Origin of the sequence: Alteromonas profundi, from assembly GCF_010500865.1 — a bacterium.
GTDB lineage: Bacteria > Pseudomonadota > Gammaproteobacteria > Enterobacterales > Alteromonadaceae > Alteromonas > Alteromonas profundi.
Map to the genome: position 1 here is coordinate 1 of NZ_JAAAWN010000022.1, position 57,295 is coordinate 57,295.

At 43.8% G+C, this 57,295-nt stretch carries 56 protein-coding genes and 1 pseudogene (1 of these 57 cut by a window edge); 37 read left to right on the plus strand and 20 right to left on the minus strand.

Annotated elements, in window-relative coordinates; translation table 11 throughout:
- The first annotated feature begins 641 nt into the window (after positions 1-641).
- From GTH32_RS19790 to GTH32_RS19385, 16 genes are all read left to right on the plus strand, one after another.
- On the plus strand, positions 642-1,025 hold the full coding sequence (locus GTH32_RS19790; RefSeq protein ID WP_425482373.1) for a CopL family metal-binding regulatory protein: 384 nt from the start codon (positions 642-644) through the stop codon (positions 1,023-1,025).
- Positions 1,026-1,129: 104 nt separating this feature from the next.
- Positions 1,130-1,621, plus strand: a complete 492-nt coding sequence (locus tag GTH32_RS14485; RefSeq protein WP_163087090.1) for a DUF411 domain-containing protein — start codon at positions 1,130-1,132, stop codon at positions 1,619-1,621.
- 80 nt (positions 1,622-1,701) lie between these two features.
- Positions 1,702-2,055, plus strand: a complete 354-nt coding sequence (locus tag GTH32_RS14490) for a copper resistance CopC family protein (protein WP_012516900.1) — start codon at positions 1,702-1,704, stop codon at positions 2,053-2,055.
- Between the two features lie 60 nt (positions 2,056-2,115).
- Positions 2,116-2,964 carry a copper resistance D family protein gene (locus GTH32_RS14495; protein WP_246223275.1) on the plus strand — a complete coding sequence of 283 codons (849 nt, stop codon included), beginning with the start codon at positions 2,116-2,118 and terminating at the stop codon, positions 2,962-2,964.
- 20 nt (positions 2,965-2,984) lie between these two features.
- Positions 2,985-3,455, plus strand: a complete 471-nt coding sequence (locus GTH32_RS14500; protein ID WP_012516902.1) for a YybH family protein — start codon at positions 2,985-2,987, stop codon at positions 3,453-3,455.
- Between the two features lie 27 nt (positions 3,456-3,482).
- Positions 3,483-3,953, plus strand: coding sequence for a YybH family protein (locus tag GTH32_RS14505; protein WP_015066037.1), 471 nt, complete (start codon positions 3,483-3,485; stop codon positions 3,951-3,953).
- 258 nt (positions 3,954-4,211) lie between these two features.
- Positions 4,212-5,048 carry a formyltransferase family protein gene (locus GTH32_RS14510; RefSeq protein WP_015066038.1) on the plus strand — a complete coding sequence of 279 codons (837 nt, stop codon included), beginning with the start codon at positions 4,212-4,214 and terminating at the stop codon, positions 5,046-5,048.
- A gap of 794 nt (positions 5,049-5,842) precedes the next feature.
- Positions 5,843-6,277 carry a MerR family transcriptional regulator gene (locus tag GTH32_RS14515; RefSeq protein WP_012516906.1) on the plus strand — a complete coding sequence of 145 codons (435 nt, stop codon included), beginning with the start codon at positions 5,843-5,845 and terminating at the stop codon, positions 6,275-6,277.
- Positions 6,278-6,352: 75 nt separating this feature from the next.
- A complete protein-coding gene (locus GTH32_RS14520; RefSeq protein ID WP_012516907.1) occupies positions 6,353-8,596 on the plus strand; it encodes a heavy metal translocating P-type ATPase in 2,244 nt (747 codons plus the stop codon).
- 11 nt (positions 8,597-8,607) lie between these two features.
- Positions 8,608-8,961: a cupredoxin domain-containing protein gene (locus GTH32_RS14525; RefSeq protein WP_012516908.1), complete on the plus strand. Its 354-nt coding sequence runs from the start codon at positions 8,608-8,610 to the stop codon at positions 8,959-8,961.
- Positions 8,962-8,969: 8 nt separating this feature from the next.
- Positions 8,970-9,308 (plus strand): DUF2933 domain-containing protein, encoded by a 339-nt coding sequence (locus GTH32_RS14530; RefSeq protein WP_012516909.1) that lies wholly within the window; start codon positions 8,970-8,972, stop codon positions 9,306-9,308.
- A complete protein-coding gene (locus tag GTH32_RS14535) occupies positions 9,301-9,966 on the plus strand; it encodes a methyltransferase family protein (protein ID WP_024015555.1) in 666 nt (221 codons plus the stop codon). The genes GTH32_RS14530 and GTH32_RS14535 overlap by 8 nt, the downstream gene beginning before the upstream one ends.
- Entirely contained in the window at positions 9,950-10,360 is a 411-nt protein-coding gene (locus GTH32_RS14540; protein WP_012516911.1) for a hypothetical protein, read from the plus strand. Before GTH32_RS14535 ends, GTH32_RS14540 begins: the two co-directional genes overlap by 17 nt.
- 17 nt (positions 10,361-10,377) lie before the next feature.
- Entirely contained in the window at positions 10,378-10,749 is a 372-nt protein-coding gene (locus GTH32_RS14545; protein WP_012516912.1) for a hypothetical protein, read from the plus strand.
- A gap of 99 nt (positions 10,750-10,848) precedes the next feature.
- Positions 10,849-11,094, plus strand: coding sequence for a DUF5676 family membrane protein (locus tag GTH32_RS19645; RefSeq protein ID WP_012516913.1), 246 nt, complete (start codon positions 10,849-10,851; stop codon positions 11,092-11,094).
- A gap of 101 nt (positions 11,095-11,195) precedes the next feature.
- Positions 11,196-11,351, plus strand: a complete 156-nt coding sequence (locus GTH32_RS19385) for a hypothetical protein (RefSeq protein ID WP_012516914.1) — start codon at positions 11,196-11,198, stop codon at positions 11,349-11,351.
- Between the two features lie 155 nt (positions 11,352-11,506).
- Here GTH32_RS19385 and GTH32_RS14555 read toward each other — a convergent pair whose 3' ends face one another.
- The 5 genes from GTH32_RS14555 to GTH32_RS14575 form a co-directional block, all read right to left on the minus strand.
- Complete coding sequence (locus GTH32_RS14555; protein WP_012516915.1) at positions 11,507-12,832, minus strand: APC family permease; 1,326 nt, start codon at positions 12,830-12,832, stop codon at positions 11,507-11,509.
- Between the two features lie 157 nt (positions 12,833-12,989).
- On the minus strand, positions 12,990-13,736 hold the full coding sequence (locus GTH32_RS14560; RefSeq protein WP_014978041.1) for a copper resistance protein B: 747 nt from the start codon (positions 13,734-13,736) through the stop codon (positions 12,990-12,992).
- A 9-nt stretch (positions 13,737-13,745) separates the two neighbouring features.
- Positions 13,746-15,560 carry a copper resistance system multicopper oxidase gene (locus tag GTH32_RS14565; RefSeq protein ID WP_014978042.1) on the minus strand — a complete coding sequence of 605 codons (1,815 nt, stop codon included), beginning with the start codon at positions 15,558-15,560 and terminating at the stop codon, positions 13,746-13,748.
- A gap of 665 nt (positions 15,561-16,225) precedes the next feature.
- Positions 16,226-16,957, minus strand: a complete 732-nt coding sequence (locus GTH32_RS14570; RefSeq protein WP_014978043.1) for a MauE/DoxX family redox-associated membrane protein — start codon at positions 16,955-16,957, stop codon at positions 16,226-16,228.
- Complete coding sequence (locus GTH32_RS14575; RefSeq protein WP_012516919.1) at positions 16,950-17,480, minus strand: DUF305 domain-containing protein; 531 nt, start codon at positions 17,478-17,480, stop codon at positions 16,950-16,952. Before GTH32_RS14575 ends, GTH32_RS14570 begins: the two co-directional genes overlap by 8 nt.
- Before the next feature lie 121 nt (positions 17,481-17,601).
- On the opposite strand from GTH32_RS14575, the gene GTH32_RS14580 reads away from it, so the two are divergent.
- Complete coding sequence (locus GTH32_RS14580) at positions 17,602-17,997, plus strand: ion channel (protein ID WP_014978045.1); 396 nt, start codon at positions 17,602-17,604, stop codon at positions 17,995-17,997.
- Positions 17,998-18,620: 623 nt separating this feature from the next.
- Here GTH32_RS14580 and GTH32_RS14585 read toward each other — a convergent pair.
- From GTH32_RS14585 to GTH32_RS14595, 3 genes are all read right to left on the minus strand, one after another.
- The gene (locus GTH32_RS14585; protein WP_163087092.1) at positions 18,621-19,910 is read right to left on the minus strand and encodes a tyrosine-type recombinase/integrase; all 1,290 of its coding nucleotides are present in this window, start codon (positions 19,908-19,910) and stop codon (positions 18,621-18,623) included.
- Positions 19,911-20,173: 263 nt separating this feature from the next.
- Positions 20,174-21,976 (minus strand): hypothetical protein, encoded by a 1,803-nt coding sequence (locus GTH32_RS14590; protein WP_163087094.1) that lies wholly within the window; start codon positions 21,974-21,976, stop codon positions 20,174-20,176.
- A gap of 501 nt (positions 21,977-22,477) precedes the next feature.
- Entirely contained in the window at positions 22,478-22,864 is a 387-nt protein-coding gene (locus GTH32_RS14595; RefSeq protein WP_163087096.1) for a VOC family protein, read from the minus strand.
- A gap of 128 nt (positions 22,865-22,992) precedes the next feature.
- Here GTH32_RS14595 and GTH32_RS14600 point away from each other — a divergent pair, with 128 nt between their 5' ends.
- From GTH32_RS14600 to GTH32_RS14610, 3 genes are all read left to right on the plus strand, one after another.
- On the plus strand, positions 22,993-23,682 hold the full coding sequence (locus tag GTH32_RS14600; RefSeq protein WP_163087098.1) for a helix-turn-helix transcriptional regulator: 690 nt from the start codon (positions 22,993-22,995) through the stop codon (positions 23,680-23,682).
- 133 nt (positions 23,683-23,815) lie between these two features.
- A complete protein-coding gene (locus GTH32_RS14605; RefSeq protein WP_163087100.1) occupies positions 23,816-25,855 on the plus strand; it encodes a TonB-dependent receptor domain-containing protein in 2,040 nt (679 codons plus the stop codon).
- Positions 25,856-25,863: 8 nt separating this feature from the next.
- Positions 25,864-26,988 carry a PepSY-associated TM helix domain-containing protein gene (locus GTH32_RS14610; RefSeq protein WP_163087102.1) on the plus strand — a complete coding sequence of 375 codons (1,125 nt, stop codon included), beginning with the start codon at positions 25,864-25,866 and terminating at the stop codon, positions 26,986-26,988.
- 18 nt (positions 26,989-27,006) lie between these two features.
- On the opposite strand, the gene GTH32_RS14615 is transcribed toward GTH32_RS14610, so the two are convergent.
- From GTH32_RS14615 to GTH32_RS14625, 3 genes are all read right to left on the minus strand, one after another.
- Positions 27,007-28,422 carry a sensor histidine kinase gene (locus GTH32_RS14615; protein WP_163087104.1) on the minus strand — a complete coding sequence of 472 codons (1,416 nt, stop codon included), beginning with the start codon at positions 28,420-28,422 and terminating at the stop codon, positions 27,007-27,009.
- Entirely contained in the window at positions 28,419-29,108 is a 690-nt protein-coding gene (locus GTH32_RS14620; protein ID WP_163087106.1) for a response regulator transcription factor, read from the minus strand. The genes GTH32_RS14615 and GTH32_RS14620 overlap by 4 nt, the downstream gene beginning before the upstream one ends.
- A 143-nt stretch (positions 29,109-29,251) precedes the next feature.
- Positions 29,252-30,154 carry a LysR family transcriptional regulator gene (locus tag GTH32_RS14625; RefSeq protein WP_163087108.1) on the minus strand — a complete coding sequence of 301 codons (903 nt, stop codon included), beginning with the start codon at positions 30,152-30,154 and terminating at the stop codon, positions 29,252-29,254.
- 213 nt (positions 30,155-30,367) lie between these two features.
- Here GTH32_RS14625 and GTH32_RS14630 point away from each other — a divergent pair.
- A pseudogene (locus tag GTH32_RS14630) lies at positions 30,368-31,461 on the plus strand (MFS transporter).
- A gap of 484 nt (positions 31,462-31,945) precedes the next feature.
- On the plus strand, positions 31,946-32,185 hold the full coding sequence (locus tag GTH32_RS14635) for a hypothetical protein (RefSeq protein WP_163087110.1): 240 nt from the start codon (positions 31,946-31,948) through the stop codon (positions 32,183-32,185).
- Here GTH32_RS14635 and GTH32_RS14640 read toward each other — a convergent pair.
- Positions 32,163-32,852: a haloacid dehalogenase type II gene (locus tag GTH32_RS14640; protein ID WP_163087112.1), complete on the minus strand. Its 690-nt coding sequence runs from the start codon at positions 32,850-32,852 to the stop codon at positions 32,163-32,165. The genes GTH32_RS14635 and GTH32_RS14640 overlap by 23 nt on opposite strands.
- Before the next feature lie 163 nt (positions 32,853-33,015).
- Positions 33,016-33,900, minus strand: a complete 885-nt coding sequence (locus GTH32_RS14645) for a DMT family transporter (protein WP_163087114.1) — start codon at positions 33,898-33,900, stop codon at positions 33,016-33,018.
- A 169-nt stretch (positions 33,901-34,069) separates the two neighbouring features.
- Between GTH32_RS14645 and GTH32_RS14650 the strand changes: the two genes are divergently transcribed.
- On the plus strand, positions 34,070-34,573 hold the full coding sequence (locus GTH32_RS14650) for an HAD family hydrolase (RefSeq protein ID WP_425482374.1): 504 nt from the start codon (positions 34,070-34,072) through the stop codon (positions 34,571-34,573).
- Here GTH32_RS14650 and GTH32_RS14655 read toward each other — a convergent pair.
- The gene (locus GTH32_RS14655) at positions 34,532-34,729 is read right to left on the minus strand and encodes a hypothetical protein (protein ID WP_163087086.1); all 198 of its coding nucleotides are present in this window, start codon (positions 34,727-34,729) and stop codon (positions 34,532-34,534) included. The two genes, GTH32_RS14650 and GTH32_RS14655, sit on opposite strands and share 42 nt — an antisense overlap.
- Before the next feature lie 76 nt (positions 34,730-34,805).
- Here GTH32_RS14655 and GTH32_RS14660 point away from each other — a divergent pair, with 76 nt between their 5' ends.
- Positions 34,806-38,675: a response regulator gene (locus GTH32_RS14660; protein ID WP_163087116.1), complete on the plus strand. Its 3,870-nt coding sequence runs from the start codon at positions 34,806-34,808 to the stop codon at positions 38,673-38,675.
- A 27-nt stretch (positions 38,676-38,702) separates the two neighbouring features.
- Here the strand turns inward: GTH32_RS14660 and GTH32_RS14665 are convergent, their stop codons facing one another.
- The 3 genes from GTH32_RS14665 to GTH32_RS14675 all read right to left on the minus strand — a co-directional run bounded on the left by GTH32_RS14665 (position 38,703) and on the right by GTH32_RS14675 (position 41,024).
- Positions 38,703-39,026, minus strand: a complete 324-nt coding sequence (locus GTH32_RS14665; protein WP_163087118.1) for a DUF3392 family protein — start codon at positions 39,024-39,026, stop codon at positions 38,703-38,705.
- 82 nt (positions 39,027-39,108) lie between these two features.
- Positions 39,109-39,996, minus strand: coding sequence for a sugar phosphate isomerase/epimerase family protein (locus GTH32_RS14670; RefSeq protein ID WP_163087120.1), 888 nt, complete (start codon positions 39,994-39,996; stop codon positions 39,109-39,111).
- A gap of 14 nt (positions 39,997-40,010) precedes the next feature.
- Complete coding sequence (locus GTH32_RS14675; RefSeq protein WP_163087122.1) at positions 40,011-41,024, minus strand: LacI family DNA-binding transcriptional regulator; 1,014 nt, start codon at positions 41,022-41,024, stop codon at positions 40,011-40,013.
- A 370-nt stretch (positions 41,025-41,394) separates the two neighbouring features.
- Here GTH32_RS14675 and GTH32_RS14680 point away from each other — a divergent pair, with 370 nt between their 5' ends.
- From GTH32_RS14680 to GTH32_RS14710, 7 genes are all read left to right on the plus strand, one after another.
- Positions 41,395-42,561, plus strand: coding sequence for a Gfo/Idh/MocA family protein (locus GTH32_RS14680; RefSeq protein WP_163087124.1), 1,167 nt, complete (start codon positions 41,395-41,397; stop codon positions 42,559-42,561).
- 26 nt (positions 42,562-42,587) lie between these two features.
- Positions 42,588-43,664 carry a sugar phosphate isomerase/epimerase family protein gene (locus GTH32_RS14685; protein ID WP_163087126.1) on the plus strand — a complete coding sequence of 359 codons (1,077 nt, stop codon included), beginning with the start codon at positions 42,588-42,590 and terminating at the stop codon, positions 43,662-43,664.
- Positions 43,665-43,694: 30 nt separating this feature from the next.
- Positions 43,695-44,912, plus strand: coding sequence for a nucleoside permease (locus GTH32_RS14690; RefSeq protein WP_163087128.1), 1,218 nt, complete (start codon positions 43,695-43,697; stop codon positions 44,910-44,912).
- Positions 44,905-45,819, plus strand: a complete 915-nt coding sequence (locus tag GTH32_RS14695) for a hydroxypyruvate isomerase family protein (protein WP_163087130.1) — start codon at positions 44,905-44,907, stop codon at positions 45,817-45,819. The genes GTH32_RS14690 and GTH32_RS14695 overlap by 8 nt, the downstream gene beginning before the upstream one ends.
- Before the next feature lie 51 nt (positions 45,820-45,870).
- A complete protein-coding gene (locus GTH32_RS14700; RefSeq protein ID WP_163087132.1) occupies positions 45,871-47,556 on the plus strand; it encodes a GMC oxidoreductase in 1,686 nt (561 codons plus the stop codon).
- A complete protein-coding gene (locus GTH32_RS14705; protein WP_163087134.1) occupies positions 47,556-48,173 on the plus strand; it encodes a gluconate 2-dehydrogenase subunit 3 family protein in 618 nt (205 codons plus the stop codon). Before GTH32_RS14700 ends, GTH32_RS14705 begins: the two co-directional genes overlap by 1 nt.
- A 64-nt stretch (positions 48,174-48,237) precedes the next feature.
- Positions 48,238-49,020 carry a 3-keto-disaccharide hydrolase gene (locus GTH32_RS14710; RefSeq protein WP_163087136.1) on the plus strand — a complete coding sequence of 261 codons (783 nt, stop codon included), beginning with the start codon at positions 48,238-48,240 and terminating at the stop codon, positions 49,018-49,020.
- A 20-nt stretch (positions 49,021-49,040) separates the two neighbouring features.
- Here GTH32_RS14710 and gloA2 read toward each other — a convergent pair whose 3' ends face one another.
- Both gloA2 and GTH32_RS14720 read right to left on the minus strand, forming a co-directional pair.
- Positions 49,041-49,424: an SMU1112c/YaeR family gloxylase I-like metalloprotein gene (gloA2, locus tag GTH32_RS14715; protein WP_163087177.1), complete on the minus strand. Its 384-nt coding sequence runs from the start codon at positions 49,422-49,424 to the stop codon at positions 49,041-49,043.
- A gap of 33 nt (positions 49,425-49,457) precedes the next feature.
- Complete coding sequence (locus tag GTH32_RS14720) at positions 49,458-50,408, minus strand: aldo/keto reductase (protein ID WP_163087138.1); 951 nt, start codon at positions 50,406-50,408, stop codon at positions 49,458-49,460.
- A gap of 189 nt (positions 50,409-50,597) precedes the next feature.
- Here GTH32_RS14720 and GTH32_RS14725 point away from each other — a divergent pair, with 189 nt between their 5' ends.
- The 5 genes from GTH32_RS14725 to GTH32_RS14745 all read left to right on the plus strand — a co-directional run bounded on the left by GTH32_RS14725 (position 50,598) and on the right by GTH32_RS14745 (position 54,771).
- Entirely contained in the window at positions 50,598-51,128 is a 531-nt protein-coding gene (locus GTH32_RS14725; RefSeq protein WP_163087140.1) for a lipocalin family protein, read from the plus strand.
- A 99-nt stretch (positions 51,129-51,227) separates the two neighbouring features.
- Positions 51,228-51,785, plus strand: a complete 558-nt coding sequence (locus GTH32_RS14730) for a PhnA domain-containing protein (RefSeq protein WP_343033445.1) — start codon at positions 51,228-51,230, stop codon at positions 51,783-51,785.
- 57 nt (positions 51,786-51,842) lie between these two features.
- Positions 51,843-52,892, plus strand: coding sequence for a dihydroorotase (gene pyrC, locus GTH32_RS14735; RefSeq protein ID WP_163087144.1), 1,050 nt, complete (start codon positions 51,843-51,845; stop codon positions 52,890-52,892).
- A gap of 64 nt (positions 52,893-52,956) precedes the next feature.
- Positions 52,957-54,336 carry an ATP-dependent RNA helicase DbpA gene (gene dbpA, locus GTH32_RS14740; protein ID WP_163087146.1) on the plus strand — a complete coding sequence of 460 codons (1,380 nt, stop codon included), beginning with the start codon at positions 52,957-52,959 and terminating at the stop codon, positions 54,334-54,336.
- A 33-nt stretch (positions 54,337-54,369) separates the two neighbouring features.
- Positions 54,370-54,771, plus strand: a complete 402-nt coding sequence (locus GTH32_RS14745; RefSeq protein WP_163087148.1) for an ACT domain-containing protein — start codon at positions 54,370-54,372, stop codon at positions 54,769-54,771.
- Positions 54,772-54,847: 76 nt separating this feature from the next.
- Here the strand turns inward: GTH32_RS14745 and GTH32_RS14750 are convergent, their stop codons facing one another.
- Positions 54,848-56,908, minus strand: coding sequence for a M13 family metallopeptidase (locus tag GTH32_RS14750; protein ID WP_163087150.1), 2,061 nt, complete (start codon positions 56,906-56,908; stop codon positions 54,848-54,850).
- 211 nt (positions 56,909-57,119) lie between these two features.
- Here GTH32_RS14750 and GTH32_RS14755 point away from each other — a divergent pair, with 211 nt between their 5' ends.
- On the plus strand, positions 57,120-57,295 hold the start of the coding sequence (locus GTH32_RS14755) for an RraA family protein (RefSeq protein ID WP_163087152.1). The gene runs 439 nt beyond the window's last position; 176 of the gene's 615 nt are visible here — the first part of the coding sequence; the start codon lies at positions 57,120-57,122; its stop codon lies off the right edge, out of view.

The window sequence follows — 57,295 nt, forward strand, 5'->3', positions numbered from 1 at the left end:
GCTGAACGTTCGTCTACCGAGTACATCAACTTTCATATCCAACGATTAAGATCCTGTTGTAGATTGGCTATTTCAATAGCATGCCCGATCTAAAACGGAACTAAAGATGTGTTAGCCGTACGCTTACTATTAATCGCCTTATTTATATGCAGAAAAATAAGTGAAGCAGAGAGTATCTATAACCGCGGGGCGAGAGTCACTTATCGACCAGCGCTTGAGTGGCACTTAAGTTGAAATCGCTGAAGTTAGTTTGTGCCTCAACGATTTAAACAGAATATCTGATTTCTCTTTCAAGTTACCGATGAATTTATATTTATCGGGTGTGTTTATTTATATAGCTCCTCAAGCCTCCTCAATTTTTTTGTATTTCTGGTTAGCCCCCGTTATAACGTTAATGGAACTGGACAAAAGGGAAGTATTGGGGCGGCTACTTAAAGCGTTCAAGTTCTACCGCAATATCTGAATTATGGAGTTAGAGACGCGCCCAAAAATTTGCATGGTTGTAGGCTATCTCTCTCATCATGACTATTTCCTAAATTCTGCCGATGAACGGGTTATTCTAATCACAAATCAGCCTCAACTGTTTACCAATTCGCGAAAATCAATTATTCTCCATATTGGTTATGTTTAATGCTTAAGAAATGTTTAAATCCATATCAAAACTAGTATTAGTGTTTACAGTGCTATCTGCCCTCGTCGGGCAAGCGATGGCTGTAGATACTATGAGTTTTGAAATGGCTATTGATAACAAACATTACAATAGTAATTCTGAATCGAATTGCTCTATGAACATGAGCCATGGTATGAGAGTAGATTCTAGCAGTTCCGAAAACGCTAGTATTAAAGATTGTTGCAACACTTCGGAATGCACATGCCCACCAGGTGGTTGTACTCATGCTCCCGTCCTTATAGCTTCCATGATGATTGTTCAACACCCAGTGGTGCCGGACGCTTCATTTGGCTTGTTCTTCCAACAGCCAGTTTCAGTAACTTCCTCACTTTTTCGCCCACCGATATTTGCCTAACACAGGGTCAGTGCGTCCAAATCTCACGCACAATTTGTTTCAGTTCCTATTTATTATCTAGGTGCTAGTGTACCTATATGTGCCAGCTTTGTCTGGAGGCAAAAATGTTAAAAAAAATCACCTATCAAGCTGCGGTATTACTGCTAATTCTACCTAGCGTTGCCATGGCAAATATCCACCATGGCGCAAACGACGCCTTTGAATTATTGGTCTATAAATCACCATCGTGTGGATGCTGTAAAAAGTGGATAACTCATCTAGAAAGCCAAGGGTTTCAACTACGTACAAAGGACTTTCATAACTTGAGCGACATCAAGAACGAATACGGAATTTCGCCAAATCTTCGCTCTTGCCATACCGCTGTTACAGAAAGTGGCTTTGTATTTGAAGGCCATGTCCCTTCTATGTTTATAAAACGATTCTTGTTAGAAGAACATCCAAAGGCTATCGGGTTATCTGTTCCAGCTATGCCAGTAGGTTCACCCGGAATGGAAGTAGCAGAGCAGTTTATGCCTTATACCGTTTTCATTATATATCAAGATGGGAGCTACGAACCTTACGCGAAAGTAGAAAGCTACGAAAGTCAATTCGATTGAAGTCAAAGTTAAACAAATAAATGCGCACTTTTGACAATCAAAGCAATTTTAATTTTTAAAAACCAAAGATAGAGGTAATCATGAAAGCACTTGTTAAATCATTTGCAATATTTAGTGTACTGCTAAGCAGCGTGGCATTAGCACATGAGGCTATAGAAATTAAATCTAGCACACCAAGCAAAAATGCAATGCTGATGGAGGCCCCAATGGAACTATCAGTCAGCTTTACCAAGGGAGTTAGATTAATAAAAGTAGTTTTAAAAGATAGTGAAGGTGCAAAAGTTGATTTTGGCTTTGAACCTCCGAAAGAGGTTGCAACGGATTATTCTTGGACCTTACCTAAATTACGTCCAGGTTCATACAATGTTGAGTTCATCATGCTTGGCTCCGATGGGCACAAGATGAAAGATAGTTTTGGATTTATGGTGCACTAAAAAGGGGATTCAGCTGTGGAAATGTATATCTGGAACACTGTAATTGTAGTGACAAAGCTAATGTTTTATTTAGGTTTCGCGGCCACAGCTGGATATACATTTTTCTGGCGAGATATTAACGACAGTAGGACAAGTTATACAACGCCATCTTATAGCGCTGTATGGGTAAAGGTTTGTGTCTTTGTTGCGTTTATTTCTAATGCAGTGTGGTTTATCGCGAACACTGGAGCGATGGTAGAAGAGGGAATTCAAGGCGCACTTGACCCCTTTATGCTTAAGATAATGTTGAGTTCTCCTATCGGTGAAGTCACCTTGTATCGTGCGGGGGGGTTAGCCGTAGCTTTAATAACTATCTACTTATTGAAATTTAAACCTCTTAAACCTTTCCTAAGGTTAAAGTCTTGCTTACTTGTGCTGTGTCTATTCACTCTCTCGTACACATTTACTTTAACCGGCCACGTTTCTGAATTAGGAAGTATTGCTCGAATACTACTTATGGTTCACGTATTTGTTATGGCTTGGTGGTTTGGTGCATTGATTCCGTTAAAGCTCTCCTGCCATTACCAGAGCTACGAAAAGCTTTATAAATTAATGGATAGGTTTGGTACGCAGGCGGCCGTATTGGTTACCTTATTATTATCTGCAGGCATTTGGCTAGCTATTCAATTGGTAGGTAGTTTTGAAGGGTTATTTAGCTCCATATATGGGCAAACTCTTCTTGTTAAAATGTTCCTTGTAACTAGCATTCTAGCTATTGCTATACGGCACAAACTGAAATTAGTCCCAAAACTTAAAAGTGGCTCGGGAAGCGAAGCACTCTCAAAATCCATTTCATTAGAGTTAACAATAGCAGTTGCTATTTTAATCATTACTTCTGGGCTTACGAGTATTGTAGGTCCCGAAAGATAAAACTTAGAAGAGAAATTCAAATGAAAATTAAATTATTAGTCTTACTATTTATCATGCCCGTAATCATGAGTTTTGCTGCTAGTGCCCATGAAAAAGAACATCATGAGAAAGGTATGTTTAGTGGGTTAGATACGCCTGCAGCTAAAATAGTTATTGCATTCCATCACGCGCTTAATACGGGAGACAAAATCACTGCGAAGAGCCTACTGGCGGATGATGTGACTATTTATGAAGGAGGCGGAGTTGAGAGGAGCGCAGATGAATATGCTCAACATCATATGAATTCAGATATGGAATATCTATCGTCAGTGACAAATAAAGCGTTGGAGCATCAAGTCAAAGTTCTGGGCAACACAGCAATCTCCGCATCGCGGTTTCTGGTCAATGGGATGTTTAAGGGGGAAGAGAGAGACTACCAAAGTATGGAAACAATTGTCTTAATCAACACCGAAGGAGAGTGGAAAATCAAACATATTCATTGGTCAAATTGATTCGATTAACTACCCGAGAGAGCTCGTATGAAAAAATTTTTAATCATAATCATTTCGTCTTTGTTATCTTTTTTCACTTTCGCTCATGATAACAATGCAACTGATAAAGATCAGATAAAAGACATTATAAAGCAAATTGAATATGGCTGGGAGAATGGAGACGGTGCCCCCTTTAAAAAGCACTTTTTCGACTTTAAAGGCGCAAGATACTTTGAATCTGGCGGACAGAATGTAGGGTTAAGTGACTTGATAGAGCATCATGTTGAACCAGAAAAGGATGCCTTAGTTTTCTTAAGTTTAGATTTTTCTAACATTCAAACTCATGTAGAAGATGATTTTGCTTGGACACTCGTTGATACAACCGTTCAAGGAAAGGTTAGGAAGTCTGGAGAAACTTTCAACAAAACGGGGTTTCAAACCTTTCTTTTTAAAAAAGTTAACGGTGAGTGGCTGATAGTTCACACGCATTCCTCTAGTAGAAATCGTGCAAAAGACTAGCGAAATAAATGTATTGAAAGCTACTTTGGTAATATCAACGGTAGCTTTCCAGTTTGCTCAATATCAGAACCATCTCGGCTATCCTATTGCCAAAATGCCTTACACTTCATATTGGCACGAACTAAGCTTCTCGCCAGCCAATGAACCCTTATTATTCGTTTTTGCACAGATTTTTAATCAACATCGAATCCTTAAACACTTGTCCTCCCAACCTACATTTTGTTCCACATACGCTATTCTCAAAAGGTGCAGAGAAATATGAAAATCGTTTATTTTGGAAACGACTTATTCTCGAATTGTTTGTTACTTCTAATTAAAAATAGATTGAACATTGAACGCGTTTTTATAAACGATGTTCAGGAAAATGCGAGCTTCATCAAACGAATTTGTCGTAAATACAATATTGTTTATTCCACTGAAAAACCAAGTATCGTGACTCTTAAAGGATATTTAAATGACGAACAGACAGTCTTTGTTGTAGCCGATTACGGATACAAAGTACCCACAAACGAAATAAAATATGCGATTAATATCCACCCATCTTTACTACCCAAAAGTAGAGGCCCAACCCCACTCACCTACATTATCGACAACCCTGAGAACGCGGGTGTTAGCATTCATAAACTCACTGAGAAACTTGATGCAGGTAGCATCCTAATCCAAGAGAAATTTGAGGTCGAAAACAATGAAACGATTTCATCATTGATGGTCAAGTCTCAGTTACTCGCAGAAACTCTGTTAGAAGAATTACTTAATAACTTTAATGAACTTTATAATAACGCCACACCTCAATTGGAAAAGCTAGCGTCATTCCAAAGTCTACCTCCAGTAAAAAGAAGGTTTGTAAATTGGGATCAAAACACCGCTCAATTTAGTCATGCCCTTCGACAGTATGGGCACTTTGGGATTCTTATTTCGTTAGATAACGCGTTATATATCGCAAATGATGTCGAAGTCACAACTTTCAGTCACGATTTCACGTGCGGTAGCATAATCTTTGAGGATGCACTGATTAAAAGCATTGCTATAAATGATGGCTATGTTGTACTTTCTAAGCGTAGTTTAAGGCTATATGAATCAAGAGTACTAAACTAGTTGATTACGGCTTTAATGTTTAAAGGTCCTAAGCACTTTTTTGTGTTGTGTTGATCTACGTCAAAGTAAGAATAACGGAATACCGCTACTATTCCCTTACTCACTGATGGAGTTTATTGTGTCAGGCATTTATAAGTGGTTTAAATTAGTACTAATAGCTGCGCTGCTTTCACAGCACGGCTTTGCTATGACGAACCCAATTAAATGTGATGGTCACGACACATCAGAATCTCATATGTCCTCAAATGATTCCTTATCAAGCGTAGAACATACTACTTTAAATAATCACACACTTCATTCAGAAAAGAACCAGGATGTACAGCACTGCGAAGGAAATGATCAATCGATATGCGCGTGCTGTATAGGTGCTTACTGTGCAACTTCTTTAACCCAATTTTGTATACTTTCAAATATTGAAATTCTGATAAGTGAAAACATTAAGCAAAGCTCATTTTCAGATATAAATATTACCCCTTTAATTGGTATACACTCTCCTCCCTTCCACCCTCCGATTAAGAGCTACACATAAACTCAGTGAGGCTTTTCTCTAAGTTTTCTTTACTAATCAATTGCAATCAAAGAATGTCTTAGACGATCAACTGCTTAATTAATATACATTAAGACACTGTTTGCTATCAGTAAACGAACAGCAAGTATTATCCGCCTCACTTAAAAACGCATTACATCTTAGAACCGAAAGTTTCACGAGTTACATGCCTATTGACCTGCGTCCCACACACAGGTTTAGCCTTTAGGTATAAGTAAAATTTTAGGTTAAAGACATCGGAACAACTATGAAAGTAAGAGAGATCGCAAGCGCCTTGGCTACAACGCCAGATACTGTTCGCTATTACACGCGCTTGCAGTTAATAACGCCGGCAAAATCTGACAATGGTTATAAATTCTATTCAACGAAAGATGCTTCCAGGTTGCGGTTTATATTAAGTGCAAGGCATTTAGGTTTTTCAGTTGAAGATATCAAGCAAATTCTCAGAGAAGCAGATAATGGAAAGACCGCTTGTCCCCTAGTTAGAACCTTAATTGCAAGAAGGCTAGCAGAAACAGAAAGACAATTTAAGGCAATGTTGTTACTCAGGCAAAATATGATGCTGGCAGTAAGGAAATGGGGAGCAATGGGTGACAAAGCCCCATCCTCACACGTGGTCTGTCATTTAATAGAAGAGTTTGAACACACCGTCCTGGAGGAAAACATAAATGACAGAACTTAATGCAGGTGTTTCTTCAGAAAAATTGTTGTCCGTCAAAAAACAAGTCTTCTAAAAATAGGAAAAAAGGAGAGCACTATGAGTGCAGAAGTAACACAGCGACAATTAGTGATAGAAGGCGCCGGATGTGCCAGTTGCGTTGGAAAAATAGAAGCTGCCTTGAAGCAGACGCCGGGAGTGCAGAATGCCGAAATGAACTTTGCAGACAGAACAGTACTTGTATCGGGTACAGCGGATTCTCAATTATTGGTTCAAGCAGTAGAGTCCGTTGGTTACAACGCAAAGCCTTTCGAAGATAAGCCTGACACTGATGTAGTCGATGAAAAAGAAGCAGCGGATAGGACCTATTACAAAAAGCTGATGCGAGATACTTTCATTGCGCTTTCGCTAGGTATCCCTCTAATGACTTATAGCATTGTTGTCGACGAAATGACGGTCGAGACTAATGTCGAGAGGTTGTTGTGGCTAGCAGTTGGCCTACTGACGCTGGGTGTAATGTTCTTTTCCGGCCGGCATTTTTACATCGGTGCGTGGAAGAGCTTTAAAAATCATTCTGCCAATATGGATACACTCATTGCACTTGGTACAGGCACAGCATGGTTCTATTCGATGTTGGTAGTGTTGGTACCTGAAGCAGTGCCGTTAATGGCAAGGCACGTTTATTTTGAAGCTACAGCTATGATCATTGGTCTAATTGATCTGGGGCTTGCCTTAGAACTAAAAGCCCGCGGAAAAACCTCAGAAGCAATCAAACGTTTAATTGGATTACAAGCGAAAACAGCCACGGTTATTCGCGACAATAAAGAGGTCCAGGTCGCTATCGAGCAAGTGCTTTTTAACGATGTCATCAAAGTCAGGCCTGGAGAAAAAGTGCCTGTTGATGGTGTGGTTGTTGAAGGCCATACGTCAATCGACGAGTCCATGCTAACCGGGGAACCGATGCCAGTTGAAAAATCACATGACGATGAAGTCGTTGCTGGAACTCTCAACAAGTCAGGAATGTTTCTATTTAAAGCAACTCGAGTAGGTAAAGACACGGCACTGGCGCAAATCATTGCAATGGTTAAACGCGCACAAAATTCAAAGCCGCCTATTGGGCGCTTGGCCGACGTGATATCCGCTTACTTTGTTCCTGTGGTCATGATTATATCTGTGCTCAGTGCGCTAGCATGGCTGAACTTTGGGCCTGAGCCCGCACTGGCATTTGCCATAGTTTCGGCCACCACTGTATTGATCATTGCTTGTCCATGTGCATTGGGCCTAGCCACGCCGATGTCAGTTATGGTGGGGGTTGGAAAGGCTGCTGAAGCCGGCGTGCTAATTCGCAACGGCGAAGCGCTACAAACGGCATCAAAAATCAGTGTGATGATACTGGATAAAACCGGAACGATTACGGAAGGTACACCCAAGGTCACTGACATAATTTTAGCCAATTTCAGTGATGAAAAGACAGTGCTGCAATTGGCAGCTAGTCTGGAAAATGGTTCAGAGCACCCATTAGCAATGGCGATAGTAGAAAGTGCCCACGACCAGGGCATTGAGCTGCTGAAAACCGAAGAGTTTAATGCGATTACCGGTATGGGGGTTGAAGGCCGTTGTGAAGGAAAGGCCTTATTGTTTGGTAACAGCAAGCTTATGGCTTCAAAAGGGGTGGGCATAGGTAATTATTCAGAGAAAGCACAAACACTGGCCAAAGACGCCAAAACTCCCATGTATTTCGCTGTAGATGGACAACTTGCTGCCATCATAGCGGTTGCCGACCCGATAAAACCTGACTCTGTTTCTGCCATCAAGCGTCTTCAGGCTAATGATATCCGGGTCATCATGTTAACGGGGGACAACAAAGAAACTGCTGCTGCAGTGGCAAAGAAAGCGGCAATAAGCGAGTTTTTTGCTGAAGTATTGCCCGAAGATAAGGCCAACAAAGTACATGAATTACAGCAGCAGAGAGAAGTAGTGGGTATGACTGGTGATGGAATTAACGATGCTCCGGCTCTTGCCTTGGCTGATGTTGGCTTTGCCATTGGTACAGGAACGGACGTTGCCATTGAAAGCGCCGATATCACCCTGATGCGCGGCTCGTTGCATGGTCTGGCCGATGCTATAGCGGTTAGTAAAGCCACCTTGCGCAACATTAAGCAAAACTTGTTTGGAGCCTTTATCTACAACGTAGCAGGTATACCTTTTGCGGCGGGCGTGCTCTATCCATTTTTCGGAGTATTGCTAAGCCCAGTTATCGCCGGAGCCGCCATGGCATTTTCTTCGTTAACAGTGGTATCAAATGCGAACCGGCTTCGCCTATTCAAGGCAAAGGACCACTAAGGAGTTTTCTTATGATGATAATTAATATTGTAGGACTTACGGGTATTGCACTGATTATTTGGTGGTTTTGGTTATACAAGCCTGATCAGACAGTTACTGAAAGTAACGAAATACTCATAGAAGTAAAAAATGGCGTGTACTCACCAGCGTCTATTCAGGTAAACGCAAACCAATCTGTTACGTTGAAGTTTTTGCGCAAAGATGAGTCTCCCTGTTCCGAAGTACTGCTAATTCCTTCATTAGATATCAGTGAGCAGCTAACGCTTAATGAGGTAACACCAATTCACCTCGAAAACGTCCCACAGGGCGAACATACTTTTCACTGCCAGATGCAGATGTATCGCGGTGTTCTTACGGTGGTATAGGAGGAGTCATGAAAAACAGTCACCCCAGATTTTGGTCAACACCTACAGGGTGGGCAGCATTAGCGATGATCGCTGCCGTTACTTATTTTTTAATTTTCGAACATGGTCATCATGTCCTTCAGTTTCTTCCCTATTTGATTTTATTGCTGTGCCCATTCATGCATATATTCATGCACAGTAGCCACGGTAAACACGGACACGCCCACGAACATTCTCGCGACAGTGACAATAAGCAGAAAAGTTTTCAGGAATTGAGTGATAACAACGCGGCTTATCGTGATGGATACATTCAGGGGTTGGAGGAAGGCCGAAAGGAGTCACTTAAAAAGGACAACCAAGATGAATGATACATATGATTATGGCTTATGGTCAATGGTGATACTGAACTCAGCTATTTTTATCTTTTTTGCATTCAGTTTTGTAAAGCCAAAATCTTCCACCGACTGGCGAAGTTTGGGGGTATTTTCTGCGTTTATTGTAGCCCTGTTTACCGAAATGTATGGCTTCCCACTGACTATTTATTTCTTGTCAGGATGGCTTGCTGAAACCTATCCGGAAGTAAACTTTTTTGCGCACGAAAACGGACATCTGTTGCATACTTTCTTTGGTTTTAAAGGCGACGCCCACTGGGACCCATTTCATATCGCCAGTATGGTATTTATTGTTGCAGGATTCTTTATCTTGTCCTCAGCATGGAATGTGCTGCACCACGCTCAGAAGAACCATCACTTAGCTAAGACTGGATGGTATGCGCGGTGTCGCCACCCTCAATATTTAGCCTTCATACTGATCATGTTCGGTTTTTTGTTGCAATGGCCGACCATTCCCACACTGGTCATGTTTCCAGTTTTAGTTGTTGTGTATGTGAAACTGGCAAAGCGTGAAGAAGCTCTGGCTATTGCTGAATTTGGCGATGAGTATGTGAGCTATATCAACACGACACCTGGCTGGATCCCAAACCTCAACTTTAAATTAAAAGGTGAAAACCATGAAAAAATTCACTAAATCAATCATTTTTTCAACCACATTAGTAATGGCTGCAACATCGCAAGCTCAACAAATGGAAGAGCATGAGCATAAGGGCTCAGACAAGCCAGAGATTCAAACGGGAATGCCTATGCGTGGCCAAGATATGCATATGATGAATGCAAAAATAAAGTCGATGAAGGAAGAAGTTAACGCTATCAAAGAAGAAAAGAATCCCAGCAAGCAGCGTGAAATGATGAAAAAACACATGCAATCCATGATGGGAATGATGCATATAATGCACGAAAAAATGGAAGGGCAACCCATGCAAAACCAAGTTGATATGGCAGAAAGGCATCTTAAGATGATGGAAGTAATGATGTCGAAAATGGATGGAAGCCATTCACCCGAATCTCAGAAACATTCAAATTAACACCCGAGGAGAAAGATATGAGTGATTTAGACCACAGAGTCGGTGTCAGAGAAGCAAATTTAGTCGTTCGGAATTTACGGCTCAGCAATGTCTATGAGGCAAATTGCGAGCCCCTAATTGAAGAGATTGACAAGCTCTTTGGCATTGATGAGGTGAGCTACAACATCAAAGAAGGGGCTATTCACCTGGCATATGATGCGACACATATCGATTTAGACGGTATTGAAGCGATCATTCGAAAACACGGCGCAGATCTTCACAATGACTGGTGGACACACACAAAAGAAGGTTATTACCAGTTTGTAGATCAAAATATAAAAGACAATGCGACGCACAAACCGTGGAGTTGCCACCACTTGCCGCAGGGCGCTCACAGGAAGCGTACATAACCTTATTGTGCTCTACGTTCTCACTCAACAACAATGCTGAGCGATGTCGTTACATTATGATGCTGGCTTTAAGGAGGCGTAAGATGAAAATTCGAGAAAATGTATTTGCGTTCGCGTGCGCCGCATCGTTCAGCTTCGAGAGTGTTGTTAGTTGTTAGTTCTTTGTTCATTATTACAATGCCCGACATGATGTCACCCATGGCTGGTAATATAATGTTTTCAGACTGGCAAGGGATGATATGGAACGTGCCTTTATTGGGTGTAGTGATAGGCGGAGCTTTATGGGCTTTGTTCGCAGGTGTACTGGGTTGGCTTATTGCCAGTATTTACAATAGGCAGCTGTAGTAGTGAGGGCTAAATAAATAGTCAGTATTTGTCCTTTTAGCACAGGTACGATATTTGCTGATATCTACTGCCACATAAATTTAAACTAACGGTGAGATATTATGATAACCAATAATTCAGAATTAGCCTTACAGCAAGCCATGCAACTACCCAGTCAAACCAATACAGAGAAGCAGGGTTGTAGCCAGCCACCTGAGTCAAAAGGACAGGAGTTTGCTGAAATAATGAATACACTGAAGCAGCAAAAAAGCGGTTAAAGTGTGCCACGAGTAAAAATAACCGGCACGCTAATGCCGGTTAATTCCTTTCCTATTCATAACAACTGCGCTTACCTTTTAGGCTGCTACTCTGCCTACGCTGAATATTGTCTTACTCCGTCGATGTAGTTCATGAACAGCTTCAATGATTTGCATCAGTTATAATTTTTATCATCATCATCATACGCATGGAGCTTTAGAAACCATTTCTCAGCCGCGAATACGATAAGAAGTCCAGCCACAGAAATCCCAACAATGAAGATATCTGATTTTGCTTTCACCCACATAAAAGATAGAAGAACAATGATATCGAGAATAATTGCACTGACTAGTACCCAAGCTTTAGCTTGCACATCATCTCGTAAATGCTTGAACACTCCCCAGTGGATGAAGATATCCATTACGATATAAAAAACTACACCGATGGAGGCTATGCGGCTCAAATCGAAGAATATGGTAAGAAATATTGCGATGACTAACGTATAAATTAAGGAATGTCTTCTTATATCTCCCGGTAATGAAAAATGACGGTGAGGCACAAGTTGCATTGATGTAAGCATCGATAGCATTCTTGAAACAGCGAAGATGCTGGCAACGACACCGGAAGACGTGGCAATAATCGCGAAAGCTATAGTAAACCAAGCACCATACTGGCCGAATGCGGGTCGAGATGCTTCAGCAAGCGAATAATCTTTTGCCTGTATTATTTCGCCAATTGATAAATTTGCTCCTACTGCAACTGCGACAAAAACATAAAGTACCACACAAATGGATATAGAAATGACTATGGCCCTTCCTACATTTTTTTCTGGTTGTTTGAGCTCGCCTCCGCTGTTTGTGATTGTAGTGAATCCTTTGTATCCCAAAATACCAAGTGCCACGGCTCCGAGAAAACCGGTTGCGCTGGTATCTTGCGGTTGAGCTGAAACGCTCTCAAACGACAAACCGGTTGCCCACAGCCCACCAATTGCCAAAACTGCAAGTCCTGCTATTTTGATAAAAGCCATAATAAATGAGAGGGTCTGTATGAATTGATTACTCAAAATATTAACAATGAATGCCACAATAAGAAGACTCACGCCAAGCGCTGGTATAAGCCACTCAGCGCCCTGAGAGTCAAACAATTGTAGGACATAAGTGCCAAAAGTGCGGGCTACCAAACTTTCATTGATAACCATGGAAAAAAACATTAGCAATGCACAGGCACCAGTCAGCAGACCTCTACCATAGGCTTTTTTCAGAAACATGGCGATACCACCTGCAGAGGGGTATTTCTGTGCCATTTTGATGTAACTGTATGAGCTAAACCCTGCAATTATCGCTGCAACTAAAAACGCAAAAGGAAACCATGTGCCTGCCAGCTCTGCTATTTGCCCGGTTAAAGCAAATATACCAGCACCTATCATTACACCAGTTCCCATCGATACCGCGCCCCAGAGGCTTAACGAATCTTTCCTGTTTGAATGCTCGTGTTCATTCATATTGGTTACTCCTTTATGTCATGTGAGCCTGAGTAACAACAAAAGCAACCTGCAGCAAATATAAGGACACAGGCCCATTACAAAACAAATTCGAAGACGTGTAGAAAGAAATAACTGGCAATGGCATACCAGTTATTTCATTTTTAGCGTAGGGCGTTTAAAACCAAATCCTTGCACCTAACACTACACCAGTTTCACTGGTTGACTTGCCTTCAGCCTTTAATGCATCAGCTGTATTTCCCAAAGCTTTGCTGTAATAAACACCGACATAAGGTGCTACCTCCCTCACTATTTCATGCCGATATCGCAAACCAATACGAATATTACTCAACCCGCTTTGACGGTCATACTTTTCAGAATCGGTGAGGTTGGCAACAACTTCCAGTCGCGGTTGCAGATAGGAAACTTGACTTAGTTGCCAGTCATATTCGGTTTCATTGATGAACTGCATGTCACCGTCTTCGTTAATACGCAGTGAATTTTCCATTTCAAACCAGTAAGGCGCTAGACCTTGATAACTGACCACCGCATAGTTTTCCATATCCGCATCGGATGACAGCTCTCCCTTTGTGCCCACACCAAATTGTATAGACCAAAAAGAAGAAACGAGATAACCGTACAACAGTTCTGCTCGTTCCAGATCAGTAGGCATTCCATCGTTTTGTGTATTTTCGCCTTCGCTTTTAAAAACAAGACGATGGTAATCTCCGCCATACCACGCCTGCATGTCCCAGACCGCTATATTTTGCTGCTCATCAGTGCGAGTATATTCAAGCCGGTCAAATAGAACTTGGCCAAAATATTCATTAGGAATAGGAGATGGCCAGTCATCTCTTGATTGAGCCAAAGCATTGTCAACGCTCAAAGTTAATGTTATTAGGCCTGCTATTAATATCTGTTTCATTTTAATCTCCTATGCGACCTGTACAACACGAAACATACCTGCTTCCATGTGGTATAGCAGGTGACAATGAAACGCCCACTCACCGGGGGCATCTGCGCTGATTTGTAACGAGACCTTCTCTCCAGGCTTGAGGCTGATCGTGTGTTTACGAGGTCTTGGATATTGGCCGTTTTCAAGTTCCATCCACATACCATGTAAATGAATAGGGTGATCCATCATAGTGTCATTAACCAAGATCAGACGTAGTCTCTCGCCATAATTGAAACGTACATATCCGTCTACTTCACTAAACTTTTTGCCATCGAACGACCACATGTACCTTTCCATATTGCCCGTTAAGTGAAGCTCAATTTGACGTTCCGGCTCTCTTTCGTCAGGCCAAGGACTTTCACCGACTAAATCTGTATAAACAAGGACACGATGTGGGCTGTCTTCCAAACCGATCCCAGGTTCATCCAACCTAGAGCTTGGATTTTTAGCAATCATCGCTGCACCAGCGCCGTGCCCGTCTTCGCTGTGGACAATGTCTATGCTTTCTACTGGGAGCTTTTTGGAGGGGGTCATTTCTCCTTCCATTTGGGTGCCATGCATTGTATGGGCGCTATGCTGCCCCATTCCTTTCATTTCACCTTTTGGAGCAGCCATGCCCGAGCTGTCGACCTTGGACTTATCCATATTCATGCCTTTCATACCAGACATGTCCATCCCCATCGCCGCCATGCCACGCTCTGTGATAACTCGCTGTGGGGGAACCTCTGCAGTAAGGCCAATTGACGGGGTTAGGGTGCCACGCGCATATCCACTTCTATCAAAACTTTCCGCAAAAAAGGTATAAGCTTTTCGCTCTTTTGGCTGAACGATTACGTCATAAGTTTCCGCTACTGCAATTCGAAATTCATCCACATTTACTGGTTTAACAGGCTGACCATCTGCAGCTACAACCGTCATTTCAAGCCCTGGGATGCGAAAGTCGAAATAAGTCATCGCAGAACCATTTATAATCCTCAACCGGATTTTTTCGCCTACTTTAAACAGGGCCTGCCAGTTGTCCTGTGGTGTCCGGCCATTCATTAAGTATGTATATGTACTGCCTGTAACGTCAGCTATATCGCGAGGGCTCATACGCATTGCACCCCACATAGCGCGCTCTTCCCATGTATCGGCAAACCCTTTTTTCTTTACGTCTTCTAACGTGTCGAAAATAGTTCGCTTTTGATAATTGTAATAACCTTCCGCTACCTTCAGTTTTCGCATAACTTCATGGGGGTCTGAAAACGTCCAATCGCTTAAAATAATTGTATGTTCCCTATCAGCCCCAATGTCTCCATTTGCAGGGTCGATCACAAGAGGTCCTAAATGGCCCAACTGTTCTTGGAGGCCTGAATGACTGTGGTACCAGTAGGTGCCGTTTTGCTCGACATCGAATGCATATTTAAATGTTTCGCCAGGTTTTATTCCGGCAAAGGAAACTCCCGGAACGCCATCCATATCTGGTGGTAAAATAATCCCGTGCCAGTGTATTGAAGTATCTTGGTTAAGGTGGTTAGTTACATTGAGGTGCGCTCGCTGTCCTTCTTTCAATCTAATCAACGGGCCCGGCATTTGACCGTTGATCGTTATAGGTGAGCCCATATTTGAGCCTATTGGCAATTGCGCTTTTGACACATTGAGATTTTTAATATCACCTGTCAAAACTTGATCTTTAAAATGGCGACCAACAGGTGCTGCCCATAGAGGACTAACGTTGGTTAACGCAGCCGCAGCGCTCGAGGTTAGGGCACCGAGCACAAATCTTCTGCGACCGTTGTCGATAGAATTTTTCATAGTTTTTAGCCTTTGAATTGATACTAACTGGACGAAGGAAGTTCATCCATTTAAAAAGTATTACTAACTAAGTCAGTGCCTTAGGCTATCGGTGGACGAAAAGGTGGAGTGAAAATTTTGAAGGGAACAGCTAGAGCGATAATGTCATACTGCTCAGCAAACGTTGTTTCAAATTGACGAATGGGAACGTAAAAAAGACTTGTAAAGTGGTAGCAATTGGTAGCTATACACATACATCCATCATTGCAGCAACCTGATTTACCCGAATGCGAGGGGTGTCCATCAGTGTGAGCGCTTTGATGCTTAGAACTAGGTGAACTGCTACGTTTCTCCTCATGAGCGTCTGCGAATTTGTGAGAAACCTTAGTTAATGAGCTATGTTCATCCATTTTCATTTCACACGCATCAACTGGCACGGTAAACAGTACCAATAAATATCCAATGCATAGTGTGAAAATAATAGATCTCATAACTTTGTATTTGCTCTCAACCTTTACGCGACGTTATTCCCTTAGACAAGATAAGTCTTAAGGACACTTTAATCAATGACATTTGCTTGTAACTAAGATAAACAACTTCCTATGTAGTTAAACAAGCAGTCTTTTCAATCTTAAAAGCTGATAGAGTTACTTTTATTAAGTTTAGTCGATAAGCAACTCTTGTAACTAAAAAGATAACATGAGTAATGCGCCTGCTATCATAAAAATGTTTTCTGATAGTGAAACAAAACCTAACGGCACGTTACTGTCCCCACCGACACAAGCACATTTGAGCTCCCGTTTATCCACATATACTGCTTTAAAGACAGAAATTGCCCCAACGGTTCCTATAAATAGTGAAAATGGCGCAACAGCTATGGCAGGCAGTTGAGCTACCATTCCTATCCCCGCGTAGGCTTCAAGAAATGGGTAGATGTAACCATATCGAAGCCACCTCATTGCCAACAAATCGTAGGTTATGAACGAATTTGTAAAACTATACAAATCCTTCAATTTTTGAACTGCAAGTAGTGTCATTGAGAAAGCAATAAAGAGAACCAGTGTTCTTATAGAGATGAAGTCTTCAGAAACAAAGAACTGGAATGCTAACGATAGCAGAGCTGCCACAGAAAAAATCGCAATAACAGGTGCATAAGTAGTTCCGTTCTGCCCCGCTTCTCCTTTCCCGAAGTATTTACGAAGCTCATCATATCCACCAATTCGCTTTTCTTCGATGAAGGTTTGAGGCGTCGTTTCTACACCATGCTTTTGCTTGAAATCATCGGTGTCATTACGTGAAGTAAGATGATTGTCTTCTACTAAATAGCCTTCTCGCTCTAGTAAGTCTTTTGACCTTAAACCGTAAGGGCAAATGTGCTCTTTAGTAACCATTCTATATAGGATAGCTTTCTTACTCATTTTCCTTTCCTTTATTCAATTTACCTTCAAATTGAGGAATTGGACGCTGTTCGGCCTGTTCCTGAGTTGTTACCTTGCCATTCTTATTTATATCCTCTATCAACCACTCCATCTCCTTTATTTCCTTTCGCTGAGCTTTAATAATGCCGTTTGCTAATTCTCGTACGCGAACGTCTTCAAGGTTAGAACGCTCACTAGTCAAAATAGCTATAGAGTGATGAGGAATCATTGCTTTCGTGTAAGCGGTATCTGAAATGGTACTTTGTGAACGAACAAGATAGATACACAAGGCGAAAGTAAGTGCCGCTATTATAAAAATGGCTGTATTGAGTTTCTTGTTGCTATACATACCTAACATGAAAGCTAACATTATAATCGCCATGCCTGCCCCCATATAGAGTGCCATATAAGTCCTTGTCTCACTGAACCAGACATGCGAGATAGCGTAGGTATTTAAGTACATCATTAAAAACATCGCTACAGTTGAAGTTATTATCATTGCAGCGAACTTAGAGTATTTCATATGTAATCCTTACTTAAGAAATAGTTAATATTTGTAGATCTTTCTAACAAAAGAAAGCTTGAGAGAGGTTACAAACCAATCAATCTTAACTAGTCAAGTTTTGTACCAACAAGGAAATATTATGTTTTTGTCTATATTAATAGTTTTAGCTGCGCTGTTGAGCTGCGTAGGGCTGCATCTTTTTAATATTTCAGTAGTCGCGGACAATATCAGCGAGAGATTGAAGGGAGCTTGGATAAAAACACTGTCGGTAGTCGTTATTGCCATTTCGAGCCAACTTTTACTAGCAGTCATTTTTACTCTGGCGTATGAAATTGGACTTTATTTCGAGCTCGGCGATTTTAAGCAACCTGCCACTTCCATGGATATTTTTTACTTTTCACTAACTACGATTACTACATTGGGTCTTGGAAGTATCGAGCCGGACGGACATCTACGAATGATAGCAGGAGTTGAATCGGCTACAGGGTTTCTACTAATAAGCTGTTCAGCATCGAAAGTGTTCAAGCATATGTAATGTAAAAACTGTAACCTGAGAAGATGTAAACCTCACCCGTCAGGACTAGTTTTTAATGAAACAATGTTTCGCAAATTATTGTCTTTTTAGATACTAAAAAGCGAACAATAGAGCACTCTTTGCTTCTCTCTTAAAGAAGTTTGAGGGTATAGCTTAGCAAACGTTTCAGAACCAAAAGCACGGTTGAAAGCTGACTTTATTATCTCAAAACTGATTTAAATCTGGGCTATGATCTTGGCGCTTTTATTCGAGTCGCTTATGCAGATATATTTGGGATTACTATAGGAGCATACGCACAACTTCGGTAATTCCTTCATCCCTGATAACTCTAGTTTCCAAAAGCAGTTACAGCTTGAGTTCAAACAGATGAACATACGAGCTGCGCTGTGCTATTTACTTCTCTTACGGACATTTTTGCGGGTTTTGAGGTTCTTCCTGCAGACTTTCGAAGATTATGAATCAATACTAGTAATTGAATTTTTTACTGAGTTATGATTTTCGTTTGGTTTTAGAGCGCATTGATTAAATTTACATATCTTCAATAACTATTCTTTATTTTTAAAAGCAACCGAAGAAGCCACCGTTAAACGACAAAAAAGTAACCTTATCTCCTATATGGTGGACTAAATACACCCACGCCTTTTATACTCTTCTACCCATTCCTTGAAGCGTTTTTCATCGCGCTCTGCGGTCTTTGCGCGTCTATGTAAGGTTTTCTTAGACAATGCTTTTGGTTCTTCTTTATCAAAAGTAACTCCAGATAATGCATCTGCAAACATCTCGGGTTTTACATGACTGTAATGCTGCTCGATCATTTCTGTACTGGTTCCACATTGACGCGTAATTACGTCTATGCTGGTTCCGTTGAGAAGCTGCCACGTAATGTAAGTGTGTCGGAGAGAGTACAGCGTTCGATGTCCTCTGGGTGACTCTTTTAATCCGGAACTTTGAAGAGCTTTCTCAAATGCCTTACCTAATTGCCTTGTGGGCTCGCCACTTGCTAGCAAAAATAGCTTTTGATTGGGTGTGCGCAATGGAAAGCGTTCTCGTAGGTTCGTTAGGGCTCCTATCACATCACGTTTGCAAACTACTTTACGCGGTCCCGTATATTTTGTTGTTTTACCCTTAGAGACATTGATGAAAAATTGAGCTTTTGAACCTTGAGTTTTAATCTCGATATCTTTCCAAGTTAGGTGTTCCATCTCCGTGCCGGGCCTAATTCCGGTATTAACTGCTATTTCACAGTAATCGTATAGTAACTCACGAATTTGACGAGTCTTTTCACTATGAGCGTTTTGCTCACCTTCATATATTTCGTTGAGGATAACATCATACTCTTCTTCAGAAAAAGCCGCACGACGTGTGCCTGTTCCACCTTTCGAAGAAAGAACAGGTACTTGAGCGGCGATCATCCATTTTTGCTCAATAGCTTCTTTAAAAACGAGCTGAAGAGCAGCATTGTGAGTTAATAATGTAGAGGAGGCTGGAGACTTCTTCATTCGTCCCTTACGCCACTCATCAAACTTAGATATTTCTTCTTGGTCAATTGAGGTGATAAACGTACGCGAAAAGTAGGGGATGTGGTAGTTTTCTAACGCTCGAATATAGTCTTTATAGGTGCGTTTACCGCCCCCGTGTTCTAGTTGCTCTTCAAGCTTTTCGATGACGCGGTCAGCTACGTCTTTGAATCGCTTACTTTGGACTAGTGTGTTATTTTCGTGTCTAATTTGGTGGTCTAAGAAGATTCGATGTGCCATGGCGATAGCTTCGTCTTTATCTTTCTTCTTAGTTGATTTACAGAGCCATTTTTTGTGATTGGTTAGTATAAATCGCGCATACCAGCGCTCACTGTTATCTTGTTTAAAGATATACAGCTCGTCGTTTATGTCGTGTCTTTCAGTCTGTTTTGCCATAGCGCCAGTAAAACAGAAAAGAGCTCTCTTTGCAAAGAATTTGCAAAGAAATTAAAATTTGCATATTTTCAATGCTTTAGAGTGGTGATTTGCATTGAAAATCCGCGTGTCCCTGGTTCGATCCCGGATCGAGGCACCATTCTTAGAAGCCCTTGCAGAAATGCGAGGGCTTTTTTGATCTCACAGGTTATAAAACACAGGCACACGCTAACGTGCCCCTGCGGCTGCACCGCGCGTTACAATCCCGTATGTTTATTTTAAATTTACTTAGTTAAACCACTATTCGCCGCCGTTAACATAGTATCAGTCGCAGAAATTATGGAGCCAGAGATATCAATCTCAGCATGTTCCCAGGCTCTTTCAAATCGACGCTGTACTATTTTTGCCTCGTCATTTTTGCCTTGCAACCTTAACGCTTCAGCCAGTCCGCGTAAGGCCCAGCCATTATCTACCATAATCTCAAGGTCGCGTTGGTAGGTCGCTTCGGCAGCAGCAAATTCACCGGCTGAAATTTGTACGTCGCCTAGCGCATGGCGTACCGGGAAGTACCATTCTGGTGGTTCTGTATAGGGCAGAGAGTCTTCCATTATCACGGCAGCCTTTAACTGTGTTATCGCGTTTTGTAACACGCCTGCATTTGTTGCAATGGAGCTTCTCAGTACTGTCTCTGCGATTTCTAACAAGACCGGGGCACCTTCGCGGTTAAAAAACATGAGAGATTGTACTTCGGGCATGCTGCGTAGGGCGGCCAATTGCGTTAATTCTTGCTGGGCTTTTGCTGGTGCATCAAGGCCAATATATGCCTGTCCTCGGGCGTAGTGCCAGATTCCCCGCGCATAGAGAAGATCGTGCGCTAGCTGTGGGGTATTTAGAATTCCTTGCCAATCGGCAAACCTCACTTTTGCGTAAAGCGGCTGGGAATAATAATGTTGTGCAACGGCCATGCCTGGCGCTCGAAGCAATTCTTCACTTAATGACGCTGCGGTACCTTCTGCTAACTCGTAAGCTTTGCTTTTCCAGCCACTTATAGCTGCGGTTACCCAACCAAAATGCCAATTGTGGGGAATGTATCCGGCAAGGTAAATTGGGCTATTTGAGCGACAAGCTTGGATAAATTCACTATCTGCCGCCGCGGCTTGCATGTTGATTAGCGTGGCGTCGTGGTAACGGCCCACACGCATGTAAATATGCGCTGGCATATGCACCAGATGTCCGGCCGCTGGAGCAAGGTCGGCCAGCGTGTCTGCATAGCGCTCAGCCCGTTCTGGGTTTGTGGATTGCTCTACTGCATGAATGTAAAGGTGTATCGCGCCAATATGCTGTTTATCAAGGGCTAAAGCGGTTTCGATAGTGTCGGTAATTTCTTTTGTCCAAGGGCGCGTAACGCCTTCTGCGTCCCAAAAATCCCAAGGATGGACATCCATCATCGACTCGGCAGTAAGCGCGATAATATCCGCATCTTCAGGAAAGGTGTTCATTACATCGCGCATGCTATCGGCGTAAGCTTCGTTGAGTGAGCTTCGGTCTGCTGGCTCTGTGGCTAAATATCGCTGTTGCAACGCATTGATGAGCATGCGCTCCTTAGTGCTAACGTTCTCGCTCAAATCTTTTGCCAATGTGGCCAAACTAAAGGCGCGATTGGCATTGTCAGGAAACATGGGGGCGTTCACATTAGGGCCTAGTACTAGTGCGCTGCCCCAATAGCACATAGCGCAGTCAGGATCATAAATGGTTGCTTCGTTAAATGCGAAATCTGCTGCCGCATGATTAAACGCATACGACAATGCAAGCCCTTGATTAAAGTACTGCTGTGCAATTTGTGAGTTAGTGGTGATAGGAAAGTTTACCGCCCCTAATCCACTAAACAGCGGTTGCCGCCAGTTGCTTTCAGCGAGGTCTAATTCTGTGGGCTGTTCAGCCATAATATGTGTGCTGCTATCGCTACTACCGCCACAGCCGCCCAGTATTATTAACGTAGTAAACATCATGGCTATTTTTAGTTTAAGGCGGCTATTTAACCGCCATTGAGTGAGGTTGCTACCACGACTAAAACATAAAAAATTCATAACTCAGTATTCCTTTGGTTTATGTTATTTCATCAATGTCCCCGCCAACATTCGATTGTTATTAACCCAATTAGTGGTTTGGAATACTGTCAATAGCGTCAAATTATTGTTTAACGTCGTAGTGCAATAGCGCCAAGTGAGCTGTTTACGCTGGAAATAGAGATAGCCAGTGGTGGCGTTTAAATACTTTTATACGGGGGGATGTTATTGCTACTTAATTACTGTGGGTCAGAAAAACGATTTGGTCAATGTTACAAGTGAGATAACTTAAAATGATGATAAATTCGTTTCATCTATATGAATCAGGTTAACGGCCATTCGCTAAGCGACAGCTAAAGCCAATCTGCCAAAGGGAAATGAGCAGAGTTTTCAACAACGGGCTGCGAAGAGGGTATCCTATCCATTGAAAACTCTACTTAAAAGGCGTGTATCTATACTGAAAACGCAGGCGCCCTTTATTAGGCTAAACCTGTCTCTATAGGTTTGCGTTTGCTTCTTTAATTACTCTACCATGCAAAACGCATTCAACTTATTGTCGTCTAAATCTCTGAAATAGCCTGCATAAAAACCTGAGGTAGCTTCTTGGGGTCTAAACCCAGGTTTACCTTCGCAAGTAGCACCAAGTTCAATGGCTTTGTCGTAAAAGGCATTAACCTGTTCAGGTGTTTCAAGATAAAGCGCCACCATTACGCCGTTACCTACCGTGGCAGGTTTTTGATCGAAGGGCTTAGTTACCGATAGCGCGGCTTGGTCTTCTCCTTTAGACCACGCAATAAAGTAATCGGGCTCTTCCATAAAGCGAGTAGCGCCAATAGTACCGAGTAGGGCGTCGTAAAATGCTGCCGCTTTTTCTAAATCTGCCGTTCCAAGGGTGATGTAGCCAATCATGGTGTTCTCCTTTCCATCCGTTAGGGAATGTTTGTGGGTGTAAATTCATACTAGTCGTTGACTACTGACAGTTAATGTCAGTAGTGTTAAATCACCATGAAATAATTATAGCCTGCGATTAAACACCAATGCGTAAAGCTGAAAGGTTGAATGATATTGTTCATCATTTACGAAGAATGCACCATGCGATAACGGCACAAACGCTAGCAGATGCATTTGAGGTTAGCCTTCGTACCATCTACCGAGATATTCAAGATCTTATCGATTCTGGCGTGCCCATATTAGGTGAAGCCGGCGTCGGCTACATCATTGATAAAAAATATCACCTGCCGCCTATTATGTTTGATGCTGACGAATTAGAGGCGATTGCATTAGGGATTGGTATGGTCAGCAATTGGACAGACGATAAATTCGCGGCAAAAGCGAAAAGTGCCTACCTTAAAATTCAGGCTACCTTGCCTGCAACCTTGTTAAACGAATTGCATCAGATAAGTACTTTTTCTGCGCCAAGCCACTACAAAATTCCTTGGAACGTGGAATTTACCGAAGTTAGAGAGTGCATTAGACGTAAACAAAGGGTGAGCTTTTGCTATCTGGATTTAAATAATAACAAGACAAAAAGAACCATTCGCCCCATTGCTCTTATATCATTCAGCCCAATTTGGCTTTTGGCAGGATGGTGCGAATTACGCAGTGAGTTTCGAAACTTCCGCTTAGACAGAATTTCCCATTTCACTGCGCTATCTAGCCACTTTGCGGAGGAAAAAGAGAAAAGCTTAGCGGCCTATTTGAAGCAAGTTAAACAAGATGAGATGTAAGCGCATGGTGTAAAACGTAGGTTACTAGAAGCCAAGTGGGTAAATGTAACAATTGTAAAATAGCTATCCTTTTGTCTAAAACTTAATGAGAATGTTTCGCGTTTAGAGTTACAACACTCAATGGGAGCATTTTTTGAAGAAGTCAGTATTTATTGGCGCAGTTTGCGCGTTATCTAGCACCGCAGTACATGCACAAGCAACAAATGTAGAAGACACACAGGATATTGAACGGGTTTCAATTGTCGGGGCTTCTACCAACTTAAGTGTTACCGCTGAAGACATTGAGCAGTTTCAGGCCAATGATTTGGCTGATATTTTTCGTGAGTCACCATCGGTAAGTGTGGGTGGCTCGGTAGGCGTTGCGCAGAAAATTTTCGTGCGCGGCTTAGAAGATGCTTATCTAAACATTACGGTTGATGGCGCTCAGCAAACCTCAACCCTATTTCACCATATTGGTCGTGTAACCTTAGATCCTGACTTGTTAAAGCAAATTGATGTGCAAGCTGGAGCCGGTGAGGCAACCAGTGGCCCTGGTGCTATTGGCGGTGCTATTCGTTTTAAAACGAAAGATGCGAGCGATCTTCTGCGCGACGATGAACGTTTTGGCGGCCGTGTAAAAGCCAGTTACTTTAGTAACGACGGCACCCGATACAGTGGCAGTGTTTATGGCAAGCTAAATGAAGATTGGGGCGTGCTAGGTTATTACAGCACCTCAGATAGAGACAACATGGAAGACGGCGACGGCAATGAAATTTATGGTACCGCCGCCGACCAAGACTTGTTATTCGTAAAAGCCAGCGGCAACCTCACTGAAAACCAATATGCGTCACTAAGCTATGAAAAGCGTGAGGAAGAAGGTGAATTTTCGGCAAGGCCCAATTGGGTTGTGCTAGAAGGCGCAGCGTTGTATCCCAGTGAAGCTGAGCGTGACACTTTAGTAGCAAATTACCGTTTAGACTATAGCGCTATGGTGTACTTAGAAGCCACAGCGTACAACACCTCTTCGTCATTTAGAGGAGGTCGCTTTGATTGGTTGGCAAACATCGACACTTATGGTTTTGATATTCGCAACACCAGTGAAACGACAAACCATGTATTTACCTACGGCGTAGATTACCGCAACGACGAAGTGGAAAGCGGCCCGGCTGAGGGGGCTGTAGAAAATGCAGAAGAGGGCAGTGTGCTAGGAGTCTATGCCCAAGCCCATAGCGCGATAAACCCAGAACTCACATTAAGCTATGGTGTGCGCTTCGATGACTATGACTTCCAGCAAGACATATTACTTGATGAATATTACGGCGACCCGGTCACCGATGAGCCTTCAGGGCTAAACGACAGCGAAGTAAGCATGAATGTTGGGCTTACCTATCAACTGTCAAAGGCCTGGAAATTAGCCCTTGGTTATGCCGAAGCCGCCCGAGGAAAAGAAATTGGCGACGGGTTTACCATTGACGAATACTTGTATGACGGTAGCGATGTTCCGGTTGTAGGTAATAATGTGGTGCCGGAAACCGTGGCCAATATTGAAGGGGCAATTGAATATCAAGCTGATGACGTGCACGCGAGATTCACGGTATTTGAAAGCACAATCGATGATGTGATTTTTAGCGGCTTTGAAGGCGACTCGGTTTACAATAATATCGGCGACCTGGAATCAAGTGGTTTTGAATTTGATATTGCTTACGCATTGGGTGATGCAAACATATTCTTTGGTTACTCTAGCGTGGATACTGAGCTATCCCCGCGCGCTGATTTGTACAATGTTGAATACGATACCATCGACCTTAACGGCTATGAATTTGTTGGCCTAGGGAATAGTCGCGGCGATACATGGGTGTTGGGTGTTGACTATGATATTAACACCGACCTCAACGTAGGTATCAATATTACACGGGTCAATTCACTTACCATAGAAACCCTGCATCAGGCTTTGCAGAATGGTTGGACCGATTCATTGTACAACCTAAATAAACCTAGCTACACCACGGTTGATGTGTATGGGCAATGGTTTGTCAGTAATAACTTCAAGGTCAACCTCGCGGTGACGAATCTGTTTGATGAAGCCTATATCGATCATTCGAGTGTCGGTGATTACAGTGAGGTGTTCGGGAGCGTCATTGGGCCAAAAGAAGCGGGTAGAGATATTCGAGTATCAGTAAGCTACAACTTCTAAACACTCTTATGGCAATAGCAAAAACAGTGAAAAGGTGGGTCTTCTGGACTCACCTTATTTTGGGTTTAGTGGCGGGGATTTTTATATTTCTTATGTCACTAACTGGGTTTCTATTAACTTACGAACGTCAGTTTATCGAACTTGACGAAATGCGATACCGTGTGGATGTACCCCAGAACCAGCAAAGGCTCTCCACCGATGATATTGTCGATAAGCTTCAAGCACTACACCCTGAAACCCCCCATATTTACGTACGTTGGGTAAACAGGGAAGGTGCGGCCGTGCCTGCCTGGGCAGGGCGTAACAGCTACTTATTCCACCCCTATAGCGGTGAGATTTTAAGAGAAGGGGAGGGCAATGTGGCGCTGGTGTTTCATTGGCTTACCAACCTTCATCGATACTTACTGTTAAAAGGTGAGCTTAAAGGCATAGGGAAAACGGTGAATGGCTACGCTAATTTAGTGTTTATTTTCCTTATTGTCAGTGGTGCGTATCTTTGGTTGCCCAATAAATTGCGCCTTGCATCATTTAAGCAGCATCTTTGGTTTCGTCACCATTACACCAATCGCCATCATCGCCGTCGACAGTGGCATTTGGTGCTGGGCGTGTGGAGCATTCCTGTTCTTTTCATTATTGCCATTACCGCCACTTTGTTTCATTTCTCTTGGGCAAATAACGCGTTATATGGTTTCTTTGGTGAGCAGGAGCCGCCACGTGAACAGCATGAAGAAGTAACCTCGTTGTCCTTAGATGTGGTTGACTACGAAACTCTTTTTCTTGCCGCTCAAAATCATGCAAACAGCAACGATTACGACGATTGGTATTCAATGTGGATGGAAATAGGAGAGCACGAATACGAAGCGCGCTTTTTTATTGATAAAAGCATAGGACATAGGCAGTCAATGTCGTACTCGCTTTACTTCGATACCCGCAGCCCCGAGGTCACAAAGGTGTTAAGGAAAGAAGATTGGAGCCGAGGTGGGCAAGCATGGGGCACCGCGCGTTTTCTGCATACCGGAGAACATTTTGGTTTCATTGGTCAAACTATCGCAGGGTTGTTTTCATTGCTGGCGTGTTACCTTGTGTACACCGGCTTTATGTTAGGCATTAAACGCCTGATAGCCTCTAAGTAGAGGCCATTAAACAGGCCGTTATACTGACGCTTGTGTAGTTGACGTAGCGTTGATAGGAAGTGAAATGGCTATGGTAAGGCCGGCGGTGTCATCGATACGATTATGTGCACTAATTTCCCCGCCAACGGCATGCACCTGACGTTGTGCGAGTGCTAGTCCCATACCATGGCCGCGGTTCTTCTGCGAATGTGCCGCCGCCTCACCTTCGCCTCGCATTTTGGTGGCTGTTCTAGACTTTTCAACACGGAAGAAAGGTTTGAATATATCGTCGCATAGGGCATCTGGCACGCCTGGGCCGTTATCAGAGATAGTTAACGAATAGGTGTTGTGCAATTTCTTGAGATGCACACTCACTGCTTTTTCCAGTGGTGTATAGCGAAGGGCATTGCGAATAATGTTTTCTATAGCTTGGCCTAACGCTACTTGGCTACTGTTGTCTATCATGGCCTGCTCGGGCAAATCACAATGCAGCATATTGTGAGGGTATTCAAATTTTGCATCGTCGCAAATAACATTGATAAGCTCGACTAAATCGAAGGTCTCAGTGTTAAGGCTAGGAAGCTCCGTTGACAGCCACGAAAAAGTTAAGGTGTCTTCCACTAAACTTCGCATAGTACTGGCTTCATAACGCAGCCGTTCTAATGCTTGGGCCTGATTAAGGTTTTGCTCTACAAAGTCTACCGCCATATCAATACGCGCCAAGGGGGTGCGTAATTCGTGGGAAAGGTCGGCTAAAAGTTGACGTTGATTTTGAATCAGGCTGCTGGTGCGATCAGCCATTTTATCAAAGGTAGCGGCGATATCTGTGAGTTCATCATGTCGTTTAGGTAAGAGCGGTGTCACCCTAGCATCCAACTTCCCATCGCTGAATTCCTGTGTCGCTTTTTCAAGCCGTTTCAGGGGGCGCATCACATGTTGATACACCACATACGTAAGCAAACAAAGAAGAATAAGTGGCAGGGCTATTTGCAGTAACAGCCGAAACATCATTAAAAAGGCACCAGGGCGCATACGCTGGGGAAGCTGTATCAACAAGTGGGTGGCATCATCCACAAAGGGCACTTCCATAATGGGGTTTTGGGCAAAATAGAGGTGAATTTTCCATTCCACCCCACGGCCTAATTGAAAGTAATCAGTGAACAAGGGCACTAATTCACTGTCAGCAAAAGGGGTTATCTTAGAGGTGACTACGCCGGCCCACGTCTTCTCCTGTAGTTGGATGTGCTTGATATATTCGGCTAAGGCGTCTTCACCTTGGGTAAGGTAAATATGCTCAGCCTGTTTGCCATAATTAAGCAGTGTTTGCTGGTGGGTATCGGCAATAAAGCTCATGCTGGTTTCGGTATGATTTGTTAACCAATCTATGGCTAAAAACAGCACTACTGTGCCCAATCCAATGATGGCCCACAAGCGCCATAACAGTTTGTTTTTCATGAAAGTCGATAGCCTTTTCCGTGTACTGTCGCTAAACAATCGCAGGGCATCCCGGCTTCTATCAGCTTTTTCCGCACACGACTAAGGTGCATATCTAGGCTTCGGTCATATCGACTGAAAGGCCGGTCTAACACACATTGATAGAGAAACGCTTTGCTAAGTATTTCGCCTTGGTTTTCCGCAAGTGTCCATAGTAGCCTAAACTGTATTGGCGTGAGTTCGAGGGTGAGTTGCCCAATGTTCACGCCTTGATTTACTCTGTTTAGCTGTAAATCACCTATCTGTAGTTTACTGGGCTGTGAATGCGCCGCCACGTCTCGGCTGCTACGGCGCAATAATGCCTCTATGCGAAGCAACATTTCAGTGAAATTGAACGGTTTAGGAAGGTAGTCGTCTGCCCCTGTTCGATAGCCCTCAATCCTTTCTTGCTCGGCCCCTGAAGCGGTAATCATCATTACCGGCGTTTGCTTCTTTTTTCTGAGTTGATTAAGCACCGATAAGCCATCTAACGAAGGAAGAAGGATATCTAATAAAACAAGATCGAAGCGTTGTTGCAACGCGGCCAGTAACCCTTTTTGCCCGTCCTGACACTGACTAATAGTAAAGCCACTATCTTCGAGCAAATGCGCTATCTGATCGCTAAGCGTAGTATCATCTTCAATGATAAGGATGCGGGCCGCAGACATGTAAGGTTAATAAATTAAATGAATATAAAATCAATGTTATTGATAATCATTTTCATTTGCAAGTGGTGAGATGAAATTTCTCATTCATTTTTAGCGTAATCATCAAAAACTTATTTGATAAAAGCGCCGGGTGTTACTAATTGCTACGAGGGGCCGGGTATTAGCTGTGGCCCATGTTCCTCATACCAATTTAGCCAGGTTAGCGTTGTAGCATTAGGCTTAGCCAACCAATGCATTTTTAACTCAGCGTGAAGGTGTGTTTTAAGAGGAATAAACGTACATCCCTGCGTATGAAGGTTTTGAATACAAGATGGCACTAACGCAACACAACGAGAGCTGGCGATTTCAGTTAAAAGTGCCTGCATAGATGTAGGCTCGCTCACCACACTGGGTTTTAACTGCTGGTAGTGAAACGCGGCCATTAAACTGTCGAACAAACTGGGTGCATGGGCCCGTGCAAACAAAATTAGTGAGTACTTAGCGATAGTCGTTAAGGGTAAAACAGTATGTTTACTTAGCGGGTGATCATGGGCGACCACAGCGCAAATAGGGTCATCAATAATGTGTTTCTCTTTTAACAATCCCTCATGTGTTTTTTCTATTGGGCGAGAAAAGCCAATATCTATAGCGCCCTCGGTGAAGGCTTGCAGCTGCTGCGATACTGTCATTTCATCAAGTTTTACGGTTACCCCGCTATTTATATCCGTAAAGCTACGCAGCAACTGGGGAAGAAAGTGAACGCAAGCAGAACTTAGATACCCTATGCGCAGCAAACCTTTTTCGCCGCTTTGTACTAACTGTGCATCTTCTTTGGCTACCTCACAGTGTTTTAGAATAGCCTGGGCGTGCTGTAAAAAACGTTCGCCGGCAGGGGTTAGCTCAACAGTTCTCGTATTTCTCGCTAACAAGGTAACAGTAAGATCACCCTCCAGTGCGGTGATATGACGGCTTATCGCACTTTGCCCTGTATGCAGTCGTGTAGCGGCATGAGAAAAACTTTTACACTGGGCAACCTCAACAAATGTCTTTAAATGCTTAAAATTCATAGTTATGTCAAAGTAAGATAAGTAGTGCGTATTTATATCATTTAATATAAGTAATAAATACCGCTAGAGTAATGCCTTTGAGTAAGCGCGATCTATTAATTGCGTAGCACACAAGCATGACGATGAGGTTTTATGACAGCGTTTAACACCCAATCCTATTCTCTTTCACGTTATGGTGAATATTCTCTACTGGTTTCCGCCATGTTAACCATTATGGTGGGCGCTGCTATCGCACCCGGTTTAACGACAATCTCAACACAACTAGGTGTACAAGAATACGCGCCATTACTTATCACTACGCCTGCATTGGGCGCTATTTTGTTCGCACCTTTGTTTGGGCGTCTTATTGATAAAATTGGCGCTAGAAGGACACTGCTAATAAGCTTATGGGGCTACTTTATTTTTGGCTGTGCCGGCGCTTTTTAAACGGACCATTGGCGCTAGGTGTCGATCGTATTTTGTTAGGTGGGTTTACCGCAGGTCAAATGGCGGCGGGAACGGCGGTCATCTCTCAGTGGTTTCATGGGCCAAAGCGGCTCTCTATGATAGCAAAACAAGGTATGGCGATAGAGCTAGGTGGCGTTATCTTCCTGTTCTTCGGTGGTTTGTTAACTGAGCTACATTGGCAAGCGCCCTTTCTTATTTATGCTTTAGCGCTAGTTTGCGCGCTATTTGTATCAGCCTGTGTTCCAAAAGCTGAACCGCTATCAACACCGCAAGCCAGTGTCACAAAGCCGCAACGTTTACCCTCACAAGCCGTGCCCCACAGCCCTTCAGTTGTGCCCATAATGGCCTTTACAGTTATGGCTATGAGCTTATTTTTTAGTATGTTTATCATGCTACCAGAACATTTGGCCGGGCTTGGTTTTGGGGAAGCTGAAACAGGGTATTTATTGTCTTTTATTTCATTTATCGCGGTTTTGTCGGCCATGCTTATGCCCAAAATAGTGGCGCGTGTTGGCAATAAAATGACACTTGTTATTGCCTTTGTTGCCTACGGGTTGGCGCACGGACTATTTGCGAGCACCAACGTACTTGTACTTATTATTGCCGGGGCTATAGCCGCGGGTGTAGGGTTTGGATTCTCGATACCGGTACTTAATCATAGAACGGTAGAAGTGAGTAGCGAGGAAAATAGAGGAAAGTACTTATCGTACTTTGCAATGGCAGTGTTTTCTGGTCAGTTTCTTACCTCAGCACTTGACTTTATTCCATTGACGCTTACGCAGCTCTTTCTCGTTTGTGGTTTGCTCGCTTTTATCTTCGCTGTTGGCACAAAATTAAGCCGCTTCGACGCAAAGGATTAATGCCAGTTGTAAAATGATGTGTATTTTTTTTGTACAGCTGGCAGAAGTGCTTGGTAGTCTGCTATGTTTAAACGCGTGGTGAGAAGTGAATAGAATGCTTAACTTTCAAGTATATAAAGGCTGTTCTCTTGAGACGCAAATTATTAAGTGTTTTAATACCCGCCGTTAAAAAGCGAGCTGTTGCAGAAAGCTGTTACTGCAACCAGTAAAAAGGACACACGCTTTTTACGATAACCCATTGTTATAAATGGGGAATGCGATAACTATAAAGCATTGGTGGTAATATACTTCGTTACTGAAGGGTTACCACATGGCGCTGTAGTGGGATACCTAAGAATGCGCTAAAGCATCACTACGTATAAATTTTGCTACCGGATAACAATAAAATGATTGCTATAGTTTTCGTACTGACTCAAGGCTCGCAGAAGCCAAACTTTTAATCAGAGTAAAAACACTGTGTTTATCACAGTTGTTGGGGACCACTATGAAACAGCAATTACTATGCGCCGTATCGGCCGTTATTTTTTCTTCCTCCGCGTTAGCCAATGGCGGATTTGAACCTAACCCAAAAGCCTGCGTAAACGTAGGAAAAGAAATTAGCCGTGTAAGCACCGAAATGAAGGTCGCTAAATCGGGTATTCAAAAGTCATGGTTAAAACGTCAACTTGGCGCGTTAGAAACCAAACGTTCACATTGTTCTACTAAAGGTTTTGGTATTCGCTAATTAGTGTATTGGCTAACTCTGTTAGCGTACTTAGCGAAAAATCTGGGGGCAAACCTAAAGGATACATAGCCTTACCAGGGCGTTCGATGAACGTTGTTTGCAATCCCGCCGCCTTTGCGCCGCTTACATCCCACCCGTGAGCGGCGATCATCATTGCCTCACTTGGTAGTGCCTTAACTTGTTTACATGCCCAATGATATACCTTTGCATAAGGTTTATAGGTAAAGATAGATTCGGTGCTGAGTATATGGTCAAAGAGGTGATCAATTTCTGCAAACTGCAGCTGTGCTTCTAACCCTTTGATAGATGAATTCGAAAGCGCCACTAACGTAAACCCTTTCTTTTTTAACGAACTCAGCGCTGGTTTTACGTCGCTATGGGGCGGCAATGCGGTTATGTATTTTTTTATCGTTTGTTTGGCTTTAGACTGGCTAACCTCGATATTTTTGGTATGGGCAACCATAACAAGGGCAGATGCGCCAATATCGATAAAATCATGAAACTGACCAGAAGCAATATCGACCAAGGAGTGATGTAGCAAGGTAGCAAACCACAGATCTACCAAGGATTCATCGCCATTTAATACAGGCGCCAACCCTTGTTTCATGTGGGTCATATCAAGTAGGGTTTCGTTAATATCGAAAATTAGCACCTTTGGCAATGCCATGCACAGCTCCCTATTTAACCATAAATTGCAAAAGCGCAACGGCTTTACCGTTACGTTACCTACCTTTGTAATACCACTAGCTTAGCAATTTAGATGAGCGGAACGAGTAAATTACGCCTAAAGGCTGTTTAAATGCTACCAGTACCTTTATATCGCGCCCGGGCTAATGCATTGATGTGGAACCAAAGCTAACTAATATGGCCACGCCCATTAACGCCACTATTGACCACAACAAGGTAGCTTTAGTGGCCTTTTCCCCTAGTACCCAAGCAACCCCTAACGACATAAGCGCGCTAGTGGCAATAAGGGTTTGCACCACAGCGGCTTTCGCGTAGGCAAAGGCAAACATTTGTAAGTAAATAGCAGCTGTTGTGCCCAGTAAAGTGGCCAGAACAAAGGCAGGCCATACCGCTTGGCCTTGTGTAATTACAGGTAACCACCGTGTTTTGCTAAACGCAATAAGCGGCACCACAAAGAACATACCGCCCACCAATCGTAAGAAAGCAGCACTGGCGGCATCGACTTCACCACTACCAAGGATATCGCGACTTACTACAGCGCCTACTGCTTGACATAACGCAGCAGCTACACCATACAAATAGCCGCTTGTAGCAAACACATGGGTAGTACTGCGCTTTCGGGCTTTAATAACCATATCTACTGACAGTAGCACCACAGCCACGCCCACCCATTGCTGCCACGTTATCCATTCACCAATAAATGCCATAGCCAGTAGAGCGGTAAATAAGGGCGCTAAGGTTTCTGCTACCAAAACCGCTTGGCTATCGCCGATAGACTTTAGTGCTTTAAAAAAACAGGTGTCGCCAATGCCGATACCAATAAAGCCGCTAATTAATAGCCACAAGATGCTACTGGTAGTGTAAGCGGCCGGTGGTATTACTATAAGTACAATACCTAACAAGGCGATAGAAATTATCCCCTTCCAGAAGTTCATTGTAAGTGGCGAAAATGCATTACCAGTGCCGCTGAAAAGTCGTGCCGCAATAGCCCAACAAAGTGCCGTACCTAAGGCCGCAAATACACCCATGAATAAATACCCGAAGCAAAACGTGATGAAATAAAATGAGCGCGTATGCTAATGCAAATTAAAACCCGATGTAACTGATAACTGCAGAAAACTAAACCAAACGTAACTACCTAAAATGCCAATACCGTGGCATGTTAGTCATATAAAGAGTAAGTAGAAAGGTATCAGTGTGAATTTGAGCGGTATAAAAGGGGTAATTTTCGACCTTGATGGGACGTTAGTAGAGTCGCGGTTGAACTTCACTCAAATGCGCTCAGACATTGGCTGCCCTCCCGATGAAGATATTCTTACTTTTGTCGCCCAAATAACCTGTGGAAAAGCGCAAGATAAAGCCAACGACAGAATATTGCAGCATGAGCTGAACGATGCGAGGTGCGCAAAATGGCTGTTTACGGGTAAACAAATGGTAGACACAGTGCACGAATACGGCTTGCCGATGGCGATTGTAACGCGTAATTGTCGTGCCGCTAGCAACATAAAGATTGCGAATAACAATATTCCCATCGACTTCGTACTGACAAGAGAGGACGCGCCCGCAAAACCCGACCCTACCGCACTACTTATGGTTGCTGAAAAATGGCAGCTACAGCCAAAAGACTGCCTTTACGTTGGGGATTATATTTACGATCAATTAGCCGCCGAAAATGCCGGTATGCAATGGTTGCTGGTGTGAACTTGCCAAACCTGGCCCGCTTGGTAGTTTTGGCGTTTCAGGCTGAATGTAAAATAGCTCATTTTCTAATGGTGTCCATGAACCGGAGCCTGCATATACTTTAGTATATTCTTCTTCGTTCAGCTCTTTTCCGACCAAATTTTGTTCTATATTCATTTCTCTATCTTCCTTTATTACATGTAATTAAAGTGAATGTGTACTGCGGTTTCAAAATTACGAGCATTGTAGGTATATGGATATCACCAAAGAGCCAATTTTAAAATTAAGGGCCAATGTAGTTATATTTGGCGCGATTTTTATATTTTTTGTTCAGAATGCAAATGCTGTAGGGGTAGCTTTAGATGGTCGAAATAAATTCGCGGGAATTCCTACTGGTATAATTTACGATGTTGAAGTAGTAGGAAGCGTTATATATGTAGCATCAGAAAACGGAGTATTCGAAGTAATCGGGGGGCGCTCCACTAAGTTGAACTTTAACCCTAATAGTGACATATCGGGACCAATATCTGATATTCAGTATGACCCTTCAGGTCACCTTTGGATTGTTGAGTATGGGGTAGGGGTTTTTAAAGTTCGAATTGCAGATAAGAGTTCAGTAGAGCTTCCTATCCCTAAACACTGGAAAGAGTACGTTTGGTCGGTAGCGGTTTCGCCAAGCCATCTTGCACTATCTATTGTTAGTGGCGTCTACATTGTGGATAAATCAACTGGTTTAGTTGAAGCTTGGGCTGATAGCATAGGTCTGGGGAATACCACTAGCGCGTATTCAATAGCGACTGATAATCAAAACTTTTACGTTGCATCGGAAACAGAGTTGTTAACTATCGATCCAGAGCATCAAACAATTAAAAAAGACACCTTGATAGGAAGGTACAACGAATTATCAACGCTTAACGTTGTTGAAATACATGAAGACTCTGTATATCTAGCGGGAAAAGAAGGTATATACATAGTTAATCAAACCAGTAGCGATTTCTTTCCTTTTTTTAAAGCCCACAATAAATCAGACAATGTCACAGACCTACACATATCCGACAACGGAGAAATTTGGGTCGCAGCAGGCGGAATGTATAAAGTATCTAATGGTCTAGTTTCGCCAGCAAAATTTTTGAATCCCGTCATATATTCAGAAAGTATCCGCAGCATTACCGCTATAGCGGAAACCAACTCAAATGACCTATTGATAGCATCATCTCAACTTGGATTAATCGGGATCTCAAAAAAACACCGTGCGGTAAATTTCCTCCATGAAAATGGCGATATACTTGACAAAAAAATTGTAACTCACGGTGTAGATAGACATTACGCGCTAGAGATAAGGACTAAAGAAAAAAGCTATACTGTGGATCTTACAACCGGTGCGTTAACCTCCTATGGAGACTCACTGGGCGCAGAGTGTATAGAACGTAACGCTGTTATATTTACCAATATTAAAGAATCAGATGCTAGCAATTTTAAAGGTTGTGGCGAAACCTACTTCCATACTATTGAGATCTCAAAAGATAGCTTTTATGCGTATCACGATAATGGCTCTAGCAGCAGCTATTACCTCGTTCATGAAGGAGTTGTGGTCGATGAAATTAGCGCTCCTGCAAAGATTCTTCATTCGGTGTTATCTGAAAGCGGTGAATTATTGGCTTACGATAGTGAGAGCAATATCCATATTCAGTTATCGAAACTGAGCTGGAGGAAAATTAATGTTCAAGAAGGGGGCTGGTCGAGCATAACCTGTCTAATTGAATTGAGTGATGTGTTTCTCATATGTACCACAGGAAAAGGTCTTGTTGAGTTAAGTAAGGAAACTGGAAGAATAGCCAGAAGTAAAATACTGGAAACAAAAGAAATACGGTTTATTCGTGGCGCAATATTAAGCGAAAACAATAACTTGTGGGTAACGACAAACATGGGGCTCTTTCTCTATGATTTTCAAGAAGGCGTCACACACTACATAGGAATTGAAGATGGTATATTAGACACAGACTTTGAATATAACAGCTTCATAGGAAATAGCGGCAGCATTATAGTTTTTGGTGATCGTTACCCTTATTTAATAAATGAAAAATTAATTCTAGACGCTGTGCGTCATGCCGAAACTAACGGGCCCTCTTCCGTTTATACTATGATTGCTTGGGGGGCGGGCATAGAGAAAAAGGAAGTTCATTATCCCAGTGCAGAAGAGTTTGAGTTTCAGATAGGCAGCGACTATGACTCTATTGCGATCAATATTGGCACAAATAGCTTTTTAGCTCATGAAAATCAACACGTTGAGTTTCGAATCGTTGGGCTTAATAACGATTGGGTGGTACACCCGGAGTCCTTCGTGTATGTGGCGCTCTCCGACTTAAGCTACGGCCGGTATCAGGTTGAATCACGGATACTTGAAGACGGGCGACGTAGTAGTGTAAGTAGATTGAATTTCATCGTTATCCCTCCTTTTTACCTTTCGTATTTCGCATTTATCATCTACTTTATCTCGGCGGTAGCGTTTATTGTCCTAGCGAAACTTGGATACCTAAAACCATTCAAACGTTATCTCAAAAACACCAAAGTTTATCAATTTATCGCACGTTACGAACTCACAGATGGCCAGTCTAAATTTGAAAAAACGCTTCGTGCTAAAGAAAAGCATATCAGCAATATAGCGCACGATCTTCGCACCCCCTTACAAATCATTTTAGGTTCATTAGAAAAAGCACCTGATAGTACAAACATAAGTAGCACGGAATTTACCACACTAAGGCAAAACGCCATGCGAATTGAAAAGCTGGTGGACCAAATGAGTTCTACTGTGCCTAACATAGAGGGAAGCAAGTCACTGTTTAGTCGCTATTCAGTTGAAGATGTTTCCCACGTAGTAATGAACGTAGAGCCATTAGCGAAGGCTAAAAATCAACATTTAGAGGTAACCTGTCGGGGTAAACAGCATATTTGTTTAATTAGCGATAGCTTAGAAAAAATTGTTACTAACCTGGTAGAGAACGCTATTAAATACACTCCAGAACACGGCAACATAAAAGTATGTGCTTCTATAGACGATAAAAACCTTAGGGTTACTGTAACTGATGATGGCGAAGGCATAGATGCAAGTGATCATGATAAGGTTCTTGAACGCTTCGTTAGAGTGCATAAAGGTGAGGTTGAAGGCCAAGGTGTCGGGTTATCGTTAGTGGATGACTTAGTCAAATTAAACCAAGGTAAACTCACTCTTTCTAGTGTTTTAGGGCAGGGAGCTAAATGGACCGTTATTTTACCTCTCGATGACACTGAGTCGGTAAACGCAGAACAATCTAGCAATACTGAAGGCAAAAACTGGGATGATAGGCACACCATAATCGTTATTGACGATAACCGTGAATTTCGTACCTATATGTTTAATCTGCTGACTAAAAACTATCGTTGTTTAATTGCCAAAAGTGGCCGACAAGCGCTCGAATTAATGGGCAAATATAAGGTGGACTTGGTGATCACAGATTTAATGATGAGGGGGATAGATGGCATCACGTTAACTGAGAATATACGCAGTCATGAAACATTTGCTACTACTCCGGTTATTATACTTACTGCTAAGACCGATGAAGCGACAAAGCGTAAAGCACTTGAAGAAAAAGCTGACTACTATCTAACAAAACCTACGCCGAACAATGAACTACTGCTACTTGTGGATCACCTTTTATCGCTACGCACTTTAACCGCTGTCGAGGGTGCCGCCCAGCCCATTCTTCCCCAATTAGGTGAGTCGTTAAGAATACCTGAATTCACGTCGGAAAAAGACATGAATTTTTATCTCAATTTCATTGAGGTATTAGAAAAAAACTACCACAACGAGCATTTTAATCGGGATATGGCCGCTAACTTATTACTTATGAGTGCACGTAGCCTAAACCGTCGTTTGTCCGAGCTGTTCGACTACAATTTTAGTGAGTTTTTAACGCGGTTTAGAATAGATAAAGCGGTGCCCTTACTGGTAAATGGTGGGTCTGTTATTACCACAGGCATGGACGTTGGCTTTGGAACGCCTTCCTATTTTTCAACGTCGTTTAAAAAGATAAAAGGGGTGTCGCCTAAGAAGTTCGTTGATGAAAGAAAAGTAGGCGAGGGATAGCACTGTTCACTTATCACGCGCCACCCGCTAAATATACCTACGTCGCTCTGCTAAAAAACCAATTGCCATAAACGCCGCTACAAAGCCTACTCCTTGGTATTGCCAAGGCAAATAGGCAATAACGTGCTTTAAAAAAGGTGCGCCATATAAGGTTAATGCGCCATAACCAAAGGCACACAGCAAAACGAATAGGCTAATTCTTAGCATGAAATGGTAGGGGGCGAGTATACGTTTAACATGGCCATTAATAATATCGCCATATACCACTAAAATAGTGGCCATTAGCATAATACTCATTTCGGTATAATAGGGGCTTAACGCGCGCGATACTGCGCTAAATAATTCAGTCATAATAGGGTACGGCACCTACATCATTATGCTCATCACTATGGTGCCGTTATAATACCCTTTATCTATCTATTGCAGAAGTAGTTTACTTACTGGCCGCTAACGCTTGGTTAAGCTTATTTACCGCGGTAAAACCTTGCTCTATTGTGGCAATTCTATCGTTAGTTTTATCGCGCTCCACAAACTTATGTTGTATACCTGCAAGCTCGCCATGGGCAAAAATATTTTTGAAGTCGATGACGCCGGTGCCTACATCTGCAAAGGCCCCGTCTTTTGCCATGTCTTTAACGTGCCAAAGTTTAAACCGCCCAGGATAGCGTTTGAAATATTCAACTGGGTCTTGGTTAGCTTTTACCGCCCAGTATAGGTCTAATTCCATGGCTACAAAGTCTGGGTCGGTGTTTTCAATCAATACATCTAAAGGTAGCTGCCCTTGTCGGTTTTCAAACTCAAAATCATGGTTATGATAGGCAAGGGTGATACCTTCTTTTTGGCAGGCTTCGCCAATGGAGTTTAAGCTATCAGCTAATCGTTGATAGGGCTCAATCCCTTCGCCGCGCTGCGCCTCGCTTAGCCACGGCACTACTACATACTTATGGCCAACTGTCTGCGCATCATCCAGTACTTGGCTTAGGTTCTGTTGTAAATCTTGTAACTGTACATGGGCCGAGGGCGCCGTTAAGCCTTCGCCGTCTAAAATGTGCTTAATTTCTTTGGCTGAATGGTTGAAGTATCCAGCGAATTCCATTTCTTTATACCCAATAGCGGCAACCAGCTTTAAGGTGGCCGGAACGCTCACTTTCATAATGTCACGTAGGGTGTAAAGTTGTAAGCCTACCTTTGTATTACTCATCGTATGTTTACCGTGCCCATGTGCTAGTATGCTAGGCGCAATGGCAACCCCAGCTGTGGTAGCAGCAAGTTTCAAAAAGGTTCTGCGGGCGAGTGAATGCTGATTATATGATGCTGTCATTTAAGGTCTCTCCTTTACGCGTGTTTAGCCGGGCCAGTACTCTGGCGGGTAATTAACTCAAAAGGCATTATCACCTTTGGCGCTTTACGAATTTTTCCATTTAGCACATCTATTAATAGAGTAACGGCGGTTCTGCCGAACTCTTCTGCGGGTTGCGCTATGGTAGTAAGAGGGGGGTCACAAAATGCCGAAAAGGCAATATCATCAAAACCCGCTACCGATATATCGTTAGGAACATTAAGGCCGGCCTGTTTAAAGGCTTGCATTGCGCCAATGGCGGTTTCATCATTTTCACAAAACACCGCGGTAGGGCGCTGCGTAACAGGCAATTGCGAAATGGCAGTACCCGCTTGATAGCCCGCTTGTAGTGTAAAGTCGCCGGGAAACAGTAAATGATCATCAAACGCAATATTGGCGGCCGCTAGCGCATCTTGATAGCCTAATAACCTATCTTGCGTTAAAGGGCTTGAGTCTGGCCCTTTCACCATCGCAATGCGTTGATGGCCATAATTGATGAGATGGGTTGTCATAGCGTTGGCCGCAGCACGGTTATCTAACGAAACAACCGGGTACTTACCACACTCAATTACCTCACATGCGTTAACCATAGGCAAAAGACCATTGTCGTTAATCATGCTGTCGTCTAACGGAGTTTGCGCCCGAAGTTGAATAAGACCGTCAGCTTGAGAAGTACTCACCATTTTGGCGTAATGGGCTTCAATATCGGGGTTGCCAAGGGTATTTGCCAGCAGTATTGAATAACCTAACTCAGCGGCGGCTTCTTGCATACCGCTTATAACCCGTGCGAAAAAAACGTTTGCTACGGTAGGAACCAATACAACTAAGTTATGGGTTTTACCCGAACGAAATTTAACCGCCATTAAGTTTGGTTTATATCCCACCGATTCAACTGCCGCCATCACCTTATTGCGTGTTTTAGGCGACACTCGCTCAGGCTGTTGAAGCGCCCGCGATACCGTGGCTACAGAAACACCTGCGCTGTCTGCTACATCTCTTATATTTGCCATAGTTATTGTATTTTTACTGCTTGCCTATGTTGCTATGTTTAACCGGTAGTCAAAATGTAACCGTTATCATTACCTTAGAAGAATACGTCACTTTTTTAAAAAATCCAGCACTATGTGTTGCTGTTTTGTTAAATTGCTTCCGAGTACCTGCGGGTAAGCTAGGCGGTACGTGACCTATAGCAGAAGAGAACGGGGTTGAAACGTGAAAATTTTCAACTTTAGTTTAACAAAAAGAGACCAAATACATTGACAGGTAAAAATGTAATCCGTTACATTTTATACATAGTTACAATTATGCAACAAATTGTGAGAGTGTCGAAGCATCGAAATTTATGTTTTGTTGGCTTTGGGCACACAAGGAGCAAATATTATGGCGCGAACACAACCAATACGAATGGGCATGATAGGGGGCGGTGAAGGGGCGTTTATCGGCGCCGTTCATCGACATGCAGCTGGGCTCGATGGTGATTATAAACTGGTATGTGGTGCGTTTAGCCGCGATGCAAAGAATAACAGTAACACTGCCGATGCTTTAAATATAGACAGCCAGCGAACTTACAGCGATTGGCAATTAATGCTAGACGCTGAAGCGAAACTTCCACCTACAGAGCGAATGGAAGTGGTGGTTATTGTTACCCCTAATCATTTGCACGTTCCTATCTCTTTAGCCGCGATAAAAGCGGGTTTTCACGTGTTTTGTGAAAAGCCGGCAGGTGTTGATTTAGGCGAAGTACTCGACTTACAAGATGCTTTGCTTTCTAGCGACCGTTTATACGGGTTAGCTCATACCTACTTAGGTTACCCCATGGTATGGCAAGCCCGCCATATGATAGAGCAGGGCATGCTAGGTAGTATTCGTAAGGTGTTTGTCGAGTACCCACAGGGATGGTTGTCAGCTAACGAAGAAAGCCACAATAAGCAAGCCGAATGGCGTACCGACCCCGCATTAGCGGGGGGCAGTGGCTGTATGGGCGACATAGGCACCCATGCATTTGGGCTGGTAGAGTTTGTTCTAAACGACAACGTTAGTGCCCTGTGTGGTGAGTTACATACCCATGTAGAAGGCCGGCGTTTAGACGATGACGGCGCAGCACTTATCAAAATGGAAAGCGGCGCAACCGGTGTACTCATTGCAAGTCAGGTGTGTGCAGGTGAGGAAAACGCGCTAAAAATTCGCGTTTACGGCGATAAAGGCGGTTTGGAATGGCAGCAAATGGAGCCAAATTCAGTGGTATACCGTCCGTTAGGCGCGCCTTACCAAGTATTTCGTGCAGGGTTAGGACAACCCGGTTTGTGTAATGAGGCTATAGATCGTTGTCGTACTCCCGGGGGACACCCTGAAGGGTATTTAGAAGCAATGGCGAACTTGTATAAAAACTTCGCTGTGGCAATACGAAACGGCGACAGCGGCAAGGCTAAAGGTGTGCCGGGTATCCATTCTGGGGTAAGAGGTTTGGCCTTTATTAGTGCTATGTTGGCCAGTTCAGATAGCGATATGAAGTGGGAAACTATAAGTAATGTTGGCCTACAAAATTAAGCCTAAGAACCTAAAAGGATATCAGCATGACAAACACGAATGAAAGTAACACCGGCATTAAAGGGCCCGCTGTTTTTCTTGCACAGTTCATGGGTAAAGAAGCGCCCTTTGACACCTTAGAAAATATGGCAAAGTGGGCAGCTTCTCAGGGGTATAAGGGTATTCAAGTGCCTACCGACCCTGCCTTATTCGACTTAGAAAAGGCGGCAGAAAGCCAAGACTATTGCGATGAAGTAGCAGCAAGCTGTCGGGCCGCCGGCGTTGAAATTACTGAGCTGTCTACGCACCTTCAGGGGCAGCTTGTAGCGGTACACCCGGCCTACGACGAGCTATTTGATAACTTTGCCCCTGAGCATTTGCATGGTAATCCTCAGGCAAGAACCGAATGGGCCGTTAATCAGCTTAAATGCGCGGCTATAGCAAGCAAGCGGTTGGGGCTAAATGCGCACGCTACCTTTTCCGGAGCATTAATGTGGCATTTGGTCTATCCGTGGCCACAGCGTCCAGCCGGCTTGGTAGAACAAGGGTTTGCCGAGCTAGCAGCGCGTTGGCGCCCTATTTTAGATGCTTTTGATGAAGCAGGTGTTGATGTTTGTTATGAGATTCACCCCGGTGAAGACCTACACGACGGGGCTTCTTTCGAGCAATTTCTCGCGGCGGTTGATAACCACCCTCGTGCGAATATCTTATTTGATCCCAGCCATTTCGTATTGCAGCAATTAGACTACTTAGATTTTATCGATCGCTATCACACGCGTATAAAAATGTTCCATGTTAAAGATGCCGAGTTTAACCCCAATGGTCGAAGTGGCGTTTACGGCGGCTACCAAGACTGGAAAGAACGTCCAGGGCGCTTCCGATCGCTTGGCGATGGACAAGTAGATTTTAAAGGCATATTTAGCAAGTTAACCCAATACGGATTTACCGGCTGGGCGGTGCTTGAATGGGAATGCTGTTTAAAAGACTCAGCCCAAGGGGCAGCAGAAGGTGCGCCCTTCATAGCCGAGCACATTATTCAACCAACGCGCTATGCCTTTGACGACTTCGCAGGTGGCGAGGTTAGTGAACAAAAAAACAATCGAATTTTGGGCATTAGCAAGTAGGTCGCCCGCAGACACCGGATAACAATAATCATGATAAATCTACGTCTTAGCATAATGATGTTCTTGCAGTTCTTTATTTGGGGAGGCTGGTTCGTCACTCTAGGTACTTACCTTGCCAATACATTATCCGCCAGTGGCGGGCAAATAGGTATGGCGTTTTCTACCCAAAGCTGGGGGGCCATTATTGCGCCCTTTATTGTGGGCCTAATTGCCGATAGGTATTTTAATGCAGAGCGTATATTGGGGGTACTTCATCTTTGTGGTGCGTTACTTATGTACACCATGTATCAAGCAGACGATTTTACCGCTTTCTACCCAGCTGTATTGGGGTACATGATTGCCTACATGCCCACTCTGGCTCTGGTAAATTCGGTGGCGTTTGGCCAAATGAATAACCCATCAAAAGAATTTGGCAAAGTTCGGGTGTGGGGCACCATTGGCTGGATAGTCGCGGGCTTAATGATTAGCTATGTATTTTCTTGGGATTCAGCCGCTTCAATAGCTGATGGCATGCTGCGAAATACCTTTCTGTTGTGTGCTATTGCCTCATTTGGTTTAGGTGTATATGCCTTTACGTTGCCGGCTACACCACCAAAAGCAAAAGGGCAAAAAACGGGCTTAAGAGACGTTATAGGCCTTGATGCTTTGGGTTTATTAAAAGACAGAAACTTCTTAGTGTTTTTCCTTTCCTCGGTACTTATATGTATCCCATTGGCTTTTTATTACCAAAACGCAAACCCGTTTCTTACTGAAATAGGTGTAGAAAATGCCACCGGAAAAATGACGCTCGGACAAGTGTCGGAAGTACTTTTCATGCTCGCTCTACCCATTTTTCTGAATCGTTTTGGCATTAAAGCCACCTTACTTATTGGTATGGCGGCATGGGTATTACGTTACCTTCTTTTCGCTTTCGGTAACGCCGACGAGGCGCTCTTTATGCTTATTGTCGGCATCGCGTTGCACGGTATTTGTTACGACTTCTTTTTCGTATCAGGGCAGATATATACCGACGCAAAAGCCCAAGAGAGTACAAAAAGTGCTGCGCAAGGGCTAATAACCTTAGCCACCTATGGCGTAGGGATGCTTGTGGGTTTTGCCATCGCAGGCCTTATTACCGATAAATATACGGCGCTGGCTGGAAATCACCAATGGCAGGATATCTGGTTGTTCCCCGCAGGGTTTGCTGCGGTAGTGCTAATCATCTTTTTATTGATGTTCAAATCTGAAAAGGTACAAACCGATGCATAACCATAGCCGAAGACGCTTACTTAAAACGATGGCGTATACCGGGGCGGGGGTGCTAACCACTGCACCTATGTTTGCCCGGGCGCACGGCAATAACGCGGGCACAGATGAGGTGGCGATGGACAACAAGCTCAATTTGAAGGGCAACATTAATCACTCCGTGAGTCGTTGGACATACGGCGACCTCTCTATTGAAGAATTATGTAAAACCGTTAAAAAACTCGGCTTTAGCGCTATCGATCTTGTGGGCCCAGAAGACTGGCCTACCTTGAAGCGCTACGGTATTGATTCATCCATGTGTAATGGGGCGGAAATTAGTTTAGAAGATGGGTTTATTCATGCCCACCTTCATGACGAACTTGAAAGGCGTTATATAAAACACATCGATTTGGTCGCCGACGCAGGCTATACCAACCTTATCTGTTTTAGCGGTAACGCTAAAGGGATGAGTAAAGAAGAAGGGTTAGCAAATGCGGTAGCTGGATTGCAACGAATTTTGCCCCATGCCCAAAAGCGAGGTGTAGTGATTTTTATGGAGCTATTTAATAGCAAAATAGATCATCCAGACTATATGGCCGACAGCTCTAAGTGGGGAATAGCGTTAAGTAAGCAGCTTAATAGCAAGCACTTCTCATTGTTGTACGACATCTACCATATGCAAATTAACGAAGGCGACATTATTCGTACTATTCGCGATCACCATGCCTATTTTGGTCACTACCATACGGCGGGCGTTCCGGGGCGCCACGAAATAGGTGAATCACAAGAATTAAATTATCCCGCCATTGCTCGCGCAATAAAGGAAACCGGGTTTAGTGGGTACTTGGCACAGGAGTTTATTCCTACGCCAGAAACAAAAGCAGGCAGAGTGGCATCGCTTCGCGAAGCGGTCGCAATCTGCGATGTATGAATTTAAAAATACGAACTCACTACATGATGTAGGTGTGTAAGGGGACACAAGATGGCAAATAATGACTATGATGCAATTGTCGTTGGCTCAGGGATCAGTGGTGGCTGGGCAGCAAAGGAACTCACCGAAAAAGGGTTGAAAGTCTTGATGCTTGAACGCGGCAAAAACATTGAGCATATCAAAGACTATAAAAATGCGCATAAAGAGGATTGGGATTATCCCCACCGAGATTTAGCCACACAAGCCATGAAGGTAGATTATCCCGTGTTAAAACGCGACTACCCCCTAAACGAAAAAACCTATGGCATGTGGGCGAATGAAAAAGAAAACCCTTATATCGAAGACAAGCGTTTCGACTGGTATCGAGGCTACCATGTTGGGGGCCGCTCCCTGTTATGGGGCCGCCAAAGTTACCGTTTAAACCGTGAAGATTTTGAAGCCAACGATAAGGAAGGCATTGCGGTAGATTGGCCTATACGTTACGAAGACGTTGCGCCTTGGTATGACTATGTTGAAAAGCATGCAGGTATCAGCGGTAACCGCGACGGGCTAGATGTACTTCCCGATGGTATTTTTCAACCAGCGATGGCGCTTAACTGCGTTGAAAAAGACGTAGCTGCGCGCGTGAAAAAAGCTTTTAAAGGTACCCGCCATATTATTTCCGGTCGTACGGCGAATATGACCGAAGCGAAACCTGAAGATGGACGTACCAGTTGTCAGTACCGTAATAAGTGCTGGTTAGGCTGTCCTTTTGGTGGGTACTTTAGTACTCAATCATCAACCTTACCTGCCGCAATGAAAACCGGCAACCTCACCCTTCGTCCCTTCTCTATCGTTAAAGAAATTCTTTACGATAAAGACCGTAAACGCGCCACAGGGGTTGAGGTAATAGATGCACAAACCAATCAAACCTATGTGTTTAATAGTAAAATTATTTTTGTAAATGCCTCAGCGTTTAATTCTGCGTGGCTACTTATGAACTCTGCAACCGATGTATGGGATGGCGGTCTTGGCAGCAGCAGTGGTGAGCTAGGTCACAACGTGATGGATCACCACTTTAGAGTGGGCGCGTCGGCCACAGTAGAAGGGTTCGATGACAAGTATACCTACGGACGACGCCCTAGTGGCTTCTATGTTCCTCGTTTTAGAAACTGGGGCAGCGATAAACGAGACTACCTGCGAGGCTTTGGTTATCAAGGTGGTGCTAGTCGTAACGGATGGCGAAAAGATGTTGCCGAGCTAGGTGTGGGCGCAGACCTAAAAGACGCATTGTCTGAGCCGGGCGGCTGGACCATTGGCATGACAGCGTTTGGCGAAATGTTGCCTGATCACGCAAATCGTATATATCTGAATAAAAACACTACCGACAAATGGGGCCTCCCCGTGCTAGCGATGGATGTTGAGATTAAAGAAAACGAATTGAAAATGCGTAAAGATATGCAGCAAGACGCAATGGATATGTTTGAAGCGGCCGGGCTTAAGAATATTGAAGGTTGGGATGCTGATTATGCGCCGGGTATGGGTATACATGAAATGGGCACAGCACGAATGGGCAGAGATCCTAAAACCTCTGTGTTAAATGGGCATAACCAAGTATGGGATGCGCTGAATGTATTTGTTACAGATGGCGCATGTATGACATCGGCAAGCTGCGTGAACCCATCATTAACGTATATGGCACTTACTGCCAGAGCAGCCGAATTTGCGGTAGAGGAATTAAAGCGAGGTAACCTGTAATGCAACGCCGAGATTTATTAAAACTGATTGCCGCAACAACCGGCACTATGATGGTGGGCGGTAACGCCCTTGCTTACGAAATAGTGCCCCCGGTGCCGCTAAGCGATACCGGGTTCAGCAAAGAAGACGTTTCGTTACTTAACGAAATGGGCGAAGTTATCATTCCGAAAACCGATACGCCGGGGGCAAAAGCCGCTAATGTTGGCGAAACCATGGCTGTGCTTGTGGCCGACTGTTATACCCCGTTGCTACAAAAAACCTTTAAAGCTGGTTTACAGCAAATAAGTCGCCGCAGTAAAGAAGAATTCGGTAAAGACTTTTTACTGCTTAGCAAAGAGCAAAAAACTCAATTATTTAATGCGCTTGATACTGAAGCGAAAGCCGCGAACTTAGCCAATGGCATTCCTACGTATATAGAAACCAGTAAGCCAAATAGGTGGGATCCAGATACCGATAAACCCACCCCCCACTACTTTACGTTGCTAAAGCAGCTAACGTTGTATTGCTTCTTCACGTCAAAAGTAGGGGCCACCAAGGTGCTTAGATATGTTGCTATACCAGGTTATTACGATGGCGAATACCCGTATAAAGAAGGGGATAAAGCGTGGGCTACTTAGTAAATGCGCTTGTATAAAACCAAAACGCACAGGGTTTTTTAGAACAGAATTTAAGGGTTATAAGATGAAGGTAAGTAGCAAGAAACACTTAATGATGGCGCTAGCGGCAGGCTTAACCGTTACCGTAACTGCGCAAGCAGACGTTGAAGGAAGTGATATGTCAGACAATCAGCAACTTAGCCGTGCACAGCAAGCGGCGAAGACAGAAGTTTGGGAGCCGGTGCCAGAGGTGGTGAATGCCGACAAAGGTGCGGTTCCTTCTGATGCTATTGCACTGTTAGATACGTCGATGTCGGCGTGGGAGTCGCTGAAGGGCGGCAAAGCCCCCTGGACCATGGAAGACGGCGTGCTAACGGTTAAACCAGGAACCGGCGATATCAAAACCAAACAAGGGTTTTGTGATGTTCAGCTGCATGTAGAATGGCGTGTTCCTAAGCCAGAGCCTGATATGAAGGGACAACAGCGTAATAATAGCGGGATTTTTTTGCAGCAACGCTACGAAGTACAAGTGCTAGATTCTTATGAAAACCCCACTTATCCTAATGGGCAGGCGGGGAGCATTTACAAACAATCTATACCGCTTGTGAACGCAATGCGTGCACCGGGGCAGTGGCAAGAGTATGACATTATTTATACCGCGCCTAAATTCGATGGAGAGTCATTAGAAAGCCCGGGCTACATCACCGTGCTTCATAATGGCGTAGTGGTACAAAACCATACGGAAATACAAGGCACCACAGAGTGGATTGGCGCGCCGAAATACAAAGCACATGGCTGCGCGCCTATTCAATTGCAAGATCACGGAAACCTCGTTAGCTTCCGTAATATTTGGGTACGTGAACTTTAACTGATAAGGGTACGAGCAGGCTACTGCTCGTACAATTCTAGCGGCAAGCCGTCTGGGTCTTGAAAAAAGGTAAACCGTTTGTTTGTGTAAGGGTCGGTGCGAATAGGCTCACATGCCACCTGGTGATTTGCAAGGTGAGCAATAACATCCTCGATATTACTTACCTTAAACGCTAAATGGCGCAACCCTTGCGCTTCTGGTCGAGAAGGACGCTCAGGTGCACCAGGAAACGAAAATAGCTCTATTTGGCTGCCATCCGGCAGTGCAATATCGCATTTATACGAATTTCTAGCTGCGCGATAATTCTCATCTAAAATGCGAAACCCTAACACATCGGTGTAAAATGCCTTCGATGTGGGGTAATCGCTACAGATAATGGCCACATGGTGAAAACCACTAAGCATCGTCATAGTCCTTTTTTCCTGTTATTTGTATCATTATGGCATTTCTAGGCCGCGCGCACGCTCAAGTAGCAAATACCAATGCTCACGCGTTAGCTGTACGCGGTTAGCCTTTTCGCAAGCTTCAATACGTGACACATTGGTACTACCCAGCACAGGCTGTACATTTGCCGGGTGACGCATTAACCACGCTAGCACTATGGCTTCTGGTGTGGTTTCATATTCCCCTGCCAATTGAGCCACTAACGCTGCCGTTGCTGTTTCTTCAGGTGTTTGCGCGTTTGCGCCTGTGTATCTGCCTTGGCCTAAGCTTCCCCACGCTTGCAGCTGTACCTTGTTCGTTAAACAGTGCTCTACAGTGCCAGGGGCGTAACCAGAGTTTCTATTGGCTATGCTATTAGTAGTGACACCGTCTTCCAGCCAATCACGAAAAGCCAGGCTCATTTCTAACTGGTTTGCCACTATCGGGGTAGGTAAAGCCGATTGTAAATAAGCAATTTGATGGCCATGCATGTTCGATACGCCTACGTGGCTAATTTTGCCTTCTTTTTGAAGCGTGGTTAGCGTGTTAGCGACTTCTTCTAACTCCATCAAAGGATCGGGGCGGTGTAAAAGCAGAACATCGAGTTTTTCTATATTTAAGCGAGACAAAATCCCTTCAACTGAATGCGTAATCCAGTTGGCGGAAAAGTCATAACGCTTTGGCCCTAGGTCATCTTCAAAGCGTATGCCGCACTTAGATTGTAATATCATTTTGTCTTTAAGGGCGGGCGACTGTTTTAGGACTTTGCCAAACACGGTTTCGGCTTTACCGAAGGTATAGATGTCCGCATGATCAAATACGTTAATACCAAGCTCAAGAACCTTTTCTATAATCTCATGGGCTTGTTTTACATCGCCGTCATTAGCAGGAATATCATTCCAGCCGCCGCCAAGGCCCATACAACCATAAATTAGTCTACTGGCTTGAGGGAAGAATGCTTGCATCAGGTTACTCCAAAGTCGCGTATATAAAATTAACTATGCACTATAGCGAGGTGTTAGTGGCAATATAAGCCCTATGGGGTCCAAGTCGCGCATTTAGTCGACTGTTTAACAAATGAATACGTATGAAGTGATACATATAGGTAGATAAATGCGTAGTTAAAGCACAAGCGCATAGTGAGAGGAAATTTTATGAAGAAATGGTTACTAGGATGGATAGGTGGTTTAACTATGGTGTTAGGGGGGTGTACAGGTACACCTGATAATGTCGCTGCTGTTGAAGACTTTGAAGTAAAGCGCTATTTAGGGAAGTGGTATGAAATTGCGCGTTTTGATCATAGTTTTGAAGAGGGTCTTTCAAGGGTTACCGCGAATTACAGTGTGCGCGACGATGGCGGTATAAAAGTGATCAATCGCGGCTATAACGATGAAAATGGACAATGGGATGAAGCAGAAGGTAAAGCCTACTTTGTTAAGTCTAAAGATATAGGTCATTTGAAAGTTTCGTTTTTCGGCCCCTTTTACGCCAGCTACGTGATAATGAAACTCGATAAAGAGAATTATCAATACGCGTTGGTCACTGGGCCAGATCGGGAATACTTGTGGTTGCTAGCGCGCACCCCCACACTCCCACAGGCTACGCTGGATGAGCTGTTGAATTTCGCGCAGCAAAAAGGCTATGACACAGATAAGCTTATTTGGGTTGAGCACGAAAACAGCTAAGATCGGGTTGGTAATAGTGAACTAAGAGGCTATTTGCCCAGCTCGATATTTGCCTAAATGTGGTATACTGAGTGGCAAATTTCTATTGGGATACCTACTGTGCTTCAAAATGCTGTAATGACTCGGGCTGAAAACGCCTGCGAACTTTGTAAAAATACTGATGGTCTTGACGTTTACATGGTGCCTGAGTCACCCGATGAAACCGCTGGCTGCGCCGTGTTTACTTGTCAAACTTGCCGTGAACAACTTACTAACGAAGCAGAGCTGAATGCTACCCATTGGCGCTGTTTGAATGATGCGATTTGGTCTCCTGTACCGGCAGTGCAGGTGGTGGCGTATCGAATGCTCAACCGTTTAAACGCAGAAGCCTGGGCGCAAGATTTGCTTGATATGATGTATTTGGAAGATGAAGTTAAGCAATGGGCAGAGGCCGGACTTATTGAGCGTGAGCCTACCCTTGATTGTAATGGCACGCCCCTACAACCGGGCGACAACGTTCATCTTGTAAAAGACTTAAATGTAAAAGGGGCTACCTTTACCGCTAAGCGTGGTACACCCGTGCGTGGCATTAGTTTAAGTGATAATCCGTTGCATATTGAAGGTAAAGTTAACGGTACGCGAATTGTCATTATTGCGGCGTATACCAAAAAGTCATAGTTCATTTGTACAGTGCGCGAAGCAATAGCGCGAGTAAAGAATAGAGAGTCCACCGGCATGCAAACATTAACCATAACTACCCCCGATGACTGGCATCTTCATTTTCGCGACAATGAAATGTTGGCTGAAACCGTCCCAGCAACAGCCCGCTGTTTTCAGCGCGCCATTGTAATGCCCAATCTGGTGCCGCCTGTGGTCAATGCCGACATGGCAATAGCGTATAAGCAGCGCATTGAAGCCGCGCGTCCCCAGGGAAGCGATTTCACTCCGTTGATGACATTGTTTTTAACCAACCAAACGACGGCACAGGACATTGTTGATGCCAAACAGGCCGGCGTGACCGCGTGTAAGCTTTATCCTGCAGGCGCAACCACCAACTCTGACGCCGCGGTGAAAGGCATAGAAGCTTTGTACCCTGTGTTTGAGGCTATGCAAGCAGAAGGATTGTTGCTGCTGATACATGGGGAAGTTACCGAGCACCATATCGATATTTTTGATAGAGAAAAAGTTTTTATCGATAAGCATTTATCCTTGATAGTAAACGCGTTCCCTAAGCTTAAAGTGGTATTTGAACATATCACCACCGCAGACGCGGCAGCATTCGTCAAAGAAGCCAGTGATTTCGTCGGCGCCACTATTACCCCGCAGCATTTGCTTCTTAACCGCAACGATTTATTAGTGGGCGGCGTTCGTCCACACAATTATTGTTTGCCTGTGCTAAAACGCAACACGCACCAGCAGGCCTTAAGGGACGTAGTCGCCACTGGCCACAAGCGTTTCTTCTTAGGCACTGATTCTGCCCCCCACGCCAAGCACAAAAAAGAAAATGCCTGTGGCTGTGCAGGATGCTATAGCGCGTGGTCTGCCATTGAGCTGTACGCGGAAGTATTTGAACAGCTAGGCGCAATTGATAAATTAGAAGGTTTTGCTAGTCACAACGGCGCCGATTTTTACGGCTTGCCACGCAATACTACAACCATAACGCTAGAGAAAAACCAATGGCAGGTACCTGAACAAGTAACACTTGCTGATGGAACAGACATGGTACCCTTTTACGCAGGTCAGCCACTGCAATGGAAATTAAAGAGCGCGTTTAACCCGCGCTAATTTTTGACGCTTTAATTATACAAAGGCCAGATATTCTGGCCTTTGTCATCTTTGGAAAACCGAAATGACAATAGAAACCATCAAGCATTTAGCTATTAACCCAGATATCCAGCGCGCGCTGGATAGCCAAGGTATTTATACGCTATCGCCCATTCAAGCTCAGTCGTTACCTCATGCCCTAGAAGGGAAAGACGTTATTGGCCAAGCACAAACAGGCAGTGGTAAAACCCTATGCTTTGTTATTCCGGCTTTAGAAACCATTGATGCCAGTAATTTTTCTACGCAGGTGGTGATGCTTTGTCCTACCCGCGAGCTTGCCGATCAGGTAGCACAGCAATGCCGAAATGCGGCAAAGCAAATAGGGAATATAAAGGTGCTTACTTTATGCGGCGGTCAGCCTATGGGCCCACAAATTCAATCGCTTAAGCACGGCGCTCATATTATTGTCGGTACGCCAGGACGTGTTATGGATCACGTTGAGCGTCGCCGTCTCGATTTATCTGAGGTAAAACTTCGGGTGCTTGATGAAGCTGACCGCATGCTAGATATGGGGTTTGAAGATGCCTTAGGCGTTATTTTTTCGCCGATGAAAAAAGCGGTGCAAACCCTACTATTTTCTGCCACTTTCACAGAACAAATTGAGCGTATTGCTGATCAATACCTTAAAACACCGGTAACCTGTAAGGTTGAGTCTCAGGTAAGTAAGCCGTCTATCACTCAGCTAGGCTACAACGTATTACCGCATACCCGTATACAAACATTAAAAGCACTGCTTACACACTACCAACCTAAAAACGCCATTGTCTTTTGTAATCGCCGGGTTCAAGTAGCTGAAGTGGTTGATGAATTGGTAGCCGAAGGCTTTAGTGCAGCAGGTTTGCAGGGCGATATGGAACAGATAGCGCGTACCGCCGTACTTATGCAGTTTGCAAGCGATGCGCTACAAGTATTGGTTGCCACTGATGTAGCGGCACGAGGCTTAGACATAGACGACATAGACTGTGTTATTAACTACATGGTAAGTGAAGAGCCGGAAACCCATATCCACCGTATAGGTAGAACGGCCAGAGCCGGTGCGCAAGGTACCGCAATTACACTAGTGGGCCACGAAGAAGAGCACTTTTTACGTAAAATTGAGGTGTTGCAAGAAAGCGATATTGAAATGAAAGGGGCGCAGGCGCTGCGATTCCATAAAAATCGCATTGTATTGCCTGACTATGTGTGTATTTCCCTTAGTGCAGGTAAAAAACAAAAAATACGCCCAGGTGATCTTGTGGGCGCATTAACTAAAGATGCAGGTATACCGGGCGATGATGTGGGAAAAATTGCGGTGCAAAACAGTATGAGTTTTGTGGCGGTGAAAGTGCGTAGCGTGAAGCGAGCGATGGCCCACTTTAGAGATGGAAAGATTAAAGGCAAACGCGTACGCGCACGCAAACTATAATTAGTTATAAAGCAGTATTGAGAAGGAGTGAGCATGTCCGGTGAAACAAATTTAGCGGTATTGTTGAAAAATTTAATGCCGGTGAAAAAGCCGGGGGAGTACGTATTTGTCAGCGTTGCGCCTAGCCGTGTTACGGCTGAACTGATGATGTCAGCGCTTGCCACTTTCAAAGAAAAAGAAGGAATAAGCCTTATTTTAGAGGTTGGGGCAGCAAAAGAGTTTGAATTAACCTATGAAGGCACCTACAGCTGTATCACGTGTGAAGTGCATTCTAGTTTAGATGCCGTTGGAATGACGGCGGCTATGACGGCAGCGCTTACGCATACCCATATTAGTGCCAATGTAGTAGCAGGTTTTTATCATGACCATATCTTTGTGCCGACAACAAAGGCAGATCAAGCCGTAATGGTGCTTTCCTCGCTTTCCTTAGAATAAAGCGTCGTTATAGAGTACCAATAAAAAGGGCGACATACGATGTCGCCCTTTTTGATCTCATGGGGTTATTTTCCCGTTACCAAATTTTCACCCGTTTTTCAGGTGCTAAGTACAGCTCGTCTTCTTTGGTTACGTCAAACGCCTGGTAGAACTCAGGTACGTTACGCACAGCACCATTGGCACGGAACATAGCCGGTGCGTGGGTATCAGTTTGAATTTGCGTACGCAGCGCTTCATCACGGTACTTGGTGGCCCATATTTGGCCAAAACCAATAAACACACGCTGATCGCCGCTAAAGCCGTCAATCTCAGGTGCTTGCTTGCCTTCTAGCGACAAATGGTAAGCCTTCAGCGCAATACTGATGCCCCCTAAGTCTCCGATATTTTCACCGAGTGTGTATTCGCCATTGACGAACAAATCAGGTAAGGCTTCAAACTGATTGTATTGATCTACTAGGGTGGCGGTGCGGGCCTTAAACTCGCTAAGGTCGGTCTCTGTCCACCAGTTGCGAAGAACACCATCGCCATCAAAGGTTGAGCCAGAATCATCAAAGCCGTGGCCTATTTCGTGCCCGATAACCGCACCGATACCGCCATAGTTCACCGCATCCTCGGCATTCATGTCAAAGAAAGGAGGCTGAAGGATTGCAGCTGGAAATACAATTTCATTAGCTGAAGGGTTGTAGTAGGCATTAACCGTTTGTGGGGTCATAGACCATTCGTGCTTCCAAACGGGTCCACCTTGTTTCTTCAGCATTTCTGCATAGCGCATGTCGGCAGAGCGCTTTAAATTACCAAATAAATCTTGCGCATCAACGGTTAGACCTGAGTAGTCTTTCCATTGGTTTGGGTAACCAATTTTAACGGTAAACTTCGAAAGTTTATCAAGCGCTTGTTTACGTGTATCGTCGGTCATCCAATCAAGTTGTTCGATGCTTTCTTTATACGCCAGTAGTAGGTTGTTCACCATTTCTGTCATACGATCTTTGGCTTCAGGTGGAAAATGTTTTTTCACATACACTTTGCCAATCACTTCGCCAACATGAGCATTGGTTAAGCCTACCGCACGACGCCATAGTGGGCGCTGTTCTTCTACGCCGCTAAGGGTTTTACTGTAAAATTCGAAGTTTGCAGTATCGAATTCTTGTGAAAGCTGGCTAGCTGTAGAATTTAATAGCCCCCACTTCAAAAACACCTTCCAGTCTTCTAAAGAGGTTTCAGCAATAAGCGCATCAATTTGCTTCATGAAATCGCTTTGCAAGAACACGACACTGTCTAATTGCTCAAGCTGCATTTCTTTTAAGAATAACGCCCATGGGAAATTAGGCATGTAAGTGTCAAGTTCATCTACACTTACTTTGTTGTAGTTGGCAGCCCAATTACGTACTTGCTCTTTCTTCATATGAAGTTCAGCAATATCGCGCTCCATATCGAACAACATTTGCGCACTTTTGGCCGGCGCATTGAACTTGGCGAGGGTGAACATAGTTTCGATATGTTTTAGGTAGGCATCGCGTATTTTTTGTGACGCTTCATCGTCTTTAAAGTAGTATTCCCTATCTGGCAAACCAAGGCCCGATTGCCAGGTATAAATCATGTAATTTTCTGGCGATTTGAAATCAGCTTCTTGGCCAATTTGAAATGGCGCAACATATCCATAACGATTCGCATAGGCAAAATAACGCGCCAATTCGTCGTAACTGTCTATTGCTTCAATTTTTTCAATGTCAGCGGTAAGCGGTGTCATACCTAATGCATTGCGCGTGTCCATGTCCATATATGCACGGTAAAAGTCACCCACTTTTTGTTCGTCAGAGCCGTCAACAAAGTCACCTTCAGATGAACTTCTGATGATCTCCATTACATGGTCTTGTGACTCGTCACGCAAAATGGTGAAAGACCCATAGCTAGACTTATCCGCAGGAATTTTAAGGTTATCTATCCATTTGCCGTTAACATAACGGAAGAAGTCTTCACCTGGGTCCACAGATAAATCCATATTCTTTTTGATTACGCCAGACTGCAAGGTTTGTTGCTGCTCGGCTGCTACAGGAGTGGGGGTTTCAGTGGTGGCGTTTTGAGGGCTACATGCCGAAAGTGCGAGTGCTACACCTAGGCTTACTACAGTTCGTAACATTACTTCTTCCTACTTCATTTATGCTAGCACGCCTTTTATAGGCGTTTTTTAAGACCCGCTTTTTTATCATGGGCCTACCAATAGAAAAAGTATTTATAGTGAAAATACATAGCTTGTAACAACTTAGCGCGCCAACTTCGCTATAGTAAAAGGCCAGATGTAATTCTGCATACTGATATAGCGTGTGGCTAGCCATACAGAAGGAGAGCTTATGTTGCCGTTTGATACCGTGTCACCTTGTGAATACGCCGATGCGTTGCCTCGTGAGCAATTTATGCATTACAGTATCAAGCCACTTTGGCACCCCATACCGCGTATAGCCGGCCCCGCGTTTACCGTTAAATGTGCGCCCGGCGACCATCTTATGCTACACGCAGCAATATACCG

What these genes read in the sequence shown, in the direction of transcription:
- GTH32_RS14680 (WP_163087124.1), top strand. Translation starts at nt 41,395, where the DNA reads ATGGCGCGAACACAACCAATACGAATGGGCATGATAGGGGGCGGTGAA.
- GTH32_RS14590 (WP_163087094.1), bottom strand. Translation starts at nt 21,976, where the DNA reads ATGAATTTTTTATGTTTTAGTCGTGGTAGCAACCTCACTCAATGGCGG.
- GTH32_RS14700 (WP_163087132.1), top strand. Translation starts at nt 45,871, where the DNA reads ATGGCAAATAATGACTATGATGCAATTGTCGTTGGCTCAGGGATCAGT.
- GTH32_RS14645 (WP_163087114.1), bottom strand. Translation starts at nt 33,900, where the DNA reads ATGGGTGTATTTGCGGCCTTAGGTACGGCACTTTGTTGGGCTATTGCG.
- GTH32_RS14705 (WP_163087134.1), top strand. Translation starts at nt 47,556, where the DNA reads ATGCAACGCCGAGATTTATTAAAACTGATTGCCGCAACAACCGGCACT.
- GTH32_RS14555 (WP_012516915.1), bottom strand. Translation starts at nt 12,832, where the DNA reads ATGAATGAACACGAGCATTCAAACAGGAAAGATTCGTTAAGCCTCTGG.
- GTH32_RS14660 (WP_163087116.1), top strand. Translation starts at nt 34,806, where the DNA reads ATGGATATCACCAAAGAGCCAATTTTAAAATTAAGGGCCAATGTAGTT.
- GTH32_RS14725 (WP_163087140.1), top strand. Translation starts at nt 50,598, where the DNA reads ATGAAGAAATGGTTACTAGGATGGATAGGTGGTTTAACTATGGTGTTA.
- GTH32_RS14535 (WP_024015555.1), top strand. Translation starts at nt 9,301, where the DNA reads ATGAATGATACATATGATTATGGCTTATGGTCAATGGTGATACTGAAC.
- GTH32_RS14670 (WP_163087120.1), bottom strand. Translation starts at nt 39,996, where the DNA reads ATGACAGCATCATATAATCAGCATTCACTCGCCCGCAGAACCTTTTTG.
- GTH32_RS14665 (WP_163087118.1), bottom strand. Translation starts at nt 39,026, where the DNA reads ATGACTGAATTATTTAGCGCAGTATCGCGCGCGTTAAGCCCCTATTAT.
- GTH32_RS14720 (WP_163087138.1), bottom strand. Translation starts at nt 50,408, where the DNA reads ATGCAAGCATTCTTCCCTCAAGCCAGTAGACTAATTTATGGTTGTATG.
- GTH32_RS14595 (WP_163087096.1), bottom strand. Translation starts at nt 22,864, where the DNA reads ATGATTGGCTACATCACCCTTGGAACGGCAGATTTAGAAAAAGCGGCA.
- GTH32_RS14610 (WP_163087102.1), top strand. Translation starts at nt 25,864, where the DNA reads ATGGCAATAGCAAAAACAGTGAAAAGGTGGGTCTTCTGGACTCACCTT.
- GTH32_RS14485 (WP_163087090.1), top strand. Translation starts at nt 1,130, where the DNA reads ATGTTAAAAAAAATCACCTATCAAGCTGCGGTATTACTGCTAATTCTA.
- GTH32_RS14675 (WP_163087122.1), bottom strand. Translation starts at nt 41,024, where the DNA reads ATGGCAAATATAAGAGATGTAGCAGACAGCGCAGGTGTTTCTGTAGCC.
- GTH32_RS14750 (WP_163087150.1), bottom strand. Translation starts at nt 56,908, where the DNA reads ATGTTACGAACTGTAGTAAGCCTAGGTGTAGCACTCGCACTTTCGGCA.
- GTH32_RS14565 (WP_014978042.1), bottom strand. Translation starts at nt 15,560, where the DNA reads ATGAAAAATTCTATCGACAACGGTCGCAGAAGATTTGTGCTCGGTGCC.
- GTH32_RS14580 (WP_014978045.1), top strand. Translation starts at nt 17,602, where the DNA reads ATGTTTTTGTCTATATTAATAGTTTTAGCTGCGCTGTTGAGCTGCGTA.
- gloA2 (WP_163087177.1), bottom strand. Translation starts at nt 49,424, where the DNA reads ATGCTTAGTGGTTTTCACCATGTGGCCATTATCTGTAGCGATTACCCC.
- GTH32_RS14695 (WP_163087130.1), top strand. Translation starts at nt 44,905, where the DNA reads ATGCATAACCATAGCCGAAGACGCTTACTTAAAACGATGGCGTATACC.
- GTH32_RS19790 (WP_425482373.1), top strand. Translation starts at nt 642, where the DNA reads ATGTTTAAATCCATATCAAAACTAGTATTAGTGTTTACAGTGCTATCT.
- GTH32_RS14600 (WP_163087098.1), top strand. Translation starts at nt 22,993, where the DNA reads ATGCGTAAAGCTGAAAGGTTGAATGATATTGTTCATCATTTACGAAGA.
- GTH32_RS14640 (WP_163087112.1), bottom strand. Translation starts at nt 32,852, where the DNA reads ATGGCATTGCCAAAGGTGCTAATTTTCGATATTAACGAAACCCTACTT.
- GTH32_RS14560 (WP_014978041.1), bottom strand. Translation starts at nt 13,736, where the DNA reads ATGAAACAGATATTAATAGCAGGCCTAATAACATTAACTTTGAGCGTT.
- GTH32_RS14490 (WP_012516900.1), top strand. Translation starts at nt 1,702, where the DNA reads ATGAAAGCACTTGTTAAATCATTTGCAATATTTAGTGTACTGCTAAGC.
- GTH32_RS14525 (WP_012516908.1), top strand. Translation starts at nt 8,608, where the DNA reads ATGATGATAATTAATATTGTAGGACTTACGGGTATTGCACTGATTATT.
- GTH32_RS14745 (WP_163087148.1), top strand. Translation starts at nt 54,370, where the DNA reads ATGTCCGGTGAAACAAATTTAGCGGTATTGTTGAAAAATTTAATGCCG.
- GTH32_RS14655 (WP_163087086.1), bottom strand. Translation starts at nt 34,729, where the DNA reads ATGAATATAGAACAAAATTTGGTCGGAAAAGAGCTGAACGAAGAAGAA.
- GTH32_RS14620 (WP_163087106.1), bottom strand. Translation starts at nt 29,108, where the DNA reads ATGTCTGCGGCCCGCATCCTTATCATTGAAGATGATACTACGCTTAGC.
- GTH32_RS14710 (WP_163087136.1), top strand. Translation starts at nt 48,238, where the DNA reads ATGAAGGTAAGTAGCAAGAAACACTTAATGATGGCGCTAGCGGCAGGC.
- GTH32_RS14625 (WP_163087108.1), bottom strand. Translation starts at nt 30,154, where the DNA reads ATGAATTTTAAGCATTTAAAGACATTTGTTGAGGTTGCCCAGTGTAAA.
- GTH32_RS14500 (WP_012516902.1), top strand. Translation starts at nt 2,985, where the DNA reads ATGAAAATTAAATTATTAGTCTTACTATTTATCATGCCCGTAATCATG.
- GTH32_RS14530 (WP_012516909.1), top strand. Translation starts at nt 8,970, where the DNA reads ATGAAAAACAGTCACCCCAGATTTTGGTCAACACCTACAGGGTGGGCA.
- GTH32_RS19385 (WP_012516914.1), top strand. Translation starts at nt 11,196, where the DNA reads ATGATAACCAATAATTCAGAATTAGCCTTACAGCAAGCCATGCAACTA.
- GTH32_RS14585 (WP_163087092.1), bottom strand. Translation starts at nt 19,910, where the DNA reads ATGGCAAAACAGACTGAAAGACACGACATAAACGACGAGCTGTATATC.
- GTH32_RS14570 (WP_014978043.1), bottom strand. Translation starts at nt 16,957, where the DNA reads ATGAGTAAGAAAGCTATCCTATATAGAATGGTTACTAAAGAGCACATT.
- GTH32_RS19645 (WP_012516913.1), top strand. Translation starts at nt 10,849, where the DNA reads ATGTATTTGCGTTCGCGTGCGCCGCATCGTTCAGCTTCGAGAGTGTTG.
- GTH32_RS14545 (WP_012516912.1), top strand. Translation starts at nt 10,378, where the DNA reads ATGAGTGATTTAGACCACAGAGTCGGTGTCAGAGAAGCAAATTTAGTC.
- GTH32_RS14690 (WP_163087128.1), top strand. Translation starts at nt 43,695, where the DNA reads ATGATAAATCTACGTCTTAGCATAATGATGTTCTTGCAGTTCTTTATT.
- GTH32_RS14540 (WP_012516911.1), top strand. Translation starts at nt 9,950, where the DNA reads ATGAAAAAATTCACTAAATCAATCATTTTTTCAACCACATTAGTAATG.
- GTH32_RS14515 (WP_012516906.1), top strand. Translation starts at nt 5,843, where the DNA reads ATGAAAGTAAGAGAGATCGCAAGCGCCTTGGCTACAACGCCAGATACT.
- GTH32_RS14635 (WP_163087110.1), top strand. Translation starts at nt 31,946, where the DNA reads ATGAAACAGCAATTACTATGCGCCGTATCGGCCGTTATTTTTTCTTCC.
- GTH32_RS14575 (WP_012516919.1), bottom strand. Translation starts at nt 17,480, where the DNA reads ATGAAATACTCTAAGTTCGCTGCAATGATAATAACTTCAACTGTAGCG.
- GTH32_RS14510 (WP_015066038.1), top strand. Translation starts at nt 4,212, where the DNA reads ATGAAAATCGTTTATTTTGGAAACGACTTATTCTCGAATTGTTTGTTA.
- GTH32_RS14615 (WP_163087104.1), bottom strand. Translation starts at nt 28,422, where the DNA reads ATGAAAAACAAACTGTTATGGCGCTTGTGGGCCATCATTGGATTGGGC.
- dbpA (WP_163087146.1), top strand. Translation starts at nt 52,957, where the DNA reads ATGACAATAGAAACCATCAAGCATTTAGCTATTAACCCAGATATCCAG.
- GTH32_RS14505 (WP_015066037.1), top strand. Translation starts at nt 3,483, where the DNA reads ATGAAAAAATTTTTAATCATAATCATTTCGTCTTTGTTATCTTTTTTC.
- GTH32_RS14685 (WP_163087126.1), top strand. Translation starts at nt 42,588, where the DNA reads ATGACAAACACGAATGAAAGTAACACCGGCATTAAAGGGCCCGCTGTT.
- GTH32_RS14520 (WP_012516907.1), top strand. Translation starts at nt 6,353, where the DNA reads ATGAGTGCAGAAGTAACACAGCGACAATTAGTGATAGAAGGCGCCGGA.
- pyrC (WP_163087144.1), top strand. Translation starts at nt 51,843, where the DNA reads ATGCAAACATTAACCATAACTACCCCCGATGACTGGCATCTTCATTTT.
- GTH32_RS14495 (WP_246223275.1), top strand. Translation starts at nt 2,116, where the DNA reads ATGTTTTATTTAGGTTTCGCGGCCACAGCTGGATATACATTTTTCTGG.